The organism is Achromobacter sp. D7-1 (assembly GCF_059760445.1).
In genome coordinates, this window is sequence record NZ_JCBAMT010000028.1 from 1 (window position 1) to 54,803 (window position 54,803).

Consider the following 54,803-nt stretch of genomic DNA (forward strand, 5'->3'; position numbering starts at 1 on the left):
CCCCGGAGCCATCCGAAGCGCAGCCCCACCGGGGCGAGCATCGGAATGGCGCAGGGCAGCCTCGGCGGCTAAAGAACCCTGACATCCGCAAGCTCGAAGCCCCTCCCCATATCCCCAACACCAAAAGCCAAACCAAAACTCCCTACACGCCAGCGTCCACCGCCGCCAGGATCTTCCCGAACAACGCATCCGCATGTGCCGAATCCAGCCAGCGCACGATCACCACCATCTGCCGCTCCGGCTCCACCCAGGTAAACGAGCTACCCGCCCCCACGCCAAAGAAGCTGGAAGCCGGCACGCTCGGGAACACGCGGCCTTCATGATTCAGCCAGATCAAATAGCCGTAATACGGCGCGATCGCGCATGGCGTGCGCATATCCCGGATCCACTCGCTGGACAGGATGCGGCGGCCGTTGGCCATACCGTCGTTCAGCAGCATCTGGCCGATCAGCGCCTGGTCGCGGGCGCTGATGGACATGCCGCCGCCCCAGTGCGAGCCGCCCGGCACGGACGGCATGCGCTGGCCGTCGATCTCGACCCAGGCGTTGTCGTAGCCCACCCATTGCCAGTTTTCGCTGGCGCCGATGGGCCGCGTGACGGCTTCGCGGAAGACCTCGGGCAAGGGTTTGCGGAACAGGTGCAGCAGCGCATACGACAGCTGGTTGATGCGCACGTCGTTGTATTCCCAGTACGTGCCGGGACGCTGCAAGGGCCGGGCCTCGCCCTTCTTGCCGTCCGGCGGCACGCCAAAGGTGACGGCGCGGTAGCGGTCGGCCTGGTCGGATACGCCGAAGCGTTCGCCTTCCCATTCGCTGGTCTGTTGCAGCAGATGACGCCAGGTGATGTCGGCGTTCTGCCCTTCGTCGAAACCGATGCCGCGCACACGCTTGCCCACGGGTTCGTCCACGTCCGGCAGCAAGCCGCGATCATGGGCCACGCCGGCCAGGATTGCCAGATAGAGCTTGGCCACGCTGAACGTCAAGTCGGCGCGCTCGGGCTCGCCCCAGGACGCGATAGTCTCGCCGCGCACGGTGACCACGCCGGACACGGGGCCGCGGTCGTGGATCGGGCCGAGCAGGCGGTTCCAGGGCGGCGGATCGTTCAGGTGCACGCCGAAGTTGCCTTTGACGCTGCGGTCCCAGGCGGATTCGTGGTCGTTGGCGAACTGGATCGCCTGCTGCATGAGTGTGTTCATTGTTTCCCTCGTTATGTGTGTGTCTCAGGCCGGGGCGCTTGCGCGCGCGCCAGCCAGGAATTCCATTGCCGCCTGCACGCCGCCCGAGCGATGGGGCACGCCTGCGGCGGCCAAGCCCATTTCCACGCCGGCCAAGGTGCCGCACAGCGTCAGGTCGTTGAAGTGACCCAGGTGGCCGATGCGGAACACGCGGTCGGTCAGCTTGCCCAGGCCCTGCCCCAGCGACATGTCGAAGCGTTCCAGCACCACCTTGCGGAAGGCGTCGGCGCTGTGGCCTTGCGGCATGATCGCCGCGCTCAGGGCCGGGCTGTGCGCGGCCGGGTCCAGGCTCAGCAGTTCCAGCCCCCAGCCGGCCAGGGCCAGGCGCGTGGCCTGGGCGTGGCGCTGGTGGCGCGCGAAGACTTGCGGCAGGCCCTCTTCGCGCAGCATGGCCAGGGCCTCGTGCAAGCCGTAGAGCAAATTGGTCGAAGGCGTGTACGGAAAGTAGCCGCGGGCGTTGGCAGCGAGCATTTCGCGCCAGTCCCAGTACGAACGCGGCAGCTTCGCCTGGTGGGCCGCGGCCAGGGCGCGTGCGCTGACGGCGTTGAAGGCCAGACCCGGCGGCAGCATCAGGCCCTTTTGCGAACCGGCCACGGTCACGTCCACGCCCCATTCGTCGTGGCGGTAGTCGATGGAGCCCAGCGACGAGATGGTGTCCACCATCAGCAGCGCCGGATGCGCGGCGCCGTCAATCGCGGCGCGCACGGCCGCAATGTCGCTGGTCACGCCGGTAGAGGTTTCGTTATGCACCACGCACACGGCCTTGATCTCACGTTCCTTGTCTTCGGCCAGGCGGGCGGCGATGGCCGCCGCGTCCACCGGGTGGCGCCAGTCGCCTTCCAGGAAATCCACTTCCAGGCCCAACCGCCCCGCCAGCTTGCGCCACAGGCTGGCGAAATGGCCGGTCTCGACCATCAGCACGCGGTCGCCGGGCGACAGGGTATTGACCAGCGCGGCCTCCCAGGCGCCGGTGCCGGACGACGGGAAGATCACCACCGGCGACTGTGCCTGGAACACCTGTTTGATGCCTTCCAGCACCGCCAGGCCCAACGCGCCGAACTCCGGTCCGCGATGGTCGATGGTGGGCTGGTCGATGGCGCGCAGCACGCGGTCGGGCACGTTGGTCGGCCCCGGAATCTGCAGGAAATGCCGGCCGGACGGATGACTGTTCAGGGTAAGCATGCGTAGTCCCAAAGTGGAATATTTTTGTATACCAACAAAAGGCGCCAAGCAAACAAGCAGGGGTTGCCCGGCATGCGGACTTGCGGCATGCGTCACTCTATCCCATTGTTTTTACGTTAATAACCTAGGGTATACACCCATCGGGCGATACGGAACTACAGGTTTATAGTCTCGCAAAACACGGGGAATTTTTGTATACCAATGAGCAGCATTTCCAGCCTGATGCCTGATTCCGGCGCCGCCAGCGTGGCTGCCGAAACCGCGCCGCCGACTGCGGCCCGCGGCGCAGGCAACGGCCGCACCCTGCCGGCCACGGTGGCCGGGCAATTGCGCGAGCGCATCATCCAGGGTGAATTCCCGCCCGGCACTCGCCTGAACGAGCGCACCCTTTGCGACCTGCTGGGCGTGTCCCGCACGCCCTTGCGCGAAGCCTTTCGCGTGCTGGCCGCCGAAGGGCTGGTGCAGATCGAGCCGAACCGCGGCGCGCAGGTAGTGGCGCTGTCGGAGGCGAACATCCGCGAGGCCTTCGAGGTCATAGGCGGGCTGGAAGCCATGTCCTGCCGGCTGGCCTGCGAACGGGCCACGGACACCGAGATCGCCGAGATCCGCGCGCTGACCTACGAAATGATGGCCAGCCACGCGCGCCACGACCTGCCGACCTACTTCCAGACCAATCGCGCGATCCACGAACGCATCAGCCTGGCCGCGCACAACAGCCTGCTCAAGCAGCTGTACGACGCCCAGAATGCGCGCATCCAGAATCTGCGCTTCGTTTCGAACGAGAACCGCCAGAAATGGGATCTGGCGATGCGCGAGCACATCGAGATGGCCGAGGCCCTGGACGCGCGCGACGCCGACCGGCTGGCCGGCATCATGCGCCAGCACTTGCAGCGCAAGTGCGAGGCAGCGTTGAAGACCCTGGCCCAACCGCCCGCGGCAGTGGCCGATTCGGGCTGACGCCCCCTCTTGCGCAAGCAGGACAGCGGGCCGAGCCGCCCGCATGAATAGAAGATGTCAGATACGCAGTACGTGCAGTGACTTCCACAGGAGCCTCACCATGACTGATTTCCGCATCACCCCCGCAGCATCCGCGCCGACCCGGCGCAGCCCCATCCCCCTCAAGGCCCTGGCCGCCGCCCTGCTGGCCTGCGCCACGCTGGCGGCCCAGCCGGCGCTGGCCGGCAAGAAGGACGACACGCTGCGCATGGCCTACGACCAGGCGCCCGAGAGCGTGGACCCCTACTACAACAACGTGCGGATCGGCGTCATCATCGCCGCCAACGTCTGGGACACCCTGCTCTACCGCGATCCGGTCACCAACGAATACAAGGGCCAGCTCGCCAAGAGCTGGAAGCAGGTCGACGACAAGACCATGGAATTCGAACTGCGCCAAGGCGTCAAATTCCATAACGGCGAAGAGTTCGACGCGGACTCGGTGGTGTACACACTGAACTACGTGGCGGATCCGAAGAACAAGGCCGTGACGCAGCAGAACGTGGCCTGGATCGACAAGGTCGAGAAGATCGACAAGTACAAGGTGCGCCTGATCACCAAGGAGCCCTTCCCGGGCGCCAAGGAGTATCTGTCCACCACCGCCGCCATCCATCCGGCCAAGTACTACCAGGAAGTCGGCCCCAAGGGCATGAACGCCAAGCCGGTGGGCTCGGGGCCCTACAAGGTGGTGGACTACCAACCGGGCAAGTCCATCACGCTGGAGCGCAATGCCGACTACTTCAAGGATTCGCCCAAGGCCCAGCCCAAGATCGGCAAGGTGGTGATCCGCTTCATCCCTGACCGCCAGACGCAGATGGCCGAAGTCATCTCGGGCGGCGAGGACCTGATCATGAGCGTGCCCAAGGACCAGGCCGAACAGCTGGGCGGCATGCCCTCGCTGCAGATGGTCACCGGCAACACCATGCGCATCGTCTTCATGCAGATGAACATCCAGGAAGGCACGCCGGCGCCACAGCTGAAGGACGAACGCGTGCGCCGCGCCATCATCCACGCGATCGACCGCGAGTCCATGCTGAAGAACATCGTGGGCGAAGGCGGCGGCCTCATCAACACCATCTGCACGCCTTCGCAGACGGGCTGCACGCAGGAAGGCGCGCCAGTCTACAAGTACGATCCGGCCCAGGCCAAGAAGCTGCTGGCGGAAGCCGGCTACCCCAACGGCTTCGACATCGACCTGGTGGCCTACCGCGAGCGCAACCAGACCGAAGCCATCATCAACTACCTGCAGGCGGTGGGCATCCGCGCCAAGCTCAACTTCCTGCAGTATGCCGCCATGCGCGACATGATCCGCGCCAACAAGGCCTCGCTCACGCACCAGACTTGGGGCTCCAACCTGGTCAACGACGTGTCCGCCTCCACGCCGGTGTACTTCGCCTTCGGCAACGACGATGTCACCCGCGACCCGCAGGTGCGCGACCTGCTCACCAAGGGCGACCGCACCATCGACAGCGCCGCGCGCAACGCCGCCTACAAGCAGGCGCTGGACCTGATCGCGCAGAAGGCCTACGCGGTGCCGTTGTGGACCTTGCCTGCCTACTACGTAGCCACCAAGGACGTGAACTTCAAGCCCTATTCGGACGAACTGGTGCGCTTCTGGGACATGAGCTGGAAGTAAGGCGCGGCCCCGCGCCGGCCCGGCATCGCGCCGGGCCGGCGTGAGTCCAACGAAGAGGAAGCCCTATGCTGTATTTCACGATCAGGCGCCTGGGCCTGGCGGTGCTGGTGGCGCTGACGGTCTCGATCCTGGCGTTCCTGCTGCTGCACCTGTCCGGCGACCCGGCGCTGGCCCTGGCCGGCGAAGGCGCGCGCCAGGCCGACATCGACATGATCCGCAAGACCTACGGCCTGGACCGGCCGCTGGCGGTGCAGTATGCGGACTGGCTCTGGCACATCCTGCAGGGCGACTTCGGCACCTCGGTGTATTTCAAGACCGAGGCCGGGCCGCTGATCCTCTCCAAGCTCAAGACCACGCTCCTGCTGGGCATGGGCGCGCTGGCCTTCGCGCTGCTGATCTCGATCCCGCTAGGCGTGCTGGCCGCGCTGTACAAGGGCAGCCTGATCGACCGCATCTGCCTGGCGGTCGCCGTGCTGGGGCAGGCGCTGCCCAACTTCTTCTTCGCGCTGATCCTGATCATGCTGTTCTCGATCTCGCTGCGCATCCTGCCGGTGTCGGGCAGCGGCAGCTGGCAGCATTTCGTCATGCCGGCGATCGCACTGGGCTATTACGTCGCGCCCGCCTTCATGCGCCTGATACGCGCCGGCATGATCGAGGTCCTGGCCGCCGACTACATCCGCACCGCCCGCGCCAAGGGCCTGCCGGCGCGCAAGATCGTCTTCAAGCACGCGCTGCGCAACGCCATCGTGCCGGTGGTGGCGCTGGCCGCGGTGCAGCTGGGCTACCTGCTGGGCGGCTCGGTCGTCATCGAAACCATTTTCGCGCTGGACGGCCTGGGCTACCTGGCCTACCAGAGCATCACCTACAAGGACTATCCCGTGATGCAGCTGATCGTGCTGCTGCTGTCGGTGCTCTACGTGCTGCTGACCCTGGCGGCCGATATCGCCAACGCGTGGCTCGACCCGCGCATCCGGGTGTCCTGACATGAATACCCCTACCCTGACCCCGTCCGCTCCCGGCGTCCAGCCCCCGCTGGAACTGTCGGCGTCCGCCCTGCGCTGGCGACGGCTGCGCCGCAACAAGGCGCTGCTGGCCGGCGGCGGCATCCTGCTCGTCATCGTGCTGATCGCGCTGTTGGCGCCCTGGATCTCGCCGCATGATCCCTATTTCCAGGACCTGGCCTACCGCACCGCGCCGCCGGTCTGGTATGCCAAAGGCACCTGGCTGCATCCGCTGGGCACCGACCAGCTCGGCCGCGACTATATGTCACGCCTGTTCTACGGCGCGCGCATCTCGCTCTTGATCGGCATCAGCGTGGCGCTGATCTCGGGCCTGATCGGCACGGCCATGGGCATGGCGGCCGGCTATTTCGGCGGCAAGGTCGACATGGCGGTGTCCTTCCTGATCACTACCCGTTTGTCCATGCCCGTGATCCTGGTGGCGCTGGCCACCGTCGCCATCGTCGGCGGCTCGCTGTGGGTGGTGATCCTGGTGCTAGGGCTGCTCAAGTGGGACCGCTACGCGGTGGTGATGCGCAGCGCCACGCAGCAGGTGCGCTCGCTGGAATACGTGGCGGCGGCGCAAGCCGCGGGCGCCTCCACCTGGCGCATCGTCTGGGGCGAAGTGCTGCCCAACGTGGTGCCGCAGCTGATCGTGATCGCCACGCTGGAAGCCGCCAGCGCCATCCTGCTGGAAGCGTCGCTGTCCTTCCTGGGCCTGGGCGTGCAGCCGCCGCTGCCGTCCTGGGGCCTGATGATCTCGGAGGCCAAGGCCTATATGTTCTTCTCGTTCTGGCTGATAGCCATCCCCGGATCGGCGCTGGCCTTGCTGATCTTCGCGATCAACCTGGCCGGCGACGGGCTGCATCAACTCCTGACGCCTGAAGAGAGGGGCTGAGCATGAGCGACACGGACATCGTGCTGGACGTGCAAGGTCTGACCGTCGACATCGCCACGCCGCGCGGCGCCCTGCACGCGGTGCGCGACGTGTCGTTCCAGGTCCGGCGCGGCGAAACGCTATGCCTGGTGGGGGAATCCGGCTGCGGCAAGTCCATGACTTCGCTGGCCATCATGGGCCTCCTGCCCAAGGCCGCGCAGCGCAGCACCCGCCGGCTGTCGGTACTGGGCGAAGACCTGTCGGCCGCGCGCGGGCGGCGCATCAACGCGCTGCGCGGCAGCAAGATGGCCATGATCTTCCAGGAACCGATGACGGCGCTCAACCCTGCCTACGCCATCGGCGAGCAGTTGACCGAACACTACATCCACCATTGCAAAGCCAGCGCGCAGCAGGCGCGCGACCGCGCGGTCGAGCTGCTGGAGAAGGTCGGCATCGCCTCGGCCGGGCAACGGTTGACCCAATACCCGCACCAGCTGTCGGGCGGCCTGCGCCAGCGCGTGATGATCGCCATGGCGTTGATGTGCGGCCCGGAACTGCTGATCGCCGACGAGCCCAGCACCGCGCTGGACGTCACCATCCAGGCGCAGATCCTGCGGCTGCTGGCCGACCTGCAGGCCGAACTGGGTATCGCCATGGTGCTGATCACCCACGATCTGGGCGTGGTCGCGCGCATCGCGCGCCAGGTCGCGGTGATGTATGCCGGACAGATCGTCGAGGAAGGACCGGTGGCGGAACTGTTCGCGTTGCCGCGCCATCCCTACACCCAGGGGCTCTTGGGCTGTATTCCCGTGCCCGGGCGCACGCCGCCCGGCGAGGCGCTGGGCACCATACCCGGCGTGGTGCCGGCGCTGGTGGGCGAGTTGCAAGGCTGCGCCTTCCGCGACCGCTGCCCACATGCCCAGCCGCAATGCCGCGATGAGGTGCCCGTGCATGGTGCCGCGTCCGGCCAACAATGGCGCTGCATCCTCGAATCCGAAGGAGTCCCGGCATGAGTTCCTTGCTGCAAGCCGAGGCCGTCAGCAGGCAGTTCTCCATCCGCTCGGGCATGTTCCGGCCGCGCAGCACCCTGCATGCGGTCAATGGCGTGGACCTGGCGGTGGAGCGCGGCGCGGTGCTGGGCATCGTGGGCGAATCCGGTTGCGGCAAATCGACGCTGGCCCGCATGCTGCTGGGCCTGACGCCGCCGACCGAAGGCGCGATCCGCCTGGACGGGCAGGACATACGCAGCCTCGGCCGGCGCGCCCTGGCGCGCCGCGTCCAGCCGATCTTCCAGGATCCGTATTCTTCGCTGAATCCGCGCCGCTCCATCGCCTCCATCGTGTCGCTGCCGCTGGAAGTGCATGGCATCGCCAATCCCAAGCAGCAGAAAGCCATCGAAATGCTGGAACGCGTCGGCCTGCCGCCACGGCTGGCCCACAACACGCCGGGCCAGTTGTCCGGCGGGCAGCGCCAACGCGTCGCCATCGCACGCGCGCTGGTGATGCATCCCGAGATCGTCATCTGCGACGAGCCGACCTCGGCGCTGGACGTCTCGGTGCAGGCCCAGATCATGAATCTGCTGATGGACCTGCGGCGCGAATTCAATCTGACCTACGTCTTCATCAGCCACAACCTGGCGGTGGTCGAGCACATCGCCACCCATGTGGCGGTGATGTATCTGGGCCGGGTAGTCGAATCCGCCGCTACCGCGCAGCTGTTCCATGACCCATGCCATCCCTACACGCAGGCGCTGCTGGCCTCGGTGCTGACGCCCGAACCGGGCCTGGGCATCCCCGACATGGGGCTGGGCCTGTCGTTCCCGGACCCGTTGCGCCCGCCTCCCGGCTGCCCCTTCCATCCGCGCTGCCAACAGGCCATGGCGCAATGCAAGACCGAGCGCCCGGCGTTGATCCGGCGCGAGCAATCCGTGGTGGCCTGCCACCTCTATCCCCCTACCCCCAACGGAGTCCAGCCATCATGACCCGCGCACAAGCCATCGCCCAGGCGGAACAGTGTTTTGATTCCGGCGCGTTCCGCGCCCTGCTGGCGCGCCGCCTGGCACAGCCCACGGAGAGCCAGAATCCGGCGCGCGCGCCCGAACTCGCCGCCTATCTGGAAGCCGAGATCCGGCCCGCCTTCGAGGCGCTGGGATTTACCTGCCGCACGCTCACGCACCCGAAGGCGCTGGCGCCGTTCCTGTACGCCGAACGCATCGAGGATCCGGCCCTGCCCACCGTGCTGGGCTACGGCCATGGCGACGTCATCCGCGGCCTGGAAAAGGAATGGAAGGAAGGCCTGTCGCCCTGGGCGCTGACCGAAGCCGAGGGCCGCTGGTACGGCCGCGGCATCGCCGACAACAAAGGCCAGCACAGCATCAACATGGAAGCGCTGCGGCTGGTGCTGGAAACGCGCGGCAAGCTGGGCTTCAACGCCAAGTACCTGATCGAGATGGGCGAGGAAACCGGCTCCATGGGCCTGCGCGACCTGTGCGAGGAACATCGCGCGATGCTGGCGGCGGACCTGCTCATCGCCTCGGACGGGCCGCGGCTGAGCGCCGAACGCCCCACCATCTTTCTGGGCGCGCGCGGCAGCCTGAACTTCGACCTGAGCATCGAGGCCCGCGCGGGCGGCCACCACTCGGGCAACTGGGGCGGCCTGATTTCCAACCCCGGCATCCAGCTGGCCCATGCGATCTCCACGCTGGTCTCGCCCACCGGCCAGATCCGCATCCCCGAATGGGTGCCGCGCGAGCTGCCCGACGCAGTGCGGCGCGCCCTGGCCGACTGCCAGGTGGACGGCGGCGCCGACGGTCCCGAGATCGAACCCTGGTGGGGCGAACCGGGCCTGTCGCCCGCCGAGCGCGTGTTCGGCTGGTGCTCGTTCGAGGTCCTGGCCTACAAGACCGGAAACCCCGACACCCCCGTCAACGCCATTCCGCCGCGCGCCTGGGTGCGTTGCCAGTTGCGCTTCGTGGTGGGCGTGGACCCGGACGACCTGGTCCCGGCCCTGCGCCGACACCTGGACCGCCAGGGCTTCCCGATGGTCCAGATAACGTTGACGCGCGAGAACATGTTCCGCGCCACCCGCATCGACCCGGACGACGCCTGGGTGCGCTGGGCGGTGGATTCGCTGGAACGCACCTCTGGCGCCAAGACCGCCGTGCTGCCCAACCTGGGCGGCTCCCTGCCCAACGACATCTTCACCGACGTGCTGGGCCTGCGCACGATCTGGGTGCCACATTCCTATCCTGGCTGCTCCCAGCACGCGCCGAACGAACACCTGCCGCCGGCCTTGCTGCGGCAGGCGTTGAGCCTGATGACGGGACTGTATTGGGACTTGGGCGCGGGCGGCACGCCGGCATTGACGCGCTGAGACGCGACGCCAGGGCCTGTGCAAGTTCAAAAGGAACTTGCGCCGCCCCTAAGGCTTGCCGGACTGCCCCAGTCGCGCCCGCAGGAAATCGATGAAGCGCCGCACCTTGGCGCTGACGTGGCGGGTGTCGGGATAGACCGCGTAAACCTCCTGGCGCGGCAAGGTGTACGAGGGCAGCACGCGTTGCAGTACACCCCGCGCCAGCGGTTCTTGCAGCAACCAATCAGGCAGCGCGGCCACTCCGCATCCCGCTACGGCAAACGCCAGCAGCGCCGAAGCCGTATCGGCCTGCGCCACCGGCGCCACGCGCAGTTCATGCTCGCGGCCCTTGCCGTCCGTCAGCCGCCAGCGGTCACTGCGCCCCGGCCTGTTGGCCAGCCACGGCAACGCCGCCAGCGCCTGCGGCGTGCGCGGCATGCCGTGCTGGGCCAGCAGCGCGGGACTGGCCACAAGCCATAACCTGAACTGGCCAATCCGCGTGGCGCGGTAGCTGGAGTCTTCCAGCGCCCCCACCCGGATCGCCAGGTCCAGCCGCTCCGCGATCAGGTCCGCATGCGCCGAACCGGCGCGGTAGCTGACCCGCAGGGCGGGATGCTCGCGCGCATACGCCGCCAGCGCCGGCGCCACCACCAGGTTGCCGTAATCCACCGACGCCGTGACCCGCAGGCTGCCCGATAAGGCCGCCTGCCCGGAACGCGCCTCGTCCACGGCGGTCTCGGCCTCGCGCAGCAGGCGGGCGCAATGGCCGTAAAAGCCTTCGCCCGCCTCGGTCAGGGCCAGCCGCCGAGTGCTGCGTGTCAGCAGCGCCACGCCCAGTTCCTGTTCCAGCTGCTTGATATTGAAGCTGACCACCGCCTTGGTCGTGCCCAGCGCATCGGCCGCCGCCGTGAACGAACCGGCCTCGACCACCGCCGCATACATCGCCAGACGATTCAGATTGATCATGGAAGGCCGCTACGAATTGTCAAAAAAACACGAACAGTATATCTATTCATAAGGCATTTTTTGCGAACGACAGGACTCCTAGAATGACGCTCCCTCTCTGGAATCCAACCCCATGCCCGACCTTTCCTCGCACTGCCAGCGCCTGGCGCTCGACGCCCATACCCGCATCGAACAATGGATAGGCACACCCGACGCACCGGACAGCCAACTGGCCGATCTGCTGGAGAACTTTGCGCCTGGCTTCAGCATGATCGCGGCCGACGGACAGCGCCTGTCCGCCACGGCCTTGCCCGCCCTGTTCGCCAGCCTGCGCGGCGCGCGCCCAGGCTTGAAGATCGATATCGACGAGCTGGCCGTGCTGCATGTCGACACGGCTTCGGTCTTGCTGAGCTACCGCGAGCGCCATGCCTGGAGCGCCGGCGCCACCCAGCGGCGCGCCACCGTCCTGTTCACGGTTCAGGCCGGCGGCCAGCCAAAATGGGCGCATCTGCAAGAGACCTGGGCCTGAGGATTGAACAGACTGGGACGGCCTCGAGGCCAAAAAAAAGCCTCCGGCTAGGAGGCTTGTCGTTGTCGTTTGCGTATCCCGTCCAATAGCAGATCGGCAATGAATTCCGCCAGGACCAATTGCCGCGCCGCATCCGGCGTCTGCCGCGTGAACCGTTCGATGATGCCCATCAGCGATTGGGCGAACCAGTCGGACGGTATGTCATCGCGGAACAAGCCGGCCTGCTGCTCGGCGCCCACGTTGCCGGCGATCATCGCCACCAGTTCGTCCTTCAGCGCCTCGGCCTCGGCGGCCTGGAAGAAGCCGATGCGCGTCAGGTTGGGATCTTCCTGCAGGATGGCGAGCAGGCCGCTTACGCTCTGGCGCAGACGCCCGGCCAGTTCGGCGCCTTGCAGATCATCGGGCAAGCGCGCCTGGCCGATGGCCTGCCGCAAGCGCTGGGCGAACAAACCCACCAGTTCGTCGTAGGCCGCCTGCTTGCTGGCGAAGTATTGATAGAAGACAGGTTGGGTCACGCCGGCCCGGGCGACGATGTCGCTGATCCGGGTATGCTGGAATCCGCGTTCCGCGAATTCCGCCGCCGCGACTTCCAGAAGTTGAGCCCGTGTGCGTTCACCCTTGGTGAGACGCTTGTCTTGCGGTAAAGAAGTAGGTCGTGCCGTAATCATCGCGAGAAAATACTACCCTTCGGCGCTTTTAGCCACTGGTTTTACCCACGGCTTCCAGCACGGATACAACCATTGCAATGTCATATCCAAAGTACTGGCCTGCTGTTGTCGCCATCGCCGTCGCCAGCCTGGTCTCGGGTTGCGTGCCCTACCCGGTCTACAAGACCATGCAGCCCGACGCCCGCGCCACGGTGCTGGACGAAAAATCCCATCCATTGGCCGATGCCCGGGTCGTGTTGATCAGCAGCACCTTTCCCTATGGGCGGGAACAGTTCCGCAATGAAACCCGCAGCGCGGCCGACGGCGGCGCCACCTTCGAGGCCTTGCGGGAATGGCGTGCCGAATCCATGGTGATCCACGGTTCGCAGGTCTACTTCTGGAACTGGTGCGTGGAAAAAGCGGGCTACGAGACCTACATGACCCTGGACCGCGACGCCGCGTATTTCAAGGACAAGCCGCAAATCACCCTGCGCCCCGGCGAGTCGCATTCCTGCAACAACTGGCCCGACCGGCAGGCGTCGCCCGCGTCGCGCTGAAATCAGTTGAAATCTCGGTAGCGCTTGAGACACTTTATGGCAACGGCCAGGCAGTAAAGTAGGAATACCGGCCCGGGCCAGGCGTTGCGCCTGCCCCGAGACGGATCAGGAGCAAGATCATGAAGCGGTTTTCTGGCCTTATGGCCATCGTCGCGGCGCTGTCATTGGCCATGGCAAGCGCGCCTGCCATGGCTGGCGGGCGTGGCGGCGGTTATTGGGGCGGCGGCCATGGCGGCGGATATCACGGTGGCGGATACCACGGCGGATATCACAATTACCATGGCGGCAGCAGCAGTTCCGACGGCTGGTGGATAGGCGGCGCGTTCGCGCTGGCCACCATAGGCCTGCTGCTGGCGGCGGATTCCGGGCCTTCCTACACCCAGGCAGGCGTCTACTCGTCGGGCGTGGGCTACACCAGCCCGCCGGTCTACGCGGCCCCCGTCTACAACGCGCCGGTCTATGAGGCGCCGCCCGTCTATGCCGCGCCACAGCCCCAGTACGAGCCGGTGCAATACGAATCCGTACCGCCGGTCAACAGCGCGCAGGCCAACGCCACCGTGGACTGCCAGCGCTGGGCCATGAACCAGAGCGGCTATGACCCGGCCACCATCACGCAATGGACCACCCAGGTCATGGTGGATTCCTACAACCGCGCGCTCGATTCCTGCATGACCAGCCGCGGCTATCGCGCGCACTGAAGCGCGATTCCGGGTATTCCCGCTTGTCCCGCCGCGCCGGCCTGCACACACTGCATGCCGGCGCGCCTCATTGGAAGGCCGTTGCCGCGTCCCGGCGGATAGGCTGCCGGGCATGACAAGGGGAAAGCATGTTGAATCTCAAGCGGATCGCGGGGCTGTGCGCCATCGGCGCGGCCTGCGCGTTCTCGGCCGCCGCGCAGGCGCAGGCCGACGCCAAGGCCATGACCATCGTCGTGCCCTATGGCGCGGGCGGCATCGTCGACAACACGGCGCGCGCCTTCGCGCAGAAATTGGCGGCGGAACTGGGCCGGCCGGTGGTGGTGGAAAACCGCGGCGGCGCAGGCGGCATGATAGGCATGAACACGGTGGCGCGAGCCCATGACGAGAACACCCTGGCCTTCACCGCCGTCAGCCCGGTCACGCTGTCGCCGCATGTAATGAAGACGCTGTATGACCCCTTGAAGGATCTGGCGCCCGTGGCGTCCGTGATGTATTCACCGGTCTATCTGGTGGGCGGCCCGAAGTTCACGGGCAAGTCCTTCCAGGACATGCTGGCCCAGGCCAAGGCCGATCCCGGCGGCCTGTCGCTCGCGACCGCCGGCGTGGGATCGCTGGGACACTTGATGCTGGAACAGATCAACGGCCAGGCGGGCGTGCGCATCACGCACGTGCCGTACAAGGGCATGGCGCAGATGGTGCCCGACGCCCTGGGCGGCCAGTTCACGCTGATGCTGGTCAATGCCTCCGGCCCGGTCAATGCGCTGATTGACGAGGGCAAGCTCACCCTGCTGGCCGTGGGCTCGCCAGCCCGGCTGCCGGCGCGGCCCGGCACGCCCACCTTGGCCGAACTGGGCTATCCCATGGCCAACATGACTTCCACCTTCGGCTTTTTCGCGCCGGCCAGCACCAGCCCGGATTTCCGCAAGCGCATGAACGGCCTGATCAACCGAATCGCCGCCATGCCGGACATCAGCAAGCCGCTGACCGACGCGCTGAACATTATGTCGCCCGGCACGGTGGAGCAGTTCGCGGCCCAGGTGCAGAAGGAATATGCCGACAACGGCCTGATCGTGAAGCAGGCCAACATCCGCAGCGAATAGGGGCAGGCCGCAGGCCGGCAACCCACGCGGCGGGATTCGGGAGTTCGGGGATGCGGCGGTTCAGCGCCGCCAGCCCCGCCAGGCGCACAGCAGGCCGACGGCCAGCAAGGCGCCAGCGGGCAAAACCCAGACGAATCCGGCATCCGTGTAGACCACCTGGTCGACCGGGTCGTAATAGCGGCCCAGCTCGTTGAAGTCCCACTTCAGGTATTGCGCGTACCAGGCGTAGAAGAAGAAGGCGGACAAGGCCAGGCTGGCCGCGCCGGCCACGCGCAGCAGGCCCTTGCTGCGTCCCGCGCGCACCGCGGCCTTCCACGCCAGGACCGCGCAGCCCGCCACGGCCGCCAGCACCAGCAGGTCGCCGACGTCAACGCCCATCGGCCGCCTCCAGGCCGTCCAGACAGGCCTGGGCTTCCTGCCATTGCTTTTCGCTGAAGACGCGCAGGCCGGCTCGTTGCAGCAGTTCCGCCGTCACGCCCACGCCGGGCTGCTTGCGGCCGGCGAAATGGCCGTCGTACACGTAGCCGCTGCCACAGGAAGGACTGCCCTCCTTCAGCACCGCGATGCCGATGCCCTGCTTGCGCGCGGCCTCCAGCGCCGCTCGCGCGCCGTGCACGAAGGGCACGGTCACATCCTCGCCCGACACCGCCATGACGCGGGCGCGGCCGGCCAGCACCGCCGCCGCGTCGGCGGCAGGCTCGATCTCGGCGGGCGGGCGCGGGACCGGCATGCCGCCCGCCATTTCCGGACAGACGGCCACCACCCGCCCCTCGTCGCGCCACCGGCCAAGCACGGGGTTGTCGTGGGACGCGCTGCGTCCGTCGTAGCGCACGGGGTTGCCCAAGAGGCAGGAACTGACCAGAACGTATTGCATGCGTAATCCGACGTGTTGGGCTGCCAGGCCCGGATCCAAAGCATGCATGATAGAGCACCCTGCCTGGCAGCCTGGCTGCCCGCCAGCCCCGGGATCAGCAGCCGGCCGCGCCGCTGTCGCGCATCCAGGCGCGCAGGGCGGGATCGCGCACTTGCAGCACTTCGAACAGGCCCAGCGCGTTCAACGCGGGCAAGGCCTCCTGGATGTCCTGCCGCGCCACGGCCACGGCTTGGGCCGGCGCCTGCGGGTCGAGGCAGACGCGGGCGTTCGCGAGGAAAGCCCCCACGGTCCCCTTCCTGACCTCCACGCCCTTGAAATCGCCTCGTTCGACGCCGTCCGGCAAGATGTCGCATGCCTTCATGTTCAACTCCTGTTGGTGTCCGATACAGGCGTTACGATAGACGGGACCCGCATGGCAGGTCTGCGTAGCTTCAGCCATTCAATACGGTTTTTCTGCCAATGGAAATCCCTGCTCCCAGCCCTCCTTTGCTCGATCCCCAACGCGCCCGGTCGCGCGGCGGCCCCAGGCTGATCGCCGTGCGCAGCCAGGACGGCGCGCTGCGCCACACCGCCATGCACCAGCATGCGCGAGGGCAGTTGCTGGGCGCCTATCGGGGCTTGCTGACGGTGTATGCGGGGGACCTGCAATGGGTGGTGGCGTCCCGGCAAGCCGTCTGGATTCCCCCCAACCAGCCGCATGGGCTGTACTCGCACGGCGTCTACGCCGGCTATAGCGCGTATCTGAGTCCCGCGGCCTGCGCCGGGTTGCCCGCTGCGCCCTGCGTGCTGCATGCCTCGGATCTGCTGGTGGCCGCGGTGGACCGCGCCGCATCCTGGGGCGACGACACGATGGGACCGGCGCGCAACCGCCTCATTGAAGTGATCTGGGATGAAATCAGGAGCTTGCCCCAAGCCGGCCAGGCGCTGCTGCTGCCCCGCGACCCGCGCTTGCAGCGGCTGGCGCTTGCGCTGTCGGACCAACCTTCGGACGTGCGGACGCAGGAGGAATGGGCCGCCGCGATCGGCATGTCGCCGCGCACGCTGGCGCGCCGCTACCTGGCGGAAACCGGTATGACCTTGGGGGCATGGCGCCAGCGCGCCCGCCTGATGCGGGCGCAGGAAATGCTGGCGGATGGCGCCGCCGTGACCACGGTGGCGTTGGAACTGGGTTACGACAACGTCAGCGCCTTCATCGCCATGTTCAAGCGCGAACTGGGCGGCACGCCGGGCCGCTACAACGGCCCGGGCGGCTAAACGCTCAGCCCTGAAGCCTGGTTCAGGATTCCTCGGCCGTCTTGCTGGCCCGGCGCGCGCGGGGAGCTGCCTTGCTGGCGGTCTTGCTGGCAGCCTTGCGGGCGGGCTTGGCGGGAGCCTCGGAAGCCGGCTCGGCCGGCGCCGGATTCGCAGGCGCAGTCTTGGCGGCGGTCTTCTTGGCCGCGGGGCGGCTGCGGGTCGCGGCGCGCTTCGCTGCGGGCTTGTCAGCTGCGGGCGCTTCCGCCGCAGGCTGGTCCGCGACGGGCTTGCTGGCCTTGGGCTCTTCCCTGACGGCAGTCCTGACCATGCCGCCCTCGAACGGATCGGATATCTTGGCAGGCGTCTTGCTCGCGGGCTGGCTGCGGCTTTCCGCGGCGGGCGGGGCAAAGGTCCATTCAGCGATATTCACGGCCGGCAGCGGCTGGCGCGCCTGCGGCAAGGGCTTGGGCATGGGCGGCAGGCGCGAGGGCTGGACAGGCTTGGACTCCTGCGCCCGAACCAGTGCGTCGGCCCGCAAGGCGTCCACCCTGGCGGCTTCCGCTTGCTCGCCAGCCTTTCTGGCGGCGTCGGCCTGGGCGCTTGCTTGCGTTGCTGCCGGCGATTGCGCGGCGATTGCCGCCGGCGCCTTGGTCGGCGTTGCGGAGTCAGTTTCGGCAGCCTCGGGGGAAGACGCTACGGCTGAAGCTTCGGCCGGCGCCACAGCGTTTTCGCCGCTGGCGCCCTGCTCGGCGACCTGGCCGGTTCCCCTACCCTCGCCACCCGACTTGCGCCCGCCGCGCGACTTGCGGCCGGAGCGGGAGCGGGATTCTTCCTGGGCCGCGCCGCCTTGCGCATCGCCGGCGTCGGCCGCAGCCGGTTGGCGGGCCGGGGCGGAACGGGAGGCGCCATCGGCGGCGGAGCGATTCGCGGCCGGCGCGCCGCTTGCGCTATCGCGGTACACATAGGTGCCGGCGTTTTCCTCGCGTCCGACTTCCAGCAGGCCGCGCGACTGCGCCTCGTCCAGCAAGTTGCCGAAGGCGCGGAAGCCGTAGTAGGACTCGTTGAAATCCGGCCGGCGGCGCTTGAGCGCGTCCTTCAGGGCCGACGCCCAGACCTTGCCGCTGTCGCCGCGCTCGGCCATGAGCGCTTCGAAGGTTTCCGCAACCATCTCGACGGCCTGGGTCTTGCGGGCCTCCAACTCTTCCTTGCGGCGGCGCTCTTCGTCGGGCGTGCGGCGTTGCTGGCTTGCGCCGGCGCCGCCACGGTTGTCTCGGCGCGCGTCCGCCGCGCGCTGGCCTTCGCGCGCCAGGTCGTCATAGAAGATGAATTCATCGCAGTTGGCGATGAGCAGGTCCGAGGTGGACTGCTTCACGCCCACGCCGATCACCTTCTTATTGTTCTCGCGCAGCTTGGACACCAAGGGCGAAAAATCGGAATCGCCGCTGATGATCACGAAGGTGTTGACGTGCGACTTGGTGTAGCAGAAGTCCAGCGCGTCCACGACCAGGCGGATGTCGGCCGAATTCTTGCCGGACTGGCGCACATGCGGAATTTCGATCAGTTCGAAATTGGCCTCGTGCATGGGGGCCTTGAATTCCTTGTACCGTTCCCAGTCGCAATAGGCCTTCTTGACCACGATGCTGCCCTTGAGCAGCAGGCGTTCCAGCACCGGCCGGATGTCGAATTTCTGGTACTTGGTGTCGCGCACGCCCAGCGCCACGTTCTCGAAATCACAGAAAAGCGCCATGCTGACGTTTTCGTTGGGGGTATTCATGTTTTGCTCCAATGCGATGGCGGCTGTCGGGCGAGACGCCGCCAGATGACGCTCATGATATACATATCTGCCGCCCATCCGCGGCGCACCTACCCAGCAGCCATGCCAGAAGCTCCCTTGTTCCCGGCGCTTGCCACCGATCGTCTCGTCCTGCAGCCCCTGGAAATCGGCGATGCCGAGGCCATCCAGCGCCTGTTTCCGCAGTGGGAAGTGGTGCGCTACCTGGTCGATCAAGTGCCATGGCCCTACCCGCCCGACGGCGCGCGCCACTATCTGGAGCAAGTGGCGATCCCTGCGATGCGGCGGGGCAAGGAGTGGCACTGGTCCATCCGCACCCGCCAGGCGCCCGGCAGCCTGATCGGCATCGTCAGCCTGATGGACGACGATCCCTGGAACAACCGCGGTTTCTGGCTGGACCCCGCCCATCACGGCCACGGCTACATGACCGAGGCCAGCGAAGCCGCCACCGCCTACTGGTTCGAGGTGCTGGGCAAGCCGCTGCTGCGCGCGCCCAAAGCCGCCGTCAACGTCCCCTCGCGCAAGATTTCGGAGCGCGGGGGCATGCGCCTGGTCGGTACCGAGGAACGCGGCTACGTCAGCGGCCGCCTCCCTACTGAAATCTGGGAGATCACCCGCGAGGAATGGCTGGCCCGGCAAAGCCGCTAGGGCCGGCGCAAGGCCGCAAGCACGCCGGCGCAGGCGGCGGGCGTTTGATGAATAAACCCGTCCCCATTATTTCCTGGATCGCGCCGGCCCGATAGCCGGTCCAAGCCGCCGCTTACCGCCCTTTTCGCCCCTTTTTCCGGCCAATTGACCCGGGCGCGTCATGGCTAGAATTCCCGAAAGTCCGGCATTCCGCGCATGGAATGCCTATGTTTATCGGGCAAGATCCATGAATCCGTCTACCGTCATCGGCGCCGCCGTCGGCCTGCTCACCCTGGTTATCGTCGTGGCCCTGGCCGCCACCGACCCCGGCATGTATATCAACCTGCCCGGGCTGGCCATTGTGCTGGGCGGCACCGCGGCCGCCGTGTTCATCGCCTACCCGCTGTCCGAAGTGCTGCGCGTCTTCAAGCTGGTGCGCACCGTCTTCCGCAACGACCAGCACGACCAGCAGCGCGACATCGAAGAGCTGGTGTCCATGGCCCAGCTGTGGATGAACACCGACGTCCGCAAGGTCGAGCAGGAACTCAAGAAGGTCAGTAACCCCTTCCTGCGCACCGGCGTGCAGCTGATCATCGACAACACGCCCGAAGACCAGATCATCGAACTGCTGCAATGGCGCGTGGCCCGGCTGCGCGCCCGCGAGCAGGCCGAAGCCCAGATGTTCCGGGTCATGGCCACCTTCGCCCCGGCCTTCGGCATGCTGGGCACGCTGGTGGGCCTGATCAACCTGATGTCGGTGCTGGGCGACGGCAGCATGCAGATGATCGGCCAGCAACTGGCGATCGGCCTGATGACCACCTTCTACGGCATCCTTCTGGCCAACCTGGTGTGCAAACCCATCGCGCTCAAGCTGGAACGCCGCACCGCAAGGCGCGTCGAATCCATGAACATGGTGTTGCAGGGCATCGCCATGATGTGCGAGAAGCGCGGCCCGGCGGTGGTGCGTGAAACCCTGAATTCCTTCGTCATGCACGTCGAGGACGAGATCTACGACGGCGGCGCGGACGCCAAACCCCAGGCCGCCGCGCAAGCCAAGACGGAAGGCCAGGCCAAGTCCGCCGCCAAGCCCGCAACCCAGCCCGTCTCCATCGCCCGCCCTGCCGCCGCGCGCCAATGAGCCTGATTTCCCCCACCTTGGCGCAGCGGATCGAACAGGCCCGCCAGGCCCAGCTACGCGCCGAGAAAACCGCGGCCAACGGCGGTTGGCGTCCCAGCAAGAGCGACCGCAAGGACCGCTACGCCCGCTGGCACGTCGAAGAGACCGTCGAGCAAGACTCGGAAAACTGGCTGCTCAGCTACCTGGACCTGATCACCCTGCTGCTGGCCATGCTGGTCGTGCTGCTGGCGCTCACGCGTCTGCACGGCGGCGCCTTCGGCCAGTCGGAACAACCCGTGGAACTGGTCGGCACACTGGCCGAAAGCGGCCTGCCCGCCTACGACGGCGAATACTCCGAATTCGATGCCGTGCAGATTCCCGCAAGCTGGGCGCAGGCCGAGACCCCGGCGGTCGCCGCAGCCGCAGCCGCCGCCTCGGCACAACCCGCCCAGGAGGGCGAGGTCGTCGCCGAAGCCGCCCCGCCGCTGCGAGCGCCTTCCAAGGAATCGCTGGGTCTGGGCGACCTGGGCAAATCGGTAGACGTGATCATCAACGAACAGTCCGTCAGCTTCCGCATCAGCAACGAACTGCTGTTCCCGTCCGGCCAGGCCACGCTCAGCCCCACCGGCCTGGACGTGATCAAGCGCCTGGCGGCCATCCTCAACAAGAACGAGTACCAGGTTTCGGTCGAGGGCCACAGCGACCCCGTGCCCATCCAGACCCGGCAATTCGCGTCCAACTGGGAACTGTCCAGCAGCCGCGCCACCAGCGTGCTGCGCGAGCTGGTCCGCGACGGCGTATCGGCCCAGCGCCTGCGCGCCGTGGGCTATGCCGAGACCCGCCCCATCGAGTCCAACGACACCCAGGCCGGTCGGGCAGCCAACCGGCGCGTGGAACTCATCATGGACATCACGGCGCCGCAGAAGGCGGCGCAGAGTGCGGCGCCTGCCGCGCCGGCAAGCAACGCCAGCCAAGGCTAGGCGATCGAACGGCCGCAGCACGCACAAGTGGTGCGCTACGGCATTCTTATGCTTCTTGATCGATCGTTCTGGATCGCGGCAAAGAAGAATGCCGTGGTGAGGCCAAATAGAATGAGCCCGTTCACCGCCTCAATGGCTCCGACCAACTGCCAATGAGGCGGCAGGAACGCCGGCGCGTGCCCATAACTTGTTATGGCCTCCAGCGAATAGAGCATTGCTTCGGTAAGACTATGGACGGCGCCTATGTGCACATAGAGCAAAGCCCACGCAAACGCCTCTAAAGCGTGGAGGACCGCCGCAAATAATGCAAAGATTGCAACGGATAAGCCAAAGAGAATCTTGCTTTGGCCCCAATGGGACGGCGCAGCAGCCAGAATCCTGGCCATGGTCATGAATGCCGTGACATGCATGACGATAGTTGCGACGAATAATGGCAAACCCCAAAGCCAATCATCTTCCCAAATCATGCCGCGCCTCCCGGCCCTGGATCGTCCGATCAGAGAATTTCCCCAACATTCAAATCCGGAACAATCCCAGGCCTCGTTCACAAGCGCGCTCTGGCTGGAAAAAATGGGCTACGGACGTCCGGCAGACGTAATCACGATCTCGACACGCCGGTTCTGCGCCTTGCCTTGAGGCGTCGAGTTGCTCGCCACGGGGCGAGCTTCACCAAAGCCTTGCGCCGAAATCGAATTCGGCGGAACGCCCTTAGAGGTCAGGAAACGCGCGACGTTGTCCGCTCTTGCGGATGACAGTTCGAGATTGGAGGGGAACTGCGATCTCAGCTCCGGGCCGATGGGTTCGTTATCGGTGTATCCCTGCACAACGACTTGCTGCCCCGGCAGATTGGAAAGTGTAGGGGCAATCTTTGCGAGAGTCTGTTCACCTTTCGGACTAAGCCTCCAGCCGCCTTCCGGGAAAAGTATCTCGTTGACCATCGTCACCTTGAGCTCATTTTGCAATTGCGTGATCTGCGCGCGATCGCCGCTCAACTCTGCCGTGAGCTTTTGGTTGAGGGCGGCATACTCAGCCGCCATCTGGGCTTCTTTGTCATAGGTCTTTTTGGTAACACAACCCGAGACCGCCAGCATTAAGCACGCCATTACAGCAAGTTTGCCTGGTTTCATATTTCTCTCCGCCGATGTTGTAAAACGGCAGCGCGAGCGGCTGGCTCGTTCCGCCGAATGTAATATTGGATTCGCACGACAGGACCGACCTCTGCAAGTCTCAAAAAAGAGAGTTGACAGGTTCCACGTAACTACATGGCAAAGGTAGTCAGAAGTGAACCAAGTCACCACTCATTTGACGCCAGCGTCCTGTCGACCCTATCCAGGTTCCGGCGTTCTGGCTCCTCCCGTGAAATCAGTCACGACCTTGGCAGGCGTATCCGGCCTGGTCAGGCATACATTCGGCGACAGGGTTTTGAGGTATGCCAAAGAAGCCGTGATGCTTGATATCGAGCTGATCGAGAACCAGGAATGCTTCATTCCTCAGGTCGTCATGACAGACTTCCTGTGGGAGATCGAACGGCGTTCCGGAGAGGCCAACCTGGCCCTGCTTGCCGCCCCGTGCCTGTCGCTCACGACCTATGGCCGCTGGGGAGAATATGTCCTGGCTGCCGACAACCTGGGCGAGGCGATTGCGCGGGCCGCGTCCTCATTGGGCTATCACAGCACAGGCGACCGGTTGCAGCTCACGATAGAACAGGGCATTGCCCGAATCAGCTATTTCCATGCCATGCGAGGCCGTCGCGGCTACGCGCATATTGCAACCGGCACCGCGGTAGTGTTGCTCAGCCTTTTGCGCCCCTATCTGGGAGCGGACTTTCTTCCCATTCAGATTGAACTGGATATACGCCGTCCAACGGCGTCCGCCCCTTTCGAGGATACTTTCCTGTGCCCCGTCGTGTTCGAGACCGAAGCCGTAGCCGTCTGCATTGATGCCCGCCTATTGCAGCGCCCGGCCAAGGCGGGCATTCGGTCGCGCCTGGTGACGATCGATGACGTCGCGCGGGTGCTTCTGGAACCTGCCGACCTGGGAAACTTTCTGGGAGTGGTCGTCGCGCATATCCGCGCACAGGTCCAAAGCGGCGTCGTATCGATCGACAGCACGGCGCGGGCGTTGGGCAGCAGCGTGCGGACGCTGCAACGGGTGCTGCGCCGCGATAGCGGCTCGGACTTCAGAGAACTCGTGAACGTCATCCGCATGCGCCGCGCGAAGGAATTGCTCGCGGGGACGAATGCCTCGATCACCGAGATTGCAACGGAATTCGGATACTCCAGTCCGGCGAATTTCGCTCGCGCGTTTCGCAATGCCGTCGGCTTGGCGCCGCATGAGTATCGGCTGAGTCAGAAGACAGGCTAGAAACGAATCGTCAAACCCGCCATCGGCCCCTGCAGCACCGCGTCGAACTTGAAACCGCCGCGGTTGTAATCCACGCCCAGGGCGCGGTAGCCGACGGCGGCGGATACGCTCTTGCTGAAGTTGTAGCCGACACCCAGCCCTACATCCCAGTCCGCATCGGCGCCGCCTGCACCGATCAGGCCCCAGCCGGTGATGTAGAACTTCTGGGTCAACACGTAGTTTCCCCGCACGCCTACCAGCCCGTCGACCCAGGTGGCGCCGTCGCTGGTTTTTCTGCCATTCAGATGCGCGCCTTTCAAGGTGACGTCGGTATCGACCGACCAGACCCGCAAGCCCGCCACGACATCCAACTGGTGTGGCGAGTTTTCAAGGACGGAATAACCGACTCCGATGAGCCCCGCAAACGTCGACGTCTGCACCTCTGCGCTGGTGGCCAGAATACCGTGCGGCGTATCGCCCTGCGAACCGATTTTCGTGTAGATCAAATCGCCGAAAATACTGTAGCGACCTTTGCGCGCGTCGCCGATAAGCATGGCTCCGAAGTCAAGGTTGTCGAACAGTTTGTCGAATCCCGCGTCGAAATCGATGACGGGGGAACGCGACTGAGAGGTCTTGCCCGACAGTCCGGCTGCCCAGAAATACGGCGTGACCGAAAACTTCCATTCGCTGGAAGGCTGGGAGTCTGCCGCGGCAGACTCCCCTTCCGCGCCCGCCACGGAACCGGCATAGAGCAATCCGCAAACCAGGCAGCCTGTGATCTTCTTTTTCATCGTTAGAGATTCAGCTGACTCTTCTTACCGGCGGAATGGTCCAGGATCCGTTGATGATCGAAGGATCGCTCTCATTGGGCCAATACAGGCGCATCATCAGGATGAATTCCCCCTTGGGCGCCGGCAGCCAGTTCGACTCCAGGCCTGGGCCGGGAGATTCGTGCTGAATGAGCAAGTCGATCGAGCCGTCCGCTTTTGCTTTCAGCGGCTGGCGCGCGCTGATGGAATAACGGTTGAGCGGGTTATCGACAAAGAAGTAGTCCGCGTCATACATGGTCAATGACCAGAATCCGGAAACCGGCGGCGTAAGCCCCTTCTTGAACGACAGCACGTACTTTTCCGAACCATTGTAGACGCGTTTGATTGCGCCGGTATCCGACTTCAGGGACGTGGGATAGATGGCATCCTGGGGCCGGTTGGCGCCCAGGCCGATCGCGGTGATCAAGGCTCGCTGGATATAGTTGGTGCCATAAATACCGGTCTTGGTCGTGAATCCCCAGCCATCGACGTCCTGGATGTCGCCGCCGCTGGACTTGAAGTGCGTCATGATCCGTCCGAAACCTACCTGCGGAACACGTTTGGCAAGAGCGGGATCGAGTTTGGATTTGTCGAAGTCCTGGCCCGGCACGATACCCATCGATGCCAGCTTTGCCACCAGGGGCGCGTCCGCCGCGCTCGGCGGGTTTCTTTTCAGCAACTTGGCAAACAAGGTGAAGTATTCGATCGCGTCCATGTTGTTGACCTGATCGCGAACGGACGCTTTCATATCGATGGCAGGATCGACCTTGCCTTGGGGCGCATTCCAGTTCTTGCCCCAGGCGCTGAGGGGACAGAGCTTTACTTCGTCTTGCAGCTTATGGACTTTGGCATAGTCTTCCGGCGTGCCTGAACAGTAGATGCGGCCCAGCAGCCACACGATGCTGGTCGGCGACTTGTATTGCGTCATGCCATTGGGAATGGTCCCCTCCCAGCCTGGGCCCGTCACCACGAAGGTTTGCGGACCGGTGCCCGTCGTGCGTTTTCCAGGCACGTCAAACACGGTCGTCCAACCGTCCAGCATCGGGAACAGCGCGTAGCGGTCGTCCAGGTCGGGCAGGCTGACGACCCAGGGCTCGTCGCCCACATCGAAAAAGGCCGTGGTGTAGAGGGTGTCGGCGTTCGGCGCGGTCACGTCGCGGAATTTGGCGTCGGGATATTGGCGCAGCTTGATGAGATGCCCCATGGGCGCGCGGGTGCCCTTGGGCTCCGCGACGTTGGTGATAACCCGCCGGGTCATCTCCATCGTCACCAGGGGATAAGCATAAATATAGGCTTCGGTCGCCAGTGCAAACTGCTCATCGCCTTCCGGGAAATTGGCGACCAGGCCATCGGCCGCGCGTGCGGAAGCGCCCAGGGTGGCGGTTGCCAGCAAGGCGACGCCACCGGCATTGAATTCTCGACGTGTTAGCTTCATTCACATGCTCCGACAGAATTACTTATAAAAACGTGGAACAGACACAAACCTGGACAGCCATTGCCCAGCGAAGAAAGAAACACCCGCAGCGTAGGAGAAGGGAAATCGGCTCGCCACTCATTTTGCGCCACGCCCTCCAACGGGCGGGCGCGAAAGCAATGGACCTGCTTCCGGTGGGCAGAATGCCCGGGTCAGACAATGCCGTGCTTCCTCAGCACTGCCTGCTCGTCGCCCGACACCCAACCGAAAACCCTGGGCGCGCCATCCAGTAATTGGACAAAGTAGTGCACGTCAAAATCGATATGCGTATCCGGCTGGCCCGCGCGCGCGTAGATCGCCGTCCAAGCCACGTGCGCTACGCAATGCAGTTCGTCTATCGGCGACAACCGGATATTTCTGATCCGCATTTCCTTCGTGCCTATCGCGCGATAGTGTGCATATCCTTGCGCCATGGCCTGTCTTAGCTGGTCGTCGTTCTTCCCGGACATCACGCCGGCCGGAGACGCCGCGATGAAATCAGATGCATAAAGGGATGCCATCTCCTCCATGTCCACGTCTCCTTGCAAGGACTGGTTGAAAAAGCGTGCATATCGCTCGAACAACTTTTCTACGATCGGCTTCATTGCGCCCTCCTCTGATTGGATTCAGCTATTGCGGCCCACTCTGCCGTCCGCCCCTCGGGGCCTCACAGCGGCACTGGCCGGTTCCGCAGCACGTTCTTCATCACCAGCGTCGAGCGCAAGCGCAGCACGCTCGGCAGCGCCGACAACACCCGGTCGTAGAGCGCCTGGAACGCCGGCAAGTCCTGGGTGACGACATGCAGCATGTAGTCCGGGTCGCCGAACAGCCGCTGCGCCTGCACTACCTCTGGAATGTCGCGCAAGGCGGCTTCGAACGCCGACACCCGGTCGCTGCTGCCTTCGCGCATCGTGACGAAGACGATGGCTGAGAAGTTCAGCCCGACGGCCGCCAGATTGATGTTGGCGCCGTAGCCGCTGACCACGCCCGCCTCTTCCAGCGCCCGCAGCCGCCGGTGGCAGGGAGACAGGCTCAAACCGACCCGTTCGGCCAGGTCCGTGATGGAAATCCGGCCATCCTGCTGCAGTTCAGCAAGAATCTTTCTATCTAAGTCATCCATAAGGAAGATTCTACCCAGATATTGGGTTTTTCAGGTAGATAGCGGGAGCACTTCCCCGCTCATCGCCGATAACATTCCCCGCCTGTGGTTCATTTGGGGTATGCAGTTGGAAACCGGCAATCTGGTGGCGTTTTGGCTTGTTTCGCTTTCGTTGGTTGTCGTCCCGGGCGCGGATTGGGCGTATGCCATATCCGCCGGCTTGCGGGACAAGGCAGTGCTTCCCGCCGTGGCGGGCATGTTGACCGGCTATCTGATGATCACCATGGTGGTCGCGGCGGGGATAGGCGCCCTGGTGGCGAGCGAACCCGCCATCCTCACCGTCCTGACCCTGGCCGGCGCGGCGTATCTGTTGTGGCTGGGCGCCAACGTGCTGGCCCATCCCTCCGAGCCCCAGGCCGGCGATGCGCAAGCCTCGGAACATTGGATGGCCTGGGCGGCGCGCGGTTTCGCGGTCAGCGGCGTCAATCCCAAGGCCATCCTGCTGTTCCTGGCCTTGCTGCCGCAGTTCACCAGCCGCGATGGCGCGTGGCCGATTTCCACGCAGATCACGGCGCTGGGCATCTTGCAGATCCTGAACTGCGCGGTCATCTACACCTTGGTGGGTCTGGGCTCGAAGGCGATCCTGCAAACGCGGCCGGCGGCGGCGCGCCGGGTGAGCCAGTTCTCGGGCCTGGCCATGATCGTCATCGCGCTGATTCTTTTCGGGGAGCAGATCGCCGTCCTGATGACTTGATCGGCCTGATCCCCTGGATGCCCGCCGCCCGCGCCCTCCAAAACTTCCCCGGGCGGGTCGATTCGTGGTCAATATCCTGTCGGATGAACAGATCAAGATTTCCAACCAATTCGCTCAGCGAGGCACGGACAAGCGGCACGAAGTCGAGTTGCAGGAATCGCCGCTAGGCAATCCGATCATTGCCGGCAGCCCGCACTGGCTTGATTGCGAGATTTATACCGAACACGCCGCTGGCGATCACCTGACCGTGATTGGCGAAGTGAAGGCGCTGAACCAGCAAGAAGCTGCTTCAACGGCGTTTCCCCAGCTGGACGGCTCACCGTTGCCCGCGAGCATTGGAATGGCGCAGGGTAGCCTCGGCGGCTAAAAAAAGAACCCTGACATCCACGAGCTCGAAGCCCTATCGCCCCTGCACTTCGATTATGGGAGGCAGCGTTCTTGAGCCGCCGCCGTCCGGACTGCGGGATTCCGATGCTCGCCCCGGTGGGGCTGCGCTTCGGATCCCTCCGTCCGGCCACCGGCTCACGGCATCTACCCATGAACGGGTTCCGAAACCAATGCATTAGGCGACTGCCAGCCGAGGACCCCGGAGTCATCCGAAGCGCAGCCCCACCGGGGCGAGCATCGGAATGGCGCAGGGCAGCCTACACGCAAGCCGGCGCGCGCTGAGCCTGTGCGTTTTTAGTTTTTATGAAGTCCGAAGGAAAAAGAAAAAGGCCAATCCCGAGGGATTGGCCTTTTTTGCAATACTTGGCGGAGAGGGTGGGATTCGAACCCACGGTACGGGGATACCGTACGCCTGATTTCGAGTCAGGTACATTCGACCACTCTGCCACCTCTCCGTGGCTGGGTTTCGTAACGGCGGTTTACCCGGGGGCCGGGTTTTCCACAAAAGATCCCTGGTCGGAAGGATCTTCGTTGTCGAAGCAGCGAAGCCCGCAATTCTACAGGATTTTTTTTGTTTGTGTAAAGGGGGTGATTGAAAGTCCCCTACAGCGGGTTTCAACCGGCTTTCGGAGGCGGCGTTCTTTGCCCAGAATTCCGATATGCCTGACGTTCCTGCCCAGGCATCCATCCGTCTCGGCGTTCATCCCGGAACCGCTAGTCCCATGGATCTGATCCTCATACTCCTGCTTGCGGCCGTGCTGTGCGTGCCCCTGACCCAGTTGCTGGGCCTGGGCGCCATCCCGGGCTACCTGCTGGCCGGCGTGCTGGTGGGGCCGTCCTGCCTCAGGCTCGTCACCAATGTGGACACCATGATCAACGTGTCCCAGTGGGGCGTGGTGATGATGCTGTTCATCATCGGGCTGGAGCTTTCGCCCAAACGCCTGTGGGCCATGCGCAACGAAGTCTTCGTGCTGGGCTCCTTGCAGATGTTGGCTTGCGGCCTGCTGCTGGCGGTGGTGTTCGGCGCGGCGCTGCGGCATCTGGCGGGCATGGAGTGGCAGGCGGCGATCCTGTGTGGCTTGTCGCTGGCCTTGTCGTCCACGGCGGTGGCCTTGCGGCTGCTGGACGAGCGCGTGCTGACGCGCACGCCATTGGGCAGGTCGGCGCTGGGAATACTGCTATTCCAGGACATGGCCGCGATTCCGATGCTGGTGGCGGCGGGCCTGCTGGGTTCCGATGGCGCGTCGGCGCCTTCCTTCAAAGAGGCGCTGATTGCCGTGCTGGTAGTGGCAGCCGCTTACCGGCTGCGGCTGTTGGGATGGGCGGCCAAGGCGCAATTGAACGAATTGTTCACCGCCGCCGCGCTGTTGATGGTGGTGGGCGCCGCCCAATTATTTGACTTTGCCGGCCTGTCCGCCGGCCTGGGCGGATTCCTGGTGGGCGTGCTGATGGCGGAATCCCGCTACCGGCACGATCTGGAAAAGGCGATCGACCCGTTCAAGGGCTTGCTGCTGGGCCTGTTCTTCGTGGCCATCGGCATGTCCGTGAATTTGAAGGTGGTGGCCGACCACTGGCCGTTCATCTTCGTGGGCGTGTTCGCGTTGCTGCTGGTCAAGGCCTTGATCTTGTACGGTTTTTCGCGCTTTCTGGGGTTGCCGCGCTATCACCGCCTGCTGTTTGCACTAGCGCTGGCGCAGGGCGGCGAGTTCAGCTTCGCCATCTTCAATGAAGCCTGGGACAACCACCTGATGAACCTGGAACAGCGCGACCTGCTGTCAGTCATCGTGGCGATTTCAATGGGCGTGGTGCCGATGCTGATCAAGCTGCTGGAACGCATACCCGAGAACCGGGGCGGCATGGCCGATCTGCCGACGGCGGAACCCGCCAAGGACGAGGCGTCCCAGCCACCCACGCCGCGCGATCCTCCTCCCGCTGCTTGACCCTGCGCAGCGTACGGGCATGGCATGATTGCCGTCTTGCCGGGCAGCTACACTTGACGCCTGCTTTGCCCGCCCAACGTGCCCGACCACAGGAGAATGCTCATGCTTAAAGGAAAAGTCGCCCTTGTCACCGGTTCCACCAGCGGCATCGGCCTGGGTATCGCCACCGCCTTTGCCCAGCAAGGCGCCGATATCGTCTTGAACGGCTTTGGCGATGCCGCCGAGATCGAAAAGGTCCGCGCAGGCCTGGCCGACAAGCATGGCGTCAAGGTGATCTACGACGGCGCCGACTTGTCCAAGGGCGCCGCTGTGCGCGAGCTGGTCGAGAGCGCGGTGCGCCAGATGGGCCGCATCGACATCCTGGTCAACAACGCCGGCATCCAGCACACCGCCCTGATCGAGGATTTCCCCGCCGAAAAGTGGGACGCGATCCTGGCGCTGAACCTGTCGGCCGTGTTCCACGGCACCGCCGCCGCCTTGCCGCACATGAAGAAGCAGGGCTTCGGCCGCATCATCAACATCGCCTCGGCCCACGGCCTGGTGGCCTCGGCCAACAAGTCGGCCTACGTGGCGGCCAAGCACGGCGTGGTCGGCTTCACGAAGGTCACCGCGCTGGAGACGGCGGGCCAAGGCATTACCGCCAACGCCATCTGCCCCGGCTGGGTCCGCACCCCGCTGGTTGAAAAGCAGATCACCGCGCTGGCGGAAAAGGACGGCGTCGACCAGGAAGCCGCCGCCCGCGAACTGCTGAGCGAAAAGCAGCCGTCGCTGCAATTCGTGACGCCGGAGCAACTGGGGGGCACCGCCGTGTTCCTGGCTTCGGACGCCGCTGCGCAAATCACAGGTACGTCCGTCTCGGTCGATGGCGGCTGGACGGCACGCTAAAAAGGAATACCCGAATGCTGTTTCTGCTTTCTCCCGCCAAGAAGCTGGACTACGACTCGCCGCTGCACATCGAGACGCATACCCAGCCGCTGTTCGTGGACCAGGCCGCCGGCCTGATCAAGGTGTTGAAGACCAAGTCGGCTGAGGACATCTCCGAGCTCATGAGCCTGAGCCCGGCGCTGTCCGAGCTGAACGTGCAGCGCTATGCCCACTGGAAGCGCAGCTTCACCCAGGCCAATTCGCGCCAGGCGGTGCTGGCCTTCAATGGCGACGTCTACGAAGGGCTGGAGGCCGCGACCCTGTCGGCCAAGCAGCTGGACTGGGCGCAAGAGCACGTGGCCATCCTGAGCGGCCTATATGGGGTGCTGCGCCCGCTGGACCTGATGCAGCCCTACCGCCTGGAAATGGGCACGCGCCTGGCTACGCCCAAGGGCAAGAACCTGTACGAGTACTGGGGCCCGGCCATCGCCGGCTACCTGAACGAACGGCAGGCCGGCCAGAAAGCGCCCGTGATCATCAACCTGGCGTCCGAGGAGTACTTCAAGTCGGTCGACCTGAAGACTCTCAAGGCGCGCGTGGTGCAATGCGTGTTCCAGGACTGGAAGAACGGCGCCTGGAAGGTCATCAGCTTCCACGCCAAGCGCGCGCGTGGCCTGATGGCGCGTTATGCGATCCTGCACAAGGTGTCCAAGCCGGAAGGCCTGCAGGGTTTTGACCTGGAAGGCTATAAGTTCGACGCCTCTGCTTCGTCGGACGACAAGCTGGTCTTCCGCCGCAAGGTCTGACCCGGTCCCGGGCCTCGCGCCCGGGACGTCCCGATTCCGCCTGATCAATCCAGGGTAGTCACGCTGCCGCCGCCACTGGCGGCGCGTGCGTGGGATCGGCCAGCGCGTGCAGTTCCTGGCGGATCATGTGCGCGGCCTTCAGCATTTGTTTGACCGGATAGACCAGCGCGGCCTGCTCGCCTTCGGTCTCGAACTGGTTCGGCAGGCCGGTAGGCGCCTGCGCCCGGTTTTCGTCCAGCAGGTCGACCATGCCGGCCAGCGCCCGCTGCACGGCCTCGGGCGTGGCGGGCAGGGCGGCCAGCATGGGTATGGCCGCCGTGATCTGCGAGGCCAGTATGTGGTTCTGGATCAGCAGGTTGTTCAGCTCTGGCACGCTCACTTGGTGCGAGGTGGGCTCGCTCATCATGCGGTAGAAGGCCTCGGCGAAATTGCTGAACGAGATGTGCACGTTCTTGCGCGCCAGCCGCCACGCCAGGTCGGCGTCGGTCACTGCCGGGGTCTCGCCCGCCGCGGCGCCCACGGGCGCGCCGTGGGCCTGCATGGCTTCGACGTAGCGCAGGCCCGCGATCAGGTACTCGCGGTTGGCGCGCGTGGCCGCGGCCGCCAGCGGCTTCAGGTAGCGCGCCTCCCACCAGGGCAGGATGTAGCTGCAGATCAGCGCCAGCGCGCAGCCGATCAGCGTGTCGATGGCGCGTTCGCCGATCACCGACATGGACACCGTGCCTGGCGACACGAAGTGGAACACCAGCACCACGAACAGCGTATTGAAGGTGGCGCTGGCCATATAGTTCAGCTGCACCAGGCTGTTGCCCATGATGCAGGCGCCCAGCAGCGCCGCGAACAGCAGTTCCGGGCGGTCGGTCAGGTTGAACAGCAACAGGGCCAGGATGCAGCCGATCAGCGTGCCTGTCAGGCGCCAGCTATTGCGCTGGCGCGTCAGCGCGAAGCCCGGCTTCATGATGATGACGATCGTCAGCATGATCCAGTAGTTGTGCGCGGAAAACGCCGGCGACAGCCACTGGCTGGCCAGGGTCATGGCGATGGCCGCGGCGGCCGTCACCCGCAGCGCGTAGCGGAAGTGCGGCGAATCCAGGCGCAGATTGCTGGTCAAGAGTCCCACGCGGAATTCCTGGCGCGAAATGAAGCGCGTCAGCGACTTGTTGATGCGCAGCACGTCGGTGGGCTTGGCATCGGGCGAGGCGGCGGTGTGGTCGGCCAGGCGGTCGACGATGCGCGCCGAATTGCGCAGCCTGCGCAGCACCTGGACGATCAGCGCCAGCATCTCGGGCTCGCGCTCGCCCAGGCCCTGCTGTTTGAGCTGTTCGATTTCGTACTCGATGGCGCGCAGCTCGGCCTTGGCGCTGCTGCGGTACTGCACCTTGCGTCCGCGCGACACGTCCAGCGCGATGCGGTTGAGCTCCAGCGACATCTTCACCAGCGCGTCGCGCATGAACATCAGGCAGTCGCTGCCGGCCAGCGCGCGGCGCAGCGCCGCGTAGTCGGTATGCGTGGCCACCAGCGTGTCCAGCAGCTGCAGCATGTCGACGAACATGTTCCAGATCATCACGCGCTGGCGGTCGCCCAGGCCCTTGCCGCGGGGCAGGGCGCGCAGCACCATGTCGCGCGCCGCCTGGTGCTTTTCCGTCATGACGGACTGGCGTTGGATCAGTTCGCGGTAGGCGTCGTCCAGGTCGGCGGTTTCATCGTAGAAGGCGGCGCGGGCCGCCACGTAGTCGGCGGTGGCGAACAGCGCCACCGACATGGCCTGCTGCTCCTCGCGCAGCCAGAACAGGCGCGAGAACCCCAGGCTGAACGCGACGTAGAACAGCGCCCCGCCCAGCGTGGCCGCGGCGTGCGCCAGCACCTCGTGGGGCGCCAGCGGCGAATGCATGGTCAAGGTCATCAGCAGCAGGCCGGCAAAGCCGATCAGGCCGCCGCGCTTGCCGAATACCGTGAACATCGAATAGACGAAGCACTGCGCAATGACTGCCAGCCAGATCAGCACGGGATACGAGGAAGCGACCCCGGTGATGATGACGGTCAGGGTGCCCAGCGCGGCGCCGCCCAGCATCTCGTTGGTGCGGTGGCGCTGCGGCCCGCCCGGCTGGTCGATGATGGCCAGGCACTGCGCGCCGAAGGTCGCGACCAGCCCCGTGGTGTAGTTGCCGAAGACGCCGCCCAGCACCAGCACCGGCAACAGCATCCCCACCCCCTGGCGCACCCCTCCGAAGAAGTAGTGGCTGTAGAGGAAGCGGCGAATGCTGGCAATGCGCAAATCCATGGGTGGGGGCTCGGTTCTGGACGACAAAACAAGTATAGAGATGCTGCTCAATTTTTTGGGGCCAGATAGTTACCGAACCTTCCCTGCAACGGTCCGCGAAAGGTCGATTTGCCACCTTTGACGCAACGCGGTAAATTGCTCCACTTGCGCCGGTCTGCCTATCCGAAACCGGTGCGTTGAGGCGGATTGCCAGGGTCACCTCCCAGCCATCCCGCAGCAGTTACACCTGCCGTTGGCCGCGCCACAAGCGTGTGTTGCCAAGGCTTCCATTTCGACCTCCAGCGTCCCCCAGGGGCGTTTGCACTGCGTTCTGTCGAGCGTGTGCCGGGTCGGCAAGGTGTCCGGGTGGCGTGGCTCCGTGAGCCGCAAAGCGCCGGATCATGTTGTCGGAACCGGTATGGGTTCAGTTGCCGCCGTATCCGGGCGAGCAGCAGTCAGGGTTGCAGGGCCGGTACTGAAAGGAATGACAACATGGAACTGAATGGCGCCGATATCGTCGTGCGCTGCCTGGCCGATGAAGGCGTGGAACACGTTTTCGGCTACCCCGGCGGCGCGGTGCTTTACATCTACGACGCGATTTTCAAGCAAGACAAATTCCAGCACATCCTGGTTCGTCACGAGCAGGCCGCCGTGCACGCCGCCGATGCCTATTCGCGCTCGTCGCAAAAGGTCGGCGTCTGCCTCGTGACCAGCGGACCGGGCGTGACCAATGCCGTCACCGGCATCGCCACCGCCTATATGGATTCCATCCCCATGGTCATCATCAGCGGGCAGGTGCCCACTGCGGCCATTGGCGAGGACGCCTTCCAGGAATGCGACACCGTCGGCATCACGCGTCCCTGCGTCAAGCACAACTTCCTCGTGCGCGACGTCAAGGACCTGGCCGAAACCATGCGCCGCGCGTTCTACATCGCGCGCACCGGCCGTCCCGGCCCGGTGCTGGTGGATATCCCCAAGGACATCACCATCGCGCAGTGCAAGTACACGCCGCCCAAGGGCGAAATCTCGATGCGTTCCTATGCGCCCGTCAACAAGGGCCACCAGGGGCAGATCAAGAAAGCCGTGCAGATGCTGCTGGCCGCCGAGCGGCCCATGATCTACACGGGCGGCGGGGTCATCCTGTCGAACGCCGCGCCCGAGCTGAACAAGCTCGTGTCGCAACTGGGCGCGCCCTGCACCAGCACCCTGATGGGCCTGGGCGGCTACCCGGCCAGCAGCGGCCAGTTCGTCGGCATGCCCGGGATGCACGGCACCTACGAAGCCAATATGGCGATGCAGCATTGTGACGTGCTGCTGGCCATCGGCGCCCGTTTCGATGACCGCGTGATCGGCAACCCCAAGCACTTCGCCCAGAACGCCCGCAAGATCATCCATATCGATATCGATCCCTCGTCGATCTCCAAGCGCGTGCGCGTGGACGTCCCGATCGTCGGTAACGTCAAGGACGTCCTGGCCGACCTCAGCGCGCAGTACGACATCGCCGCGGCCGAGCACAAGCCCGCCCCGATCACCAAGTGGTGGGAGCAGGTCGAGTCCTGGCGCGGCAAGGAATGCCTGAAGTTCACCAACTCGGACGAGGTCATCAAGCCGCAATACGTGGTGGAAAAGCTCTGGGAAGTGACCGGCGGCGACGCCTTCGTCACCTCCGACGTGGGCCAGCACCAGATGTGGGCCGCGCAGTACTACAAGTTCGACAAGCCGCGCCGCTGGATCAATTCCGGCGGCCTGGGCACCATGGGCGTGGGCCTGCCGTACGCCATGGGCGTGCAGATGGCCAATCCTGGACACGACGTCGCCGTCATCACCGGCGAAGGCTCCATCCAGATGAACATCCAGGAATTGTCGACCTGCCACCAGTACCGCCTGACGCCGAAGATCATCTGCCTGAACAACCGCTTCCTGGGCATGGTCCGGCAGTGGCAGCAGATCGACTACGGTTCGCGCTATTCCGAGTCCTACATGGATTCGCTGCCCGATTTCGTCAAGGTGGCCGAGGCCTATGGCCACGTGGGTCTGCGCATCGAACGCCCGGCGGACGTCGAGCCGGCGCTGCGCGAAGCGTTCAAGAAGCACAAGGACCGCCTGGTCTTCCTGGACTTCATCACCGACCGCACCGAGAACGTGTGGCCGATGGTCAAGGCCGGCCGCGGGCTGACCGAAATGCTGCTTGGCTCTGAAGACCTGTAAGGAGGCCACCCATGAAGCACGTGATTTCCGTCCTCCTCGAAAACGAACCCGGCGCGCTGTCGCGCGTGGTGGGCCTGTTTTCCGCGCGGGGCTACAACATCGAGACCCTGACGGTGGCGCCCACCGAGGACTCCACGCTGTCGCGCATGACCATCGTGACTACCGGTTCGGACGAGGTGATCGAGCAGATCACCAAGCACCTGAACCGCCTGGTGGACGTGGTCAAGGTCGTCGACCTGACCGAAGGCGCGCACATCGAGCGCGAGCTGATGCTCGTCAAGGTGCGCGCGGTCGGCAAGGAACGCGAGGAAATGAAGCGCATGGCGGACATCTTCCGCGGCCGCATCATCGACGTCACCGACAAGTCCTACACCATCGAATTGACGGGGGTGCAGGAAAAAGTACAGGCCTTCCTGGAGGCCCTGGACCGCAGTGCAATCCTTGAAACCGTGCGCACCGGCGTGTCCGGCATCGGACGCGGTGAACGGATTTTGAAGATTTGACCGGCCTTCCAGGCCAAGCCGCACCCTACATCTGAATTAAACAAATATCCAAAATACTGGAATCTGGAGCACAACCATGAAAGTTTTCTACGACAAAGACTGCGATCTCTCCCTCGTCAAGGGCAAGACTGTTGCCATCATCGGCTACGGCTCGCAAGGCCACGCGCACGCGCAGAACCTGCATGAGTCCGGCGTGAAGGTCGTGGTCGGCCTGCGCAAGGGCGGCGCCTCGTGGAACAAGGCCGCCAACGCCGGCCTGGAAGTCAAGGAAGTCGCCGACGCCGTCAAGTCCGCCGACATCGTCATGATGCTGCTGCCCGACGAGAACATCGCCTCGGTCTACAACAAGGAAGTGCACGCCAACATCAAGCCCGGCGCCGCCCTGGCGTTCGCTCACGGCTTCAACGTGCACTACGGCCAGGTCGTGCCGCGCGAAGACATCGACGTCATCATGATCGCCCCGAAGGCCCCGGGCCACACGGTGCGCAACACGTACAAGCAAGGTGGCGGCGTGCCCCACCTGGTGGCCGTGTACCAGGACAAGTCGGGCGCCGCGCGTGACGTGGCCCTGTCGTACGCCAGCGCCAACGGCGGCGGCCGTGCCGGCATCATCGAAACCAACTTCCGCGAAGAAACCGAAACCGACCTGTTCGGCGAACAGGCCGTGCTGTGCGGCGGTACCGTCGAACTGATCAAGGCCGGTTTCGACACGCTGGTGGAAGCCGGCTACGCGCCCGAAATGGCGTACTTCGAGTGCCTGCACGAACTGAAGCTGATCGTCGACCTGATCTATGAAGGCGGCATCGCCAACATGAACTACTCGATCTCGAACAACGCCGAGTTCGGCGAGTACGAAACGGGTCCGAAGATCGTCACCGACGAAACCCGCAAGGCCATGCGCCAGTGCCTGACGGACATCCAGACCGGCGAATACGCCAAGAAGTTCATCCTGGAAAACACCGCCGGCGCTCCGACGCTGACCTCGCGCCGCCGCATCAACGCGGAATCGCAGATCGAGCAAGTGGGCGGCAAGCTGCGCGCCATGATGCCCTGGATCGCCGCCAACAAGCTGGTGGACAAGTCCAAGAACTGATCCACGCCTGCGCGGGGCCAGCCCCCGCGCAATCAGGGTCGAAGCGGCATGCCTGCGAGGGCATGCCGCTTTTTTTGCCGGCGTTCCCGTCGATTGGCCAGGCACGCAGCTTGCTCCGCTCCGCAAGCGGGGCCAGATGGGTTAACCTTTCAGTGTTCGTTGTAAGTTATTGAGACCATGCCCAATTTTTCCATGCGCGATTCCGAGAACCGCCACCGCAGCATCTACCTGCTGCCGAACGCGTTCACCACCGCGGCACTGTTCGCGGGCTTCTATGCCGTCGTACAGGCCATGAACGACCGCTTCGAAGTCGCCGCCATCGCCATTTTCGCGGCCATGGTGCTGGACGGCATGGATGGCCGGGTCGCCCGCCTGACCAACACGCAGTCCGCCTTCGGCGAGCAGTACGACTCCTTGTCCGACATGACCTCCTTCGGCGTTGCGCCGGCACTTGTCATGTACGAATGGATCCTGAACGACCTGGGCCGCTGGGGCTGGCTCGCCGCCTTCGTCTACGTGGCTGGCGCCGCGCTGCGCCTGGCCCGCTTCAACACCAATATCGCCGTGGTCGATAAGCGCTACTTCCAGGGCCTGCCCAGTCCGGCCGCGGGTGCCCTGGTAGCGGGCTTCGTCTGGCTGGCGGTGGACAACAAGCTGCCCATCCATGACAGCCTGATGGCCTGGGCGGCGTTCACGCTGACCATGTATGCAGGCATTTCCATGGTGTCGAACGCGCCGTTCTTCAGTGGCAAGAGCTTCGCCCTGGGCCGCAGCGTGCCGTTCTGGGGCATCCTGCTGGTGGTGGCGGTATTCGTGTTCGTGTCCAGCGATCCTCCGGTCGTGCTGTTCGGCCTGTTCGTGCTGTATGGCCTGTCGGGCTGGATCATGTGGGCCTGGCGCTGGAACCGCGCGCGCCGCCTGACGCAGGAACGCCGCAGCCAATCCTCCTGACCCGCGGCAGCCTTGCCGCCCAAAACAAAACCCGCCGGATGGCGGGTTTTGTTTTTCTGGGGCGCAGGAATCAATGCCACATGAGCCGGTCGTCGTCGTACATGGGGTCCGGGCCGGGATGGAAGTGCGTCAGCCTGTTGCCGTCGCGGCTCATGTACACGTACATCAGCGAGTTCCAGACGCCGTTTTCCTTGTAGCGGTATGACCAGACCACCTCGCGTTTTTCACCCAGGCCGGCTTCCTCGATCTTGGCGGGCGGGCCGAATTCGCAGCGCACGCGGTCGGGGCCCCATTCGCCTTCGCTCAGGACCTTGAAGTGCGCGTCCGTCAGCAGCGGCACTACCGGACCCACGCGGCCGTCGGCGCCGACATTGGTGCCCCAGGCGTACTGGCCCATGGGCTGCTGGGTCCAGATCACGCGCCGCCCGCCATTGGCTTGCGGGCACTCGAAGTTGGGCCGGCCGAACTGGGCCTGCACGTCGGCGTAGGGAGTGCCGGGCGGAATCTGGGCCATGTTCGCGCACGCCGCCAGGGTGGCCAGCGCGGCGGCGGCCAGCGCGATGCGGGCGCCTCTGTAATATTTAGACATGCTTCTCTCCTGATGTCGGATTGCGGCCCGCAGCGGGGCGGGCACCCGTCACTGGGGTAATTTTATCGAATCGGCTATAATCATCGAGCTTTATCAAGTGTATTGATTTTGCAACATCCTTTGCGCTGGCCGCAGAGCGGGTCCAGGTATCAGGTCCCGGTGTCGAAACACCGCGTCCACAACCGGGTTCCAGGCTTCTGTTTGAGTCATCAATGGCAGCAGTGAGAAAGCGAATTCAGCCAGGTTCGCGCAAAATTTTTTCCAAACCACGTCAGGGCGCCTCGGCCCTGTCGCATGTCCGAAGAGGTCATAAATGTCTGTAGCTGACATCAAGAAATCCGATATCGTCGCGCAATTCCAACGCGCTCAAGGCGATACCGGCTCCCCCGAAGTTCAGGTGGCTCTGCTCACCGCCCGTATCAACGAACTGACCGGTCACTTCAAAGAACACATGAAGGACCATCACTCGCGCCGCGGTCTGCTGCGTATGGTCAGCCGTCGCCGCAAGCTGCTCGACTATCTCAAGGGCCGCAATCCCGATTCGTACCGCGCACTGATCGAAAAACTCGGTCTGCGCAAGTGATCGACGGGGCTGGCTCCCCATGACGCAATAACCGTGGTCGGTGCGACGCATGTCGCGACGGCCACGGTTTTTCATTTGTAAGGAATAATCGTCATGTTCAATAAAGTGACAAAATCGTTCCAGTACGGCCAGCACACGGTCGTCCTGGAAACTGGCGAAATCGCTCGCCAGGCCTCCGGCGCCGTGGTGGTGTCGATCGAGGACACCGTCGTCCTGGCCACCGTCGTGGCTTCCAAGAAGGCCAAGCCGGGTCAAACGTTTTTCCCGCTGACCGTTGACTACATCGAGAAGACCTACGCCGCCGGCCGTATTCCGGGCGGGTTCTTCAAGCGCGAAGGCAAGCCCTCCGAGAAGGAAACGCTGACCTCGCGCCTGATCGATCGTCCCCTGCGTCCGCTGTTCCCCGAAGACTTCTACAACGAAGTCCAGGTGGTCATCCACACGCTGTCGGTCAATCCCGAGATCGATCCCGACATCGCCGCCATGATCGGCGCCTCGGCCGCGCTGGCCATTTCGGGCATCCCGTTCAACGGCCCGATCGGCGCCGCGCGCGTGGGTTACATCGATGGCCAGTACGCCATCAACCCGACCGCCTCGCAACTGAAGTCGTCCAAGCTGGACCTGGTTGTCGCCGGTACCGAAAACGCCGTGCTGATGGTGGAATCGGAAGCCGACCAGCTGTCCGAAGAAATCATGCTGGGTGGCGTGGTCTACGGCCACCAGCAAATGCAGGCCGTCATCAACGCCATCCACGAACTGGTCAAGGACGCCGGCAAGCCCGATTGGGACTGGCAAGCTCCTGCCAAGGACGAGGCCCTGATCGCCGCGGTCACCGCCGCTGCCCAGGAAGGCCTGAACGCCGCCTACCAGATCCGCGAAAAGCAGGCCCGCACCACCAAGCTGCGCGAAGTGTCGGCTGACGTGTCGGCCAAGCTGGCTGCCGCCGCCGCCGAAAAGGGCGAAGCGCTGCCGGACGCCGTGACCGTCGACAACATCATGTTCTCGCTGGAATCGGCCATCGTCCGCGGCCAGATCCTGAATGGCGAGCCGCGCATCGACGGCCGCGACACCCGCACCGTGCGCCCCATCAGCGTGCGTCTGGGCGTGCTGCCCCGCGCACACGGCAGCGCGCTGTTCACCCGTGGTGAAACGCAAGCGCTGGTCGTGGCCACGCTGGGCACCAAGCAAGACGAACAGATCATCGACGCGCTCATGGGCGAGTACCGCGACCGCTTCATGATGCACTACAACATGCCTCCGTTCGCCACCGGCGAAACGGGCCGCATCGGCGTGCCCAAGCGCCGCGAAATCGGCCACGGCCGCCTCGCCAAGCGTTCGCTGATCCCGCTGCTGCCGGCTCCGGAAGACTTCCAGTACACGATCCGTATCGTGTCGGAAATCACCGAGTCCAACGGCTCGTCGTCGATGGCTTCGGTCTGCGGCGGCTCGCTGGCCATGATGGACGCCGGCGTGCCGGTCAAGGATCACGTGGCCGGCGTGGCCATGGGCCTGATCCTGGACGGCGGCAAGTTCGCCGTGCTGACGGACATCCTGGGCGACGAAGATCACCTGGGCGACATGGACTTCAAGGTTGCGGGCACCGAGAACGGCGTCACCGCACTGCAGATGGACATCAAGATCCAGGGCATCACCAAGGAAATCATGCAAGTGGCGCTGGCTCAAGCCCGCGAAGGCCGCCTGCACATCCTGGGCAAGATGAAGGAAGCGCTGGACGGTTCGCGTGGCGAGCTGTCGGCTTTCGCTCCCCGCATGCTGACCATCAAGATCAACCCCGAGAAGATCCGCGACGTGATCGGCAAGGGCGGCGCCACCATCCGCGCGCTGACCGAAGAAACCGGCACGCAGATCGACATCTCCGACGACGGCACGATCGTGATTGCCAGCGTCGACGAAGCGCAGGCCAAGGAAGCCCAGCGCCGCATCGTCGAGCTGACCGCCGACGTCGAAGTGGGCCAGATCTACGAAGGCGCCGTGCTGCGCCTGCTGGATTTCGGCGCCATCGTGCAAGTGCTGCCGGGCCGCGACGGTCTGCTGCACATCTCGGAAATCGCCAACTACCGCATCGCCAACATCAACGATGTGCTGAAGGTCGGCCAGCAAGTCCGCGTCAAGGTCATCGAGGCCGACGACAAGGGCCGCCTGCGCCTGTCCATCAAGGCCATCGGCGGCATCGAGCAGCAGCAAGCCGCTGCGGCTCCCGAAGCTGCCCCGCAATCGGAACCGCAAGCTGAATAAGCCTGCTTGACCGACAGCATGAGACGGCGCCTTCGGGCGCCGTTTTTCATGGACCGGCAGCGGCCGCGGTGGCCATGCCCGATTCATCTTCTTGCTTCTTCAGGCCCCGGACATCTCCCAACTGCGGCTACCTTCCTGTAAAGTCTTGCGCGAGAGCGCAGCCCCCCGATTGCGGAGGACGGCATGCGCGACGTGGCAAAAGGGGGAAACGGATGGGCAAGGCATGACGGCGTGGGCCAGACCCGCCTGTGCCGCGGCGCTGCTTGCGGCGCTGCTGAGCGGCTGCATGAGCAGCCCCGGACCGGGGCAGGGCAGTCCCAAGAGCGAAGACATGTCCGCCGACCAGTTCGGCCAGACGGACTTCAACCGCACCGTCACGCTGGAGGTGCGCGACAACCTGGCCAGCCTGTACGTCCTGCTGGACAAGCTCTACCGCCGCAATCCGCGCGAATGGCGCAAGACTGGCGCGCCTGACCTGGCCAAGGCGGTGTTGCTGGTCAAGCATTCCATCGAGGTCCGCATCCCGCCCAAGGACCTGGCGGGCCTGCGCGACATCCAGATCCTGGCGGTAGCCCTGGACCCCAACTATTCTGGCGACCGGGTCGGTGCCTTCATCTACGGCCTGGCCGACACCATCATCGCGGCGCACAACGGCAAGACCCGCCTCTACGCCACCGACGCGCTGGATGGGCAGCGGGTCTACAATGCCGCACGGAACGTCGAGGCAGCCGCCTGGCTGTTGGCGTCGCGCCGCAACGCCCAGGGCGAACCCTTGCTGCTGGCCAATGAAATGTCCCAGAACGCCACCAACCTTAGCTTTGAACGCGAATTCGGCGCCATCATCGGCCGCCTGGATCTGATCGCCAATCTGCTCGGTGAGAACACGCGGCGTATCGGGATCAACTACGCGCAGGGCCTGCTGCTGTTCAATTTCCTGCCGGTGCGCTAACAGGATTTCCACCGTGATCGATATCGCCTCCATTCAGACCGCCCGCGAAAACTTGCGCGGCCAGGTGCTGAAGACCCCGTTTACCCTGTCCCGCACGCTGTCCGATATCTTCGGCGCCGAGATCTGGCTGAAGTTCGAGAACCTGCAGTTCACGGCTTCGTTCAAGGAGCGCGGCGCGCTCAACCGCATGCTGACCTTGTCGGAAGCAGAACGCGCCAAGGGCGTGATCGCCGTGTCAGCAGGCAACCACGCCCAGGGCGTGGCCTACCATGCCCAGCGCATGGGCGTGCCCGCCGTGATCGTGATGCCGCGCTTCACACCTACCGTCAAGGTCGCCAACACGCGCCGCTTCGGCGCCGAAGTGGTGCTGGCCGGCGATACCTTCGACGACGCCAAGGCGCGCGGCTACGAGCTGGCGCAGGAGCGCGGCCTGATCATGATCCACCCCTATGACGACGAGGCGGTCATTTCGGGGCAGGGCACGGTGGCGTTGGAAATGCTGGAAGACCAGCCGCAGCTGGACACCCTGGTCATCGCCATCGGCGGCGGCGGCCTGATCTCCGGCATCGCCACCGCTGCCAAGGCGCTCAAGCCGGGCATCGAGATCATCGGCGTGCAGACCGAACGTTTTCCTTCCATGTACGCGGCGGTCAAGGGCGTGACCATGCCGCAGGGCGCGTACACCATCGCCGAAGGCATCGCGGTGAAATCGCCGGGCGCGCTGACCCAACCCATCGTGACCCAGCTGGTCGACCGGCTGGAGCTGGTCAGCGAAAGCGATATCGAGCACGCCATCGTGGTGCTGCTGGAGATCGAAAAATCGGTGGTCGAAGGGGCGGGCGCTGCGGGCCTGGCCGCGCTGCTGCGTGCGAAGGAAGAAGGCAGCGACCGCTACCAGGGCAAGCGCATCGGCCTGGTGCTGACTGGCGGCAATATCGATCCCCTGATGCTGGGCGAATTGATCGAGCGCGGCATGGTGCGCGCCGGCCGCCTGGCCCGCATCCGGGTGGACCTGCGCGACCTGCCGGGCGCGCTGGCCCATGCCACCAAGCTCATCGCCGATGCCCAGGCCAACATCACCGAAGTGCACCACCAGCGCGCCTTCACCTCATTGCCGGTGCGCAATGTCGAAGTGGATTTTGTGCTGCAGACGCGCGGCCATGAGCACATCCAGGAAGTGATCGAAGTGCTGAACGCGGCGGGCTTCGCCGCCAGCAATCACGACCACTGAGGCTGCGTGCGCGGTTCAGGCGGCGCCGCTCTGCGCGGCGTCGCGCGCCAGCAGGTTCTTCAGGCCGTACAGCCGCTCGCGGTGCAGCGTGGCCGATAGCGGCTCGGGCTCGCGGCCCAGGGCCACGTAGTCCGCGGGCACCTGCGCTGCCGCCGCGCGGATGGCGTCGGGAGCGGCCTGCCACCACTGCGTCAGCATGCGGTCGGGGTTGTAGACATCCAGCCCCTGGCGGCGCAGTTCGGAACGGTTGAAATCCTTCAGGTTCCAGGTCAGCACCTGCACCACCGGCGGCTGCTGCAAGCCGCAGCGCGCGCGCCGCGCCAGGCCGGCTGCGATCACGTGGAAATCCTTGGGGTCGCTGTAGCGCAAGGAGGCCTCGTACACCTGCGTGTCCGCTTCGCGGGCGGCGGGGAAACGGGCATTCATGTCGTCCCACATTTCCATCATCACTTCTGGCGGGATTTCCCAGATGCGCGAGGCGTTGCGGCGCCATTCCTCGCCGATGCGCTCGGTCCAGACCGGCGTGTACACGCCGGCCTCGGCCAGCCTGAGCAGCAGGCGGCGCAGGATGCCGGACATAAGGACGCAGGCGTCGAGGACGATGAAGGGCGGGGAGGCGGGAGCGGCGGTCAAGTGAGGTCTGAAGCCCTGCCTATGGAGGCTGCGCCGTAAGGAGATCGGGGCGGCGGGCAGGGCGGGAAAAAGAAAAACGAGGCGCAAGAATAACGTTTTTGGGGGCAGCCGGGGTGGGGGACGGGATACGGCAGGTCCACGCCTGGCGCCTTTCAGCGTCGCCAGGCGGTCCTCCTAACCCAGTTCGGCGCGCACAGCGTTGCAGTGGCTCACCAGATTGCGCCGCGACACCAGGCACTGCTTGAGCGGGGTGTCGATGGCGTAGAAATAGATATTGGCGAGAAAACCGTACAGGCCCGCATCCACGCTGCCGGGATTGGCGCCGAACATGAAACCGTTGTCTCCCAGCAGGCTGGATATGACCTCCAGATCGGCGACGCCGCGGGCGTAGGCGTCCTCGGGCGCATAGCGGCCGATGCCCTGGTAGTGGTAGCGCTGGAAATTGTATTGGCGGGCGGCTTCCAGTTGCTCGGGCGTGACGTCCGGATGGGTGTCCAGCAGCGCCTTGCGGAAGGTCGGCCAATAGCGGTCGTCGCGCCAGCGTGAATAGGACATGACCCAGTACAGGTCGTCCAGCGCGCGGCGCACCAGCAGGTCCTGCCGCTGCTGCACCGGCGTGAGGGAGCCGTCGATGGTCAGGTCGTACTGGCGCTTCAGGTACGCGATGATGGCGTCGCTGTCGCCGATGCGCAGATCGCCATCGGCGATGTAGGGCAGTTGGCCGCGCGGAGCGGACTGCACGTCGAGCGTATGCCGGTGGTCGAACGGCAGCCGGCACAGCTTCAGGAAGGCGTAGATCTTCAGGCCGTAGGGGTTGTTGTCTTCCAGCCCGTAGAGCCCGGGGTACGAGTAGAGGGTGATCATGGCGCGCTCCCTGGTTACCGGTCTAGCTTAGAACGGCCGAGGGATTTTTGCGCGCATCAGTTTGGCGAGGCAGGCGGTTCGCCGGCTTGCGACGAAGGGGGGACGCCTTGCCTGTTGCGGGTGGTGCCCGAGACCGGAATCGAACCGGTACGGCCGCGAGGCCGAGGGATTTTCTTACCACTTCGGCTTTCGCCGCCAGCGCGGTTGCGCTGTTCGTGGTCTGGAGCACGCCTTCACCTTAGCCTTCTGGCCTTAGGTGCCCGCCGTCTGCTCTCTACACCTTCCCCGGTCTGCGACCAGGGCTTGGCTCGGCGTTGGCTCGGAACGGGTCCAGGGCATTCGCCGAGTTTGACGGGCTACACCTTTGGAGTTTCCCCCAAAGGGCTCAAATTAGTTCAAGTCCCTTGTGTCTACCAATTTCACCACTCGGGCGTTGCGCGGCCCCGGAAGGGCCGGCAGCGGGCGAGACTATACCATCCCGGCGTCAGGGAGCCGGAATGCGGGCCCCTGGGCGCTGGCGCTCAGGAGACGAAGCGCACGGCAGGGCGCGGGCGTTCATCCACCGTCAGCGAGAAGACGTCGGGGCGCGAATAGTGGCCCACCACGTCGAAGTCGTAGCGGGCGCGCACCAGTTCCGCCATGTCGATCTGGGCGGTCAGCAGGCCGGCCTTGCCGCGCAAGGGACCCGCCAGCACGTCGCCCAGCGGACCGACGATGACCGAGCCGCCGTTGATCAGCGGCCGGTTGGCATCCCAGCCCGGCACGTCCTGGCCCAGCTCGGCGGGCGAGGGCTGCACCTGGCAGGCGCTGACCACGAAGCAGCGGCCTTCATGGGCGATGTGGCGCATCGAGCATTGCCAGATGTCGCGCTCGTCCACGGTGGGGGCGCACCAGATTTCCACGCCCTTGGCGTACATGGCGGTGCGCAGCAGCGGCATGTGGTTTTCCCAGCAGATGGCGCCGCCGATGCGGCCGGCCCCGCTGTCGACCACCGGCAGGGTCGAGCCGTCGCCCTGGCCCCAGATCAGGCGTTCGGTGCCGGTGGGCATGAGCTTGCGGTGCTTGGCGGCCAGGCCGGTGGCGGGTTCGAAGAACAGGGCGGTGCAGTACAGCGTGTTGCCGCCGCGTTCGATCACGCCCACGACTAGGCTGGCGCCGGTGCGCTGCGACAGGGCCGCCAGTGCCTCGGTTTCGGGGCCGGGCACGTCGATGGCGTTTTCGTAATAGCGGGCAAAGGCTTCCCGGCCTTCGGGCAGGCGATAGCCCAGGCGGGTGCCGAAGATCTCGCCCTTGGGATAGCCGCCCAGCAGTGCTTCGGGCATGACCACGAGCGAGGCGCCCGAGGCGGCGATTTCGCTTTCGTAGGCCAGGATGTCTTCCAGGGTGCGGGCGCGGCCTGCGGGCGAGGAGCCGATCTGCAATGCGGCGACGGTTTTCGTGGTCATAGTGGGGGCTCGGGTGGGGTAGGAACAGGCTTCAGTGTCGGACCGGCTCTAAAATCAATCAATCCTGGTCAGAGATAAATGATATGAACCAGATTGATATCGAATCGGCGGACCTGAACCTGCTCAAGGTCTTCGAGGCCATCTACGACGAGGGCGGAGCCGGGCGCGCCGCGCTGCGCCTGGGCGTGACGCAGTCGGCCGTCAGCGCGGCGCTGGGGCGCCTGCGCGGTCTCTATGGCGATCCGCTGTTCACGCGCACGGGCCGGGGGCTGACGCCCAGCCTGCGGGCGCGCGAGTTGCGGCCCGTTATCGGCGAGGCGCTGGACAAGTGCCGACAGAGCCTGTCGCTGGCGCGTCCAGGCGCGGCGGGCTTTGCTGGCAGGTCAGTCACGCTGGGGCTGTCGGATGATTTCGAGATTGCCCTGGGCCGAGACGCGATCCGCGCGCTGGCGCAAAGCGCGCCCGGCCTGCGCATCATCTTCCGGCAGACCCACAGCCGGCTGGCGGCCGACATGCTGATGGCACGAGAGGCTGATCTGGTGATCGCCTCGGGCGGACTGGCCGCGCATGCCTTGCAGCGCGTGACGGTCGGACAGGGGGGCTATGCCTGCCTGCTGGATCCCGCCAGCCTGGCCCCGGGGCAGACGACCCTGTCGCTGGAGGAATTCGTCCGCCGCCAGCACGTGCTGGTGTCGTCCGGTGGATTCATCGGCGTGGTGGATGAAGTGCTGCACGGGCTGGGACTGACGCGGCGGGTGCAGGCCTCAACCACACATTTCGCGGCGTTGGCGTTCCTGCTGCCGGGCAGCGATGCCCTGTCGACCCTGCCCGCGCATGCGGCGCGCGGTTTGGCCGCGGCGTCCGGCTTGCGCATGCTGCCTTGCCCGGTAGCCATGCCGGGGTACGCCATCGAAATGGGCTGGCGTCCCGACGCCTTGCGCGACGAGGCGGTGGCGGCGGCGAGGCGCGGCTTGCTGGGCTTGTTGAACGGCTATGAATGGGAGTGCGCGGCGTAGGCGCGCGGCCTACTTGCGCCCGAACAGCCGGCCCAGCAGGCCGCGCGGCGCGGCGGCGGCCTGTTCCGCGGCCAGGGCATTGTTCAAGGACAACTCCTGGTACTGCGGCTTGCCATTCTGTTGATAGGCTGCGGCAGCCTGGCGATAGGCCACGGCGGACTCCGCGTGACGCTTCATTTCGCCATAGGCCTGGCCGCGCGAAAACAGCGCCCAGCTGCGGTACTCCGGATCCATCGCGATCAGGCGGTCGCAGGCCGTCAGCGCTTCGTCGTGGCGCTGGGCCGCGATCAGCGCGTTGATGCGTTCGGCGTGCAGGGCGCCTTCATCGGGCCAGCGCGCCATGGCGCGGTCGGCGTCGGCCACCGCCTCGTCCGCCCGGCCCAGATGGGTCAGCGCTTCGATGCGGGCGCGGCGCCACTTGAGCCAGTCCGGATCCAGCGAGATCGCTACTTCGGACAGCGGCAGGGCTTCGTCGTGACGCTCCAGCCGGTTCAGCATGTCAGCCGCATTGCCGGGCAGGAAGTCGTTGTCGGGCGCCAGCTCGTAGCCCTGCAGGTAGTACACCAGCGCCTCGTCCCAGTTGCGCTGGTCGCGCTGCGCGTTGCCGGCCACGAAAAGCAGTTGGGCATCGCCGCTGGTCATCGGATCCAGCCCTTGCAGCGCCTGTTCGGCCAGTTCCGGATCGCGGCTGCGCACGTACTCGCGGGCCTGTTCCCTGCGGCCTTCCCAGCCGTTTTCCGAGAGCGCGTCCAGATGCCGCCATAGCGGCACGGCTTCGTCCGCGCGGCCCAGCCGGTGCAGGGAGCGCGCCTTGCCTTCCAGGGGCCAATCCCAGTCGGGCTCGCGGCGCAGCAGGCTGGTCCATTCCTCGACCGCGTCTTCATGGCGTTCCAGCGCTTGCAGGCACGAGGCGCGGTTGTGCTGGATGGCGTTCTGCTCGCCCAGAATCGTGCGGGCGCGGTCGAACATCGCGATGGCGTTGCGCAGGTCGCCCAGGCTGCGATAGGTATTGCCGGCGTCGTACAGGAACATGCCGTTGCCCGGCGCCAGCGAGGTCGCGCGCCGGAAATGGGGTTCGGCTTCGGCGTGGCGTCCGGCATTGGCCAGGTTGGACGCGATGTAGCAATGCGGCGCGCCGGCGGATGGACGCAATTGCGCGGCGCGGGTCCAGCATGCGATGGCCTCGTCCAGGCGGCGGTCGTTGATCAGCAGATAGGCCTGCGCCATCAGCAGCCCGAAGTGCGAGGGTGCGCGCTGCTGGGCGTCGCGCAGGATGCGCCAGGCTTCCTGCCGTTCGCCCGCGTTGTAGAGCGCGGTGCACTGGACGCGGATGGCGTCGCCGCAATGCGGGTCCAGCGCCAGCGCCCGGTCCAGATCGGCCTGGCGCGCGGCATGGGCGTTGCGCTTGTCGTGATAGCGGGCGCGCAGCGCCCACATCAGGGCGGAGGCGGGCTGTTCGCGCAGCCCCTGTTCGCACAGCGCCAGCATTTGCGCGTGCTCGTCGCCGTCGTCGGCGCGATGGATGGATTCGATCAGGCTGGACATGCGCGGGATTCCGTGTCGGGACTAGGGTGCCGAGGCGCCGGCTTCGTGGCGGCAGCTGTAGGGGCGGTCGGCGCGCGGGATGTCGTCGCTGCCGCACTGCCAGCGGCGGATGCCGCCGCCCTTCTTTTCCGAGCGCAGTTCGGGCAGGTAGACCAGGTGCTTGCCGCCCAACGCGGGGGCGTCGGCGGTGCCGGGCTCTCCGGCGATGGTGAAGCGCAGCACGCCGTTGACCGGATTCAGGGTCAGCGCGCTGAAGCCGCTGCTTTTCAACGATTCCGGAGTGACGCCAAGCGCCGCCATGTCCGGGGCGTAGGCCCCGGTGCGCCGGTAATGGTTCTCGGCCAGCATGCGCACCGGTTGCGATACCAGGTCCAGGTGGATCACCTCGGCGCGCAAGGGGTTGTCTTCCTGCTTCGAGTCCATGACGATGGCGCCGATGATCATGCCGCCCGCGACCAGCGCCAGCACGCCCAGCACGGCGAAGATGAACTTGCCCGCGCCCGTGATGGAGCGGGTCTTGGCGATGGCGGGCCGGATGGCTCGCGGGTCCGCCTGGCTGGAGACCACATAGCTGCCCGAGATCCAGTTATGCATGGCGCGGTCGCCGAAGATGGTGCGCTGGATGCGGTAGAAGATGCCGGGCAGGGCAAGATTCAGCACGTATTTCATCAAGTGGCGCCAACTGGCGCGCAGGACGCCGGGATTGTCGCCATTGCGGTTTACGACGCGCAGCTTCAGCAGCCGCTTGCCCGGGGACCCGCCGCCCCAGGCGTCCATCAGCGCCGGCAGCATCAGGCCGATGAAGCCGGCGGCCATCGCCAGCAGGACGGGGCGCGGATCGCCAGCCAGCGATTCGTAGGTCAGGTTGGCGGCCGTGCTGAATCCGATCATCGCCGCTACCATCACGGCGGCGTCGATCGCGGTGGCGCCCAGCCGGGGCCAAATGCCGGGGAAGACCGGCGCATTGCCGGCGCGGGCCGGGGCGGGCTTGGCCGTTTTCGCCGTCTTCGCGGCAGGCGCGGCCGCAGCCGGGGCGGTCAGCGGCGCGTTGCAGCTGAAGCACAGGGTATTGGAGGCCGGATTCTGCCAGTTGCAGCGGGGGCATTGCATGGGCGGCGGTGGCGGCGCGAGAAAGCCGCATGAGCGTGGGGAGTGCGGATGTTACCGGGAAAACCCCGATCCCTGGGCGGGCGCAAAGCACGACACTTCCGGGCATGAAACCCGTCCAGCCCCCTTTGCCGCATCCCCGCGATATCGATCCCGTCTCCTTGCGCCTATTCCTGGCGGCGCTTGAAGAGGGCAGCCTGGCGCGCGCCGCCGCCCGCGAGAACATCGTTCCTTCCGCCGTCAGCAAGCGCATGTCGGAAATGGAGGACGCCTTCGGGGTGCCGCTGCTGGAACGCGGGGTCAAGGGCGTGCAGCCCACGCCGGCGGGCAATGCCCTGGCCACGCATGTGCGCATGGTGTTGCAGAGCATGGACCGTATGCGTCGCGAGATGGCGGGCTTTGCCACCGGCGTGCGCGGCAGCATCCGGCTGGCCGTCAGTGTGGCGGCCCTGTCTGGCGAACTGCCGGCGCAGATCCAGTCCTTCCGCCGGGCCTATCCCCAGATCGACATTTCGCTGGAAGAGGGCACCACCCAGGAAGTGTTCCGCGCGGTGCTGGACGGGCAGGCCGATGTGGCGGTGGGTTCCGACTTCGGCCATGACGGCTTGCAGGTCTTTGCTTGCGGCCGCTGCGATCTGGCGGCGGTGGTGCCCGGGCAGCATCTGCTGGCCGACCGCGACACGCTGGACTACGCGCAGCTATTGCCCTTCGAGCAGATCGAGCTGAACCGCGACAATGGCATCAGCGCGGTGTTCCAGCAGGCGGCGCAGGATGCGGGCGTGGCGCGGCGCATCAGCGCCCGGGTCAGCTCGCATGAAACCATCTGCATGCTGGTGGCGCGCGGCATGGGCGTGGCCGTGGTGCCCATGTATCTCAAGGCGCGCCACGCCAATCTGGACATCCGCTTCATTCCGCTTTCCGGGGCCTGGTCCAGCACTTCCTTGTGCATCGCCGTGCTGGGGCTGGAGGCTTTGCCGCCTGCTGCCCGCGTGCTGCTGGCGCACCTGGGCGTGGCCGACGCAGCCTGATTGTCGCGGGGCTCAGGGCTTTCCCGGACGTTCCCAAACGAGAATGCCCCGGTGCTGAAAGACCGCTACCCGCTGGCCCGGCTTGCCGCCGATGATGGAGGAATAGGGGCATCGGCTCACTCCGCCGCCCGTTCTTCATCGCGTCAGGCCCAAGGATATGCAGATGGCAGCAACACCGGCTTCACCCTTCATGGACCACACCGAATTGCCGCTGCGCGGCATCAAGGTGCTGGAGCTGTCCCATATGATCATGGGCCCGGCGGCCGGCTTGGCGCTGGCGGACCTGGGCGCCGAAGTCATCAAGGTGGAACCGATAGAAGGCGACCGCACCCGCCGGCTGAAAGGCTCGGGCAGCGGTTATTTCCCGGTCTTCAACCGCAACAAGCAGAGCCTGGCGATCGACCTGAAGACGCGCGAAGGGCAGGCCGTGGTGCGCCAGCTGGCCTTGCAGGCCGATATGGTGGTGGAGAATTTCCGCGACGGCAGCCTGGCCCAGTACGGGCTGGACTACGAGTCGTTGTCCGCCGAGAACCCCGGGCTGATCTACGTGTCGCTCAAGGGTTTTCTGTCCGGCCCCTACAAGCAGCGTACCGCGCTCGATGAAGTGGTGCAGATGATGGGCGGGCTGGCCTACATCAACGGCGGGGCGGATACGCCGCAGCGCGTCGCGGCCTCGGTCAACGACATCCTGGGTGGCACCTTCGGCGTGGTGGGCGCGCTGGCGGCGCTGCACGACCGCCACGCCACCGGGCGCGGCCGGCACGTGCGCTCCGGCCTGTTCGAGAACAACTTGCTGCTGGTCGCGCAGTTCATCGCCCAGTTCCAGTTGACCGGCGCGGCGCCCAAACCCATGGGCGCGGAACGCCGGCCGCCCTGGGGCGTGTACGACGTGTTCGAGACCGCGGACGGACGGGTGTTCGTCGCCGTCGTCGGCGATGCGCAGTGGCGCAACTTCGCCCAGAAATTCCTGCCGCCCGAGTGGGCCGCGGATCCGCGCCTGGCCACCGCCGTCGACCGCGAGGCCGCGCGCCCCTGGTTGGTGCCGGGCGTGGGCGAGATCCTGAAGACCTGGAAGACCGACGAGCTGTGCGCGGCGCTGGAGGCCGCCGGACTGTCTTACGGTCCGATACGCCAGCCGCACGACCTGCTGGACGACGCGCATCTGAACGCCGGCGGCGCGCTGCTGAAGACCCGGCTGCCAGACGGCGGCGAGATTTCCGCGGCCGCGCTGCCCATCGAGTTCGACGGACTGAAGGCCGGCAAGCGTTCCGATCCGCCGCGGCAAGGCGGCGATACGCAGGCCATCCTGCAGGGGCTGGGCTGGGATGCCGCGCGCATCGAGGCCCTGCGCACCGCCGGAGTGATTGCATAAGAGGGCTTGAGCGCCCGATATCGGTCGAGGCGGCGCAGACCGCCAAGACATTCATCCAATAGGAGACAAGATGATCCGCAAACTATTCGCGGTGGCTGCGCTGGCCGCCGCCTGTACCGCACACGCCCAGGACTACCCCAGCAAGCCCATCCGCATCATCATCCCGTCCACGCCGGGCGGAGGCACCGACTATATCGGGCGCCTGATGAGCACCAAGCTGCATGAACTCAACGGCTGGTCGGTCATCCCCGAGAACAAGCCGGGCGCGGGCACGGCGCTGGGTCTGGCCGAGGCCGCGCGTTCGCCGGCGCAGGGCTATGACCTGGTGATCGGCCAGTCCGACAACGTCACCTTGATTCCGCTGCTGATGAAGGTGGCGTACGACCCGGTCAAGGACCTGGCCCCGGTGGCGCTGGTGGCCACCACGCCGATGGTGCTGCTGGTGTCGGAGAACTCGCCGTACAAGACCTTGCCCGAAGTCATCGACGCCGCGAAGAAAGATCCCAACAAGATCTCCTACGGCACCTCGGGCACGGGTGGGGGCGTGCACATCGCTATCGAAATGCTGCAGCATGCGGCCGGCTTCAAGATGCAGCATGTGCCGTACAAAGGCTCGGCGCCGGCGCTGGCGGACCTCATGGGCGGGCATTTGCAGTTCGCGGGTTCCTCGATCTCGTCGGCGGCCACGCTCATCAAGTCCGGCAAGGTGCGCGCGCTGGCGGTGACTTCGCCCAAGCGCAACCCGGCGCTGCCGGACGTACCCACGGTGGCGGAGCTGGGCTACAAGGATTTCAGCGTGGTGACCTATTACGGCGTGCTGGCCCCGGCCAAGACGCCGCCGGCCATCGTGTCGCGCCTGAACGGCGACTTCAACAAGCTGCTGGCGCGCAAGGACGTGCAGGAGGCGCTGGCGGCGCAGGGACTGGAAACCGATCCAGTATCCACCGAGCAGTTCGCCGCGCTGATCCAGTCGGACATCGGCAAGGCGCGCCAGACCATCGAGAGCGCGGGCATCGTGGTGCAGCAGTAAACAGGATAGGACAGCACATGAACCAGGAAGTCAGGCTTTGCGAAGTGGGGCCGCGCGACGGGCTGCAAATGGCCAAGGGCATGATGTCGGCGGCCGACAAGCTGCGCTGGATCCGGCAGCTGGCCGACGCCGGCCTGCGCGAGATCGAGGCGGGCAGCTTCGTGTCGCCGCGGCTGGTGCCGCAGATGGCCGATACCGGCGCCGTCCTGCCCGAAGTCCTGAAGATCGACGGCCTGACCGTGGTCGCGCTGGTCTGCAACCTCAAGGGCGCCATCGCTGCCTACGAGGCCGGCGCGCACGCGCTGTCGTTTCCCG

Annotated in this window: 55 protein-coding genes and 1 tRNA gene (1 of these 56 running past the window's edge); 34 read left to right on the plus strand and 22 right to left on the minus strand. The window is 65.4% G+C overall.

All coding sequences use genetic code 11. The features are described from left to right. Positions 1–142: 142 nt before the first annotated feature. Together AC6LKD_RS14215 and AC6LKD_RS14220 are read right to left on the minus strand one after the other, a co-directional pair. Positions 143–1,195: a serine hydrolase domain-containing protein gene (locus AC6LKD_RS14215; RefSeq protein WP_013394208.1), complete on the minus strand. Its 1,053-nt coding sequence runs from the start codon at positions 1,193–1,195 to the stop codon at positions 143–145. A 24-nt stretch (positions 1,196–1,219) separates the two neighbouring features. After that, positions 1,220–2,416 (minus strand): pyridoxal-phosphate-dependent aminotransferase family protein, encoded by a 1,197-nt coding sequence (locus AC6LKD_RS14220; RefSeq protein ID WP_498116570.1) that lies wholly within the window; start codon positions 2,414–2,416, stop codon positions 1,220–1,222. A gap of 222 nt (positions 2,417–2,638) precedes the next feature. On the opposite strand from AC6LKD_RS14220, the gene AC6LKD_RS14225 reads away from it, so the two are divergent. The 7 genes from AC6LKD_RS14225 (at position 2,639) to AC6LKD_RS14255 (ending at position 10,292) form a co-directional block, all read left to right on the plus strand. Continuing rightward, positions 2,639–3,373 carry a GntR family transcriptional regulator gene (locus tag AC6LKD_RS14225; protein ID WP_413772874.1) on the plus strand — a complete coding sequence of 245 codons (735 nt, stop codon included), beginning with the start codon at positions 2,639–2,641 and terminating at the stop codon, positions 3,371–3,373. Positions 3,374–3,473: 100 nt separating this feature from the next. Continuing rightward, the gene (locus tag AC6LKD_RS14230; protein ID WP_492276129.1) at positions 3,474–5,045 is read left to right on the plus strand and encodes an ABC transporter substrate-binding protein; all 1,572 of its coding nucleotides are present in this window, start codon (positions 3,474–3,476) and stop codon (positions 5,043–5,045) included. 65 nt (positions 5,046–5,110) lie between these two features. Then, a complete protein-coding gene (locus AC6LKD_RS14235; RefSeq protein ID WP_013394212.1) occupies positions 5,111–6,028 on the plus strand; it encodes an ABC transporter permease in 918 nt (305 codons plus the stop codon). Position 6,029: 1 nt separating this feature from the next. Then, positions 6,030–6,941 carry an ABC transporter permease gene (locus tag AC6LKD_RS14240; RefSeq protein WP_013394213.1) on the plus strand — a complete coding sequence of 304 codons (912 nt, stop codon included), beginning with the start codon at positions 6,030–6,032 and terminating at the stop codon, positions 6,939–6,941. Positions 6,942–6,943: 2 nt separating this feature from the next. Continuing rightward, on the plus strand, positions 6,944–7,933 hold the full coding sequence (locus tag AC6LKD_RS14245) for an ABC transporter ATP-binding protein (protein ID WP_498116571.1): 990 nt from the start codon (positions 6,944–6,946) through the stop codon (positions 7,931–7,933). Continuing rightward, positions 7,930–8,901, plus strand: coding sequence for an ABC transporter ATP-binding protein (locus AC6LKD_RS14250; RefSeq protein WP_498116572.1), 972 nt, complete (start codon positions 7,930–7,932; stop codon positions 8,899–8,901). The genes AC6LKD_RS14245 and AC6LKD_RS14250 overlap by 4 nt, the downstream gene beginning before the upstream one ends. Continuing rightward, entirely contained in the window at positions 8,898–10,292 is a 1,395-nt protein-coding gene (locus tag AC6LKD_RS14255; RefSeq protein ID WP_498116573.1) for a M20 family metallopeptidase, read from the plus strand. The genes AC6LKD_RS14250 and AC6LKD_RS14255 overlap by 4 nt, the downstream gene beginning before the upstream one ends. A 48-nt stretch (positions 10,293–10,340) precedes the next feature. Here AC6LKD_RS14255 and AC6LKD_RS14260 read toward each other — a convergent pair whose 3' ends face one another. Further along, positions 10,341–11,237: a LysR family transcriptional regulator gene (locus AC6LKD_RS14260; RefSeq protein WP_498116574.1), complete on the minus strand. Its 897-nt coding sequence runs from the start codon at positions 11,235–11,237 to the stop codon at positions 10,341–10,343. 112 nt (positions 11,238–11,349) lie between these two features. On the opposite strand from AC6LKD_RS14260, the gene AC6LKD_RS14265 reads away from it, so the two are divergent. Further along, entirely contained in the window at positions 11,350–11,745 is a 396-nt protein-coding gene (locus AC6LKD_RS14265) for a hypothetical protein (RefSeq protein ID WP_498116575.1), read from the plus strand. Between the two features lie 47 nt (positions 11,746–11,792). Here AC6LKD_RS14265 and AC6LKD_RS14270 read toward each other — a convergent pair whose 3' ends face one another. Further along, positions 11,793–12,413, minus strand: coding sequence for a TetR/AcrR family transcriptional regulator (locus tag AC6LKD_RS14270; protein ID WP_013394219.1), 621 nt, complete (start codon positions 12,411–12,413; stop codon positions 11,793–11,795). Positions 12,414–12,490: 77 nt separating this feature from the next. On the opposite strand from AC6LKD_RS14270, the gene AC6LKD_RS14275 reads away from it, so the two are divergent. The 3 genes from AC6LKD_RS14275 to AC6LKD_RS14285 all read left to right on the plus strand — a co-directional run bounded on the left by AC6LKD_RS14275 (position 12,491) and on the right by AC6LKD_RS14285 (position 14,747). Continuing rightward, positions 12,491–12,949: a carboxypeptidase regulatory-like domain-containing protein gene (locus AC6LKD_RS14275; RefSeq protein ID WP_498116576.1), complete on the plus strand. Its 459-nt coding sequence runs from the start codon at positions 12,491–12,493 to the stop codon at positions 12,947–12,949. Positions 12,950–13,068: 119 nt separating this feature from the next. Beyond that, the gene (locus AC6LKD_RS14280) at positions 13,069–13,647 is read left to right on the plus strand and encodes a hypothetical protein (protein WP_498116577.1); all 579 of its coding nucleotides are present in this window, start codon (positions 13,069–13,071) and stop codon (positions 13,645–13,647) included. Between the two features lie 128 nt (positions 13,648–13,775). Then, positions 13,776–14,747 (plus strand): tripartite tricarboxylate transporter substrate binding protein, encoded by a 972-nt coding sequence (locus AC6LKD_RS14285; RefSeq protein WP_498116578.1) that lies wholly within the window; start codon positions 13,776–13,778, stop codon positions 14,745–14,747. 60 nt (positions 14,748–14,807) lie between these two features. Here AC6LKD_RS14285 and AC6LKD_RS14290 read toward each other — a convergent pair whose 3' ends face one another. The 3 genes from AC6LKD_RS14290 to AC6LKD_RS14300 form a co-directional block, all read right to left on the minus strand. Further along, positions 14,808–15,125 (minus strand): hypothetical protein, encoded by a 318-nt coding sequence (locus AC6LKD_RS14290; RefSeq protein ID WP_498116579.1) that lies wholly within the window; start codon positions 15,123–15,125, stop codon positions 14,808–14,810. Further along, positions 15,115–15,621 (minus strand): 2-thiouracil desulfurase family protein, encoded by a 507-nt coding sequence (locus tag AC6LKD_RS14295; RefSeq protein ID WP_498116580.1) that lies wholly within the window; start codon positions 15,619–15,621, stop codon positions 15,115–15,117. The genes AC6LKD_RS14290 and AC6LKD_RS14295 overlap by 11 nt, the downstream gene beginning before the upstream one ends. Before the next feature lie 94 nt (positions 15,622–15,715). Then, positions 15,716–15,982 carry a hypothetical protein gene (locus AC6LKD_RS14300; RefSeq protein WP_498116581.1) on the minus strand — a complete coding sequence of 89 codons (267 nt, stop codon included), beginning with the start codon at positions 15,980–15,982 and terminating at the stop codon, positions 15,716–15,718. A 98-nt stretch (positions 15,983–16,080) separates the two neighbouring features. Here AC6LKD_RS14300 and AC6LKD_RS14305 point away from each other — a divergent pair, with 98 nt between their 5' ends. Next, positions 16,081–16,875, plus strand: coding sequence for an AraC family transcriptional regulator (locus AC6LKD_RS14305; protein ID WP_498116582.1), 795 nt, complete (start codon positions 16,081–16,083; stop codon positions 16,873–16,875). Positions 16,876–16,897: 22 nt separating this feature from the next. Here AC6LKD_RS14305 and AC6LKD_RS14310 read toward each other — a convergent pair whose 3' ends face one another. Further along, positions 16,898–18,628, minus strand: coding sequence for an NYN domain-containing protein (locus AC6LKD_RS14310; RefSeq protein WP_498116583.1), 1,731 nt, complete (start codon positions 18,626–18,628; stop codon positions 16,898–16,900). A gap of 102 nt (positions 18,629–18,730) precedes the next feature. Between AC6LKD_RS14310 and AC6LKD_RS14315 the strand changes: the two genes are divergently transcribed. From AC6LKD_RS14315 to AC6LKD_RS14325, 3 genes are all read left to right on the plus strand, one after another. After that, on the plus strand, positions 18,731–19,294 hold the full coding sequence (locus tag AC6LKD_RS14315; RefSeq protein ID WP_498116584.1) for a GNAT family N-acetyltransferase: 564 nt from the start codon (positions 18,731–18,733) through the stop codon (positions 19,292–19,294). A 226-nt stretch (positions 19,295–19,520) separates the two neighbouring features. Next, positions 19,521–20,411 (plus strand): motility protein A, encoded by an 891-nt coding sequence (locus AC6LKD_RS14320; protein ID WP_013394229.1) that lies wholly within the window; start codon positions 19,521–19,523, stop codon positions 20,409–20,411. Beyond that, positions 20,408–21,370, plus strand: a complete 963-nt coding sequence (locus AC6LKD_RS14325; RefSeq protein WP_498116585.1) for an OmpA/MotB family protein — start codon at positions 20,408–20,410, stop codon at positions 21,368–21,370. The genes AC6LKD_RS14320 and AC6LKD_RS14325 overlap by 4 nt, the downstream gene beginning before the upstream one ends. A 35-nt stretch (positions 21,371–21,405) precedes the next feature. Here the strand turns inward: AC6LKD_RS14325 and AC6LKD_RS14330 are convergent, their stop codons facing one another. After that, the gene (locus AC6LKD_RS14330) at positions 21,406–21,837 is read right to left on the minus strand and encodes a hypothetical protein (protein WP_492276141.1); all 432 of its coding nucleotides are present in this window, start codon (positions 21,835–21,837) and stop codon (positions 21,406–21,408) included. A 108-nt stretch (positions 21,838–21,945) separates the two neighbouring features. Beyond that, on the minus strand, positions 21,946–22,497 hold the full coding sequence (locus AC6LKD_RS14335; RefSeq protein WP_013394232.1) for an OmpA/MotB family protein: 552 nt from the start codon (positions 22,495–22,497) through the stop codon (positions 21,946–21,948). A 229-nt stretch (positions 22,498–22,726) separates the two neighbouring features. Between AC6LKD_RS14335 and AC6LKD_RS14340 the strand changes: the two genes are divergently transcribed. Next, complete coding sequence (locus AC6LKD_RS14340) at positions 22,727–23,734, plus strand: helix-turn-helix transcriptional regulator (RefSeq protein WP_498116586.1); 1,008 nt, start codon at positions 22,727–22,729, stop codon at positions 23,732–23,734. Here the strand turns inward: AC6LKD_RS14340 and AC6LKD_RS14345 are convergent. The 4 genes from AC6LKD_RS14345 to AC6LKD_RS14360 form a co-directional block, all read right to left on the minus strand. Further along, the gene (locus AC6LKD_RS14345; protein ID WP_492276143.1) at positions 23,731–24,504 is read right to left on the minus strand and encodes a hypothetical protein; all 774 of its coding nucleotides are present in this window, start codon (positions 24,502–24,504) and stop codon (positions 23,731–23,733) included. The two genes, AC6LKD_RS14340 and AC6LKD_RS14345, sit on opposite strands and share 4 nt — an antisense overlap. 10 nt (positions 24,505–24,514) lie before the next feature. Beyond that, positions 24,515–25,957: a DUF1254 domain-containing protein gene (locus tag AC6LKD_RS14350; protein WP_498116587.1), complete on the minus strand. Its 1,443-nt coding sequence runs from the start codon at positions 25,955–25,957 to the stop codon at positions 24,515–24,517. Positions 25,958–26,148: 191 nt separating this feature from the next. After that, positions 26,149–26,580: a DUF6841 family protein gene (locus AC6LKD_RS14355; RefSeq protein WP_498116588.1), complete on the minus strand. Its 432-nt coding sequence runs from the start codon at positions 26,578–26,580 to the stop codon at positions 26,149–26,151. Between the two features lie 62 nt (positions 26,581–26,642). Then, the gene (locus AC6LKD_RS14360) at positions 26,643–27,095 is read right to left on the minus strand and encodes an Lrp/AsnC family transcriptional regulator (protein WP_013394237.1); all 453 of its coding nucleotides are present in this window, start codon (positions 27,093–27,095) and stop codon (positions 26,643–26,645) included. A 100-nt stretch (positions 27,096–27,195) separates the two neighbouring features. On the opposite strand from AC6LKD_RS14360, the gene AC6LKD_RS14365 reads away from it, so the two are divergent. Both AC6LKD_RS14365 and AC6LKD_RS14370 read left to right on the plus strand, forming a co-directional pair. Next, positions 27,196–27,828, plus strand: a complete 633-nt coding sequence (locus AC6LKD_RS14365; RefSeq protein ID WP_498116589.1) for a LysE family translocator — start codon at positions 27,196–27,198, stop codon at positions 27,826–27,828. 13 nt (positions 27,829–27,841) lie between these two features. Next, entirely contained in the window at positions 27,842–28,195 is a 354-nt protein-coding gene (locus AC6LKD_RS14370; RefSeq protein WP_498116608.1) for a flavin reductase family protein, read from the plus strand. 384 nt (positions 28,196–28,579) lie between these two features. On the opposite strand, the gene AC6LKD_RS14375 is transcribed toward AC6LKD_RS14370, so the two are convergent. Then, positions 28,580–28,670: transfer RNA gene (locus AC6LKD_RS14375), tRNA-Ser, on the minus strand. Positions 28,671–28,937: 267 nt separating this feature from the next. Between AC6LKD_RS14375 and AC6LKD_RS14380 the strand changes: the two genes are divergently transcribed. The 3 genes from AC6LKD_RS14380 (at position 28,938) to yaaA (ending at position 31,825) form a co-directional block, all read left to right on the plus strand. Beyond that, complete coding sequence (locus tag AC6LKD_RS14380) at positions 28,938–30,155, plus strand: cation:proton antiporter domain-containing protein (RefSeq protein WP_498116590.1); 1,218 nt, start codon at positions 28,938–28,940, stop codon at positions 30,153–30,155. A gap of 102 nt (positions 30,156–30,257) precedes the next feature. After that, positions 30,258–31,040 carry a 3-hydroxybutyrate dehydrogenase gene (locus AC6LKD_RS14385; protein WP_013391925.1) on the plus strand — a complete coding sequence of 261 codons (783 nt, stop codon included), beginning with the start codon at positions 30,258–30,260 and terminating at the stop codon, positions 31,038–31,040. A 14-nt stretch (positions 31,041–31,054) separates the two neighbouring features. Further along, positions 31,055–31,825 (plus strand): peroxide stress protein YaaA, encoded by a 771-nt coding sequence (gene yaaA, locus AC6LKD_RS14390; protein WP_207468716.1) that lies wholly within the window; start codon positions 31,055–31,057, stop codon positions 31,823–31,825. A 58-nt stretch (positions 31,826–31,883) separates the two neighbouring features. Here the strand turns inward: yaaA and AC6LKD_RS14395 are convergent, their stop codons facing one another. Next, a complete protein-coding gene (locus tag AC6LKD_RS14395) occupies positions 31,884–34,106 on the minus strand; it encodes an FUSC family protein (RefSeq protein WP_498116591.1) in 2,223 nt (740 codons plus the stop codon). A gap of 417 nt (positions 34,107–34,523) precedes the next feature. On the opposite strand from AC6LKD_RS14395, the gene AC6LKD_RS14400 reads away from it, so the two are divergent. From AC6LKD_RS14400 to pssA, 4 genes are all read left to right on the plus strand, one after another. Next, complete coding sequence (locus tag AC6LKD_RS14400) at positions 34,524–36,293, plus strand: acetolactate synthase 3 catalytic subunit (RefSeq protein ID WP_371818963.1); 1,770 nt, start codon at positions 34,524–34,526, stop codon at positions 36,291–36,293. A gap of 11 nt (positions 36,294–36,304) precedes the next feature. Further along, a complete protein-coding gene (ilvN, locus tag AC6LKD_RS14405) occupies positions 36,305–36,796 on the plus strand; it encodes an acetolactate synthase small subunit (RefSeq protein ID WP_006223608.1) in 492 nt (163 codons plus the stop codon). Between the two features lie 76 nt (positions 36,797–36,872). Further along, positions 36,873–37,889 (plus strand): ketol-acid reductoisomerase, encoded by a 1,017-nt coding sequence (gene ilvC / locus AC6LKD_RS14410; RefSeq protein ID WP_013391929.1) that lies wholly within the window; start codon positions 36,873–36,875, stop codon positions 37,887–37,889. Between the two features lie 177 nt (positions 37,890–38,066). After that, positions 38,067–38,840 (plus strand): CDP-diacylglycerol--serine O-phosphatidyltransferase, encoded by a 774-nt coding sequence (gene pssA / locus AC6LKD_RS14415; RefSeq protein ID WP_013391930.1) that lies wholly within the window; start codon positions 38,067–38,069, stop codon positions 38,838–38,840. 70 nt (positions 38,841–38,910) lie between these two features. Here pssA and AC6LKD_RS14420 read toward each other — a convergent pair whose 3' ends face one another. Continuing rightward, positions 38,911–39,429 carry a hypothetical protein gene (locus tag AC6LKD_RS14420; protein ID WP_013391931.1) on the minus strand — a complete coding sequence of 173 codons (519 nt, stop codon included), beginning with the start codon at positions 39,427–39,429 and terminating at the stop codon, positions 38,911–38,913. A 313-nt stretch (positions 39,430–39,742) separates the two neighbouring features. Between AC6LKD_RS14420 and rpsO the strand changes: the two genes are divergently transcribed. From rpsO to AC6LKD_RS14440, 4 genes are all read left to right on the plus strand, one after another. Then, entirely contained in the window at positions 39,743–40,012 is a 270-nt protein-coding gene (rpsO, locus tag AC6LKD_RS14425) for a 30S ribosomal protein S15 (RefSeq protein ID WP_006223612.1), read from the plus strand. A gap of 93 nt (positions 40,013–40,105) precedes the next feature. Continuing rightward, the gene (gene pnp, locus AC6LKD_RS14430) at positions 40,106–42,268 is read left to right on the plus strand and encodes a polyribonucleotide nucleotidyltransferase (protein ID WP_013391932.1); all 2,163 of its coding nucleotides are present in this window, start codon (positions 40,106–40,108) and stop codon (positions 42,266–42,268) included. Positions 42,269–42,491: 223 nt separating this feature from the next. Continuing rightward, complete coding sequence (locus AC6LKD_RS14435; protein ID WP_013391933.1) at positions 42,492–43,217, plus strand: hypothetical protein; 726 nt, start codon at positions 42,492–42,494, stop codon at positions 43,215–43,217. Positions 43,218–43,230: 13 nt separating this feature from the next. Further along, positions 43,231–44,448, plus strand: coding sequence for a threonine ammonia-lyase (locus tag AC6LKD_RS14440; protein ID WP_013391934.1), 1,218 nt, complete (start codon positions 43,231–43,233; stop codon positions 44,446–44,448). A gap of 15 nt (positions 44,449–44,463) precedes the next feature. Here AC6LKD_RS14440 and AC6LKD_RS14445 read toward each other — a convergent pair whose 3' ends face one another. From AC6LKD_RS14445 to AC6LKD_RS14455, 3 genes are all read right to left on the minus strand, one after another. Then, positions 44,464–45,027: a PIN domain-containing protein gene (locus AC6LKD_RS14445; protein WP_498116609.1), complete on the minus strand. Its 564-nt coding sequence runs from the start codon at positions 45,025–45,027 to the stop codon at positions 44,464–44,466. A gap of 228 nt (positions 45,028–45,255) precedes the next feature. Further along, positions 45,256–45,945 carry a glutathione S-transferase family protein gene (locus tag AC6LKD_RS14450; RefSeq protein WP_498116592.1) on the minus strand — a complete coding sequence of 230 codons (690 nt, stop codon included), beginning with the start codon at positions 45,943–45,945 and terminating at the stop codon, positions 45,256–45,258. A gap of 521 nt (positions 45,946–46,466) precedes the next feature. Further along, positions 46,467–47,390: a carbon-nitrogen hydrolase family protein gene (locus AC6LKD_RS14455; RefSeq protein WP_498116593.1), complete on the minus strand. Its 924-nt coding sequence runs from the start codon at positions 47,388–47,390 to the stop codon at positions 46,467–46,469. A gap of 83 nt (positions 47,391–47,473) precedes the next feature. On the opposite strand from AC6LKD_RS14455, the gene AC6LKD_RS14460 reads away from it, so the two are divergent. Then, a complete protein-coding gene (locus tag AC6LKD_RS14460; RefSeq protein ID WP_013391938.1) occupies positions 47,474–48,406 on the plus strand; it encodes a LysR substrate-binding domain-containing protein in 933 nt (310 codons plus the stop codon). A 9-nt stretch (positions 48,407–48,415) separates the two neighbouring features. Here AC6LKD_RS14460 and AC6LKD_RS14465 read toward each other — a convergent pair whose 3' ends face one another. Both AC6LKD_RS14465 and AC6LKD_RS14470 read right to left on the minus strand, forming a co-directional pair. Then, on the minus strand, positions 48,416–49,951 hold the full coding sequence (locus AC6LKD_RS14465; RefSeq protein ID WP_498116594.1) for a tetratricopeptide repeat protein: 1,536 nt from the start codon (positions 49,949–49,951) through the stop codon (positions 48,416–48,418). Positions 49,952–49,972: 21 nt separating this feature from the next. Continuing rightward, positions 49,973–51,061, minus strand: coding sequence for an RDD family protein (locus tag AC6LKD_RS14470; RefSeq protein WP_498116595.1), 1,089 nt, complete (start codon positions 51,059–51,061; stop codon positions 49,973–49,975). Positions 51,062–51,165: 104 nt separating this feature from the next. Between AC6LKD_RS14470 and AC6LKD_RS14475 the strand changes: the two genes are divergently transcribed. The 4 genes from AC6LKD_RS14475 to AC6LKD_RS14490 all read left to right on the plus strand — a co-directional run. Then, complete coding sequence (locus AC6LKD_RS14475) at positions 51,166–52,086, plus strand: LysR family transcriptional regulator (protein WP_492277161.1); 921 nt, start codon at positions 51,166–51,168, stop codon at positions 52,084–52,086. Between the two features lie 163 nt (positions 52,087–52,249). Further along, complete coding sequence (locus AC6LKD_RS14480; RefSeq protein WP_207468696.1) at positions 52,250–53,458, plus strand: CaiB/BaiF CoA transferase family protein; 1,209 nt, start codon at positions 52,250–52,252, stop codon at positions 53,456–53,458. Between the two features lie 70 nt (positions 53,459–53,528). Further along, entirely contained in the window at positions 53,529–54,488 is a 960-nt protein-coding gene (locus AC6LKD_RS14485) for a Bug family tripartite tricarboxylate transporter substrate binding protein (RefSeq protein WP_498116596.1), read from the plus strand. A 17-nt stretch (positions 54,489–54,505) separates the two neighbouring features. Then, a protein-coding gene (locus AC6LKD_RS14490; RefSeq protein WP_498116597.1) for a hydroxymethylglutaryl-CoA lyase crosses the window boundary here: on the plus strand, positions 54,506–54,803 show its start. It continues 629 nt past the right edge of the window; 298 of the gene's 927 nt are visible here — the first part of the coding sequence; the start codon lies at positions 54,506–54,508; its stop codon lies off the right edge, out of view.

Excerpts from the sequence above, each read along its gene's own strand:
- AC6LKD_RS14315 (WP_498116584.1), top strand. The coding sequence starts at position 18,731 with ATGCCAGAAGCTCCCTTGTTCCCGGCGCTTGCCACCGATCGTCTCGTC.
- AC6LKD_RS14225 (WP_413772874.1), top strand. The coding sequence starts at position 2,639 with ATGCCTGATTCCGGCGCCGCCAGCGTGGCTGCCGAAACCGCGCCGCCG.
- AC6LKD_RS14260 (WP_498116574.1), bottom strand. The coding sequence starts at position 11,237 with ATGATCAATCTGAATCGTCTGGCGATGTATGCGGCGGTGGTCGAGGCC.
- AC6LKD_RS14255 (WP_498116573.1), top strand. The coding sequence starts at position 8,898 with ATGACCCGCGCACAAGCCATCGCCCAGGCGGAACAGTGTTTTGATTCC.
- AC6LKD_RS14445 (WP_498116609.1), bottom strand. The coding sequence starts at position 45,027 with ATGTCCGGCATCCTGCGCCGCCTGCTGCTCAGGCTGGCCGAGGCCGGC.
- AC6LKD_RS14470 (WP_498116595.1), bottom strand. The coding sequence starts at position 51,061 with ATGCAATGCCCCCGCTGCAACTGGCAGAATCCGGCCTCCAATACCCTG.
- AC6LKD_RS14240 (WP_013394213.1), top strand. The coding sequence starts at position 6,030 with ATGAATACCCCTACCCTGACCCCGTCCGCTCCCGGCGTCCAGCCCCCG.
- AC6LKD_RS14335 (WP_013394232.1), bottom strand. The coding sequence starts at position 22,497 with ATGAAACCAGGCAAACTTGCTGTAATGGCGTGCTTAATGCTGGCGGTC.
- pssA (WP_013391930.1), top strand. The coding sequence starts at position 38,067 with ATGCCCAATTTTTCCATGCGCGATTCCGAGAACCGCCACCGCAGCATC.
- AC6LKD_RS14465 (WP_498116594.1), bottom strand. The coding sequence starts at position 49,951 with ATGTCCAGCCTGATCGAATCCATCCATCGCGCCGACGACGGCGACGAG.
- AC6LKD_RS14275 (WP_498116576.1), top strand. The coding sequence starts at position 12,491 with ATGTCATATCCAAAGTACTGGCCTGCTGTTGTCGCCATCGCCGTCGCC.
- AC6LKD_RS14305 (WP_498116582.1), top strand. The coding sequence starts at position 16,081 with ATGGAAATCCCTGCTCCCAGCCCTCCTTTGCTCGATCCCCAACGCGCC.
- AC6LKD_RS14475 (WP_492277161.1), top strand. The coding sequence starts at position 51,166 with ATGAAACCCGTCCAGCCCCCTTTGCCGCATCCCCGCGATATCGATCCC.
- AC6LKD_RS14450 (WP_498116592.1), bottom strand. The coding sequence starts at position 45,945 with ATGATCACCCTCTACTCGTACCCCGGGCTCTACGGGCTGGAAGACAAC.
- AC6LKD_RS14245 (WP_498116571.1), top strand. The coding sequence starts at position 6,944 with ATGAGCGACACGGACATCGTGCTGGACGTGCAAGGTCTGACCGTCGAC.
- AC6LKD_RS14395 (WP_498116591.1), bottom strand. The coding sequence starts at position 34,106 with ATGGATTTGCGCATTGCCAGCATTCGCCGCTTCCTCTACAGCCACTAC.
- AC6LKD_RS14435 (WP_013391933.1), top strand. The coding sequence starts at position 42,492 with ATGACGGCGTGGGCCAGACCCGCCTGTGCCGCGGCGCTGCTTGCGGCG.
- AC6LKD_RS14420 (WP_013391931.1), bottom strand. The coding sequence starts at position 39,429 with ATGTCTAAATATTACAGAGGCGCCCGCATCGCGCTGGCCGCCGCCGCG.
- AC6LKD_RS14345 (WP_492276143.1), bottom strand. The coding sequence starts at position 24,504 with ATGAAAAAGAAGATCACAGGCTGCCTGGTTTGCGGATTGCTCTATGCC.
- AC6LKD_RS14230 (WP_492276129.1), top strand. The coding sequence starts at position 3,474 with ATGACTGATTTCCGCATCACCCCCGCAGCATCCGCGCCGACCCGGCGC.
- AC6LKD_RS14325 (WP_498116585.1), top strand. The coding sequence starts at position 20,408 with ATGAGCCTGATTTCCCCCACCTTGGCGCAGCGGATCGAACAGGCCCGC.
- AC6LKD_RS14285 (WP_498116578.1), top strand. The coding sequence starts at position 13,776 with ATGTTGAATCTCAAGCGGATCGCGGGGCTGTGCGCCATCGGCGCGGCC.
- AC6LKD_RS14265 (WP_498116575.1), top strand. The coding sequence starts at position 11,350 with ATGCCCGACCTTTCCTCGCACTGCCAGCGCCTGGCGCTCGACGCCCAT.
- yaaA (WP_207468716.1), top strand. The coding sequence starts at position 31,055 with ATGCTGTTTCTGCTTTCTCCCGCCAAGAAGCTGGACTACGACTCGCCG.
- AC6LKD_RS14350 (WP_498116587.1), bottom strand. The coding sequence starts at position 25,957 with ATGAAGCTAACACGTCGAGAATTCAATGCCGGTGGCGTCGCCTTGCTG.
- ilvC (WP_013391929.1), top strand. The coding sequence starts at position 36,873 with ATGAAAGTTTTCTACGACAAAGACTGCGATCTCTCCCTCGTCAAGGGC.
- AC6LKD_RS14485 (WP_498116596.1), top strand. The coding sequence starts at position 53,529 with ATGATCCGCAAACTATTCGCGGTGGCTGCGCTGGCCGCCGCCTGTACC.
- AC6LKD_RS14250 (WP_498116572.1), top strand. The coding sequence starts at position 7,930 with ATGAGTTCCTTGCTGCAAGCCGAGGCCGTCAGCAGGCAGTTCTCCATC.
- AC6LKD_RS14295 (WP_498116580.1), bottom strand. The coding sequence starts at position 15,621 with ATGCAATACGTTCTGGTCAGTTCCTGCCTCTTGGGCAACCCCGTGCGC.
- AC6LKD_RS14455 (WP_498116593.1), bottom strand. The coding sequence starts at position 47,390 with ATGACCACGAAAACCGTCGCCGCATTGCAGATCGGCTCCTCGCCCGCA.
- AC6LKD_RS14330 (WP_492276141.1), bottom strand. The coding sequence starts at position 21,837 with ATGATTTGGGAAGATGATTGGCTTTGGGGTTTGCCATTATTCGTCGCA.
- AC6LKD_RS14355 (WP_498116588.1), bottom strand. The coding sequence starts at position 26,580 with ATGAAGCCGATCGTAGAAAAGTTGTTCGAGCGATATGCACGCTTTTTC.
- AC6LKD_RS14365 (WP_498116589.1), top strand. The coding sequence starts at position 27,196 with ATGCAGTTGGAAACCGGCAATCTGGTGGCGTTTTGGCTTGTTTCGCTT.
- AC6LKD_RS14235 (WP_013394212.1), top strand. The coding sequence starts at position 5,111 with ATGCTGTATTTCACGATCAGGCGCCTGGGCCTGGCGGTGCTGGTGGCG.
- AC6LKD_RS14280 (WP_498116577.1), top strand. The coding sequence starts at position 13,069 with ATGAAGCGGTTTTCTGGCCTTATGGCCATCGTCGCGGCGCTGTCATTG.
- AC6LKD_RS14290 (WP_498116579.1), bottom strand. The coding sequence starts at position 15,125 with ATGGGCGTTGACGTCGGCGACCTGCTGGTGCTGGCGGCCGTGGCGGGC.
- AC6LKD_RS14360 (WP_013394237.1), bottom strand. The coding sequence starts at position 27,095 with ATGGATGACTTAGATAGAAAGATTCTTGCTGAACTGCAGCAGGATGGC.
- AC6LKD_RS14460 (WP_013391938.1), top strand. The coding sequence starts at position 47,474 with ATGAACCAGATTGATATCGAATCGGCGGACCTGAACCTGCTCAAGGTC.
- AC6LKD_RS14480 (WP_207468696.1), top strand. The coding sequence starts at position 52,250 with ATGGCAGCAACACCGGCTTCACCCTTCATGGACCACACCGAATTGCCG.
- AC6LKD_RS14310 (WP_498116583.1), bottom strand. The coding sequence starts at position 18,628 with ATGAATACCCCCAACGAAAACGTCAGCATGGCGCTTTTCTGTGATTTC.
- AC6LKD_RS14320 (WP_013394229.1), top strand. The coding sequence starts at position 19,521 with ATGAATCCGTCTACCGTCATCGGCGCCGCCGTCGGCCTGCTCACCCTG.
- AC6LKD_RS14300 (WP_498116581.1), bottom strand. The coding sequence starts at position 15,982 with ATGAAGGCATGCGACATCTTGCCGGACGGCGTCGAACGAGGCGATTTC.
- AC6LKD_RS14215 (WP_013394208.1), bottom strand. The coding sequence starts at position 1,195 with ATGAACACACTCATGCAGCAGGCGATCCAGTTCGCCAACGACCACGAA.
- AC6LKD_RS14380 (WP_498116590.1), top strand. The coding sequence starts at position 28,938 with ATGGATCTGATCCTCATACTCCTGCTTGCGGCCGTGCTGTGCGTGCCC.
- ilvN (WP_006223608.1), top strand. The coding sequence starts at position 36,305 with ATGAAGCACGTGATTTCCGTCCTCCTCGAAAACGAACCCGGCGCGCTG.
- AC6LKD_RS14220 (WP_498116570.1), bottom strand. The coding sequence starts at position 2,416 with ATGCTTACCCTGAACAGTCATCCGTCCGGCCGGCATTTCCTGCAGATT.
- pnp (WP_013391932.1), top strand. The coding sequence starts at position 40,106 with ATGTTCAATAAAGTGACAAAATCGTTCCAGTACGGCCAGCACACGGTC.
- AC6LKD_RS14270 (WP_013394219.1), bottom strand. The coding sequence starts at position 12,413 with ATGATTACGGCACGACCTACTTCTTTACCGCAAGACAAGCGTCTCACC.
- AC6LKD_RS14385 (WP_013391925.1), top strand. The coding sequence starts at position 30,258 with ATGCTTAAAGGAAAAGTCGCCCTTGTCACCGGTTCCACCAGCGGCATC.
- rpsO (WP_006223612.1), top strand. The coding sequence starts at position 39,743 with ATGTCTGTAGCTGACATCAAGAAATCCGATATCGTCGCGCAATTCCAA.